Below are 56,418 nucleotides of genomic sequence, written 5' to 3' on the forward strand. Positions count from 1 at the left end.
GGTGTCCTTGTTTTTGTTGGGTGTTTTTTTCGTCCTCTTGTTCCACCCTCGGGGCCCCCCCCCCCCCGGGACCGGAGGGGCCGCGAACTCGAGCGCGCCAGCGCTCCAAAAATAGAGCTCAATCGCCGACGGTGATGGCCTGCGCCTCCTCGATCGAGTGCGGGGCCGGGTCGTGGTCGTCGATGTGGGCGAGCGCGTTTCGGCCGATGTAGAGGACCGCGACCGCGGCGGCCGTGCAGACCGCGCCGAGCCAGAACGGCAGCGACATGTTGTGCTCGCCGAGCTTGCCCGCCACCCACGGCGCGGCCGCACCGCCACCGAATCGGACGAAGCTGTACGCCGCCGACGCGGTCGACCGCTCGACCGGCGCCGAGATCATCACGGCCTCGGTGATCAGCGTGTTGTTCACGCCGAGGAACGCACCGGCGATCACGACACCGACGATCAGCACGATCTTGTGTTCGGTGAACATCCCCATCACCGCCAGGTCGATCGCGAACAGGGCCAGCGACAGGGCCATCATCGGCAGCGAACCGAAGCGCGCCTGCAGTTTCGGGGCGAGGAACACCGACGACAGGGCGAGCAGGATGCCCCAGCCGCAGAAGATGAAGCCGATCGCGTAGGTGCCCATGTCCAGCGGGAACGGGGTGAACGCGAGCAGGGTGAAGAAACCGAAGTTGTAGAGCAGCGCGGTGATGCTCACGGTGAGCAATCCCCGGTGCCGCAGGGCTTTGAACGGCGCGGTGATCGAGGTCGGATGCGCGGCCTTCGGCGTTTCGGGCAGCAGCACGACGATCGCGATGAAGGCGACGGCCATCAGCACCGAGACTCCGAAGAACAATCCGCGCCAGCTGATTCCACCGAGCACGCCACCCAGCAGCGGGCCGGTCGCGATGCCGATGCCGAGCGCGGCCTCGTAGAGAATGATCGCCTTGGCGACGCCGCCGGTGGCCGCGCCGACGATGGTGGCCAGCGCCGTCGCGATGAACAGGGCGTTGCCCAGACCCCAGCCCGCGCGGAACCCGATGATCTCGCCGATGCTGCCGGACATGCCCGCCAGCGCGGCGAACACGATGATGATCGCCAGCCCGGACAGCAGCGTCTTCTTCGCGCCGAAGCGGCTCGAGATCACGCCGGTGACCAGCATGGCGACGCCGGTGACGGCCATGTAGCTGGTGAACAGCAACGACACCTGGGACGGTGTCGCGTTCAGCTGTTCGCCGATCGGCTTGAGAATGGGATCGACCAGGCCGATGCCCATGAACGCGATGACGCTCGCGAAGGCGACGGCCCACACGGCCTTGGGCTGGGAGTTGGTGGTTGCGGCGTTGTCGTCGCGAGTCAGCTGGGGGGTGCTCACTGGCGCTCCTGGTTGCATCACTGATGACCGCGGGCAACCGAGCGAAGGGCTGTCAGCAGGTCGTTCATGTCGGTATCGAGGCGGATCAGCCGATCGAGATCGAAATCGGCCAGTCCGGGTGCCATGGCGGCGGCGAACGCGCGTCTGGCCTCGGTGAGGCGGGACCGGCCGGCCGGGGTGAGCTCGATGAGCACCGCCCGGGAGTCGTGCGGGTCTTTGGTGCGGGACGCGAAGCCGTCGGTGACGAGTCGACCGATCAGCGCCGTTGCCGCCGGTTGGGAACATCTGTCGATCCGGGCGAAATCGCTGACCCGCAGCCCGCCGTGCTCGTCGAGCACGGCAAGGGCCCGCAGGACCGCGCGGGGCAGGTCGTCGTTGCTGATCGCCCCGGCCAGTCGGGTGAGCCGACCAGCGGTGACCAACAGGTCGACCACGATGTCGTCTGCCGATGGCTGCGCTGTCTGCTTCACAGGAGTTAATATTACATAAGCTAACTATCTAAATCTAGACAGCCTGGTTCCGCTACCACGGTGAAATGGCGCACAACGTGCCGAAAGCCCTGGTCGGCTAGATCGCGACCAGGGCTTTCGATGAAATCCTCGGAGACTGCAGTCGGCTGGTGCCGCAAAGAGCGGCGGTGGGGCTCGGGCCTCAGGCAGCGACCGGACGTTTGCCGGTGCCGAACAGCTCGGCGGTGGCGTGCGCCCGCTTGAAGTAGAGGTGGGCGTCGTGCTCCCAGGTGATGGCGATGCCGCCGTGCAACTGGATCGTCTCCGCCGCCACGGTGGAGAAGGTCTCGGTGCAGTGCCTGCGCGCGACCCAGACGTCCTCCGCGGCCGACGGGCTGTCCTCGGCCACCGCGAGTGCGGCCGCCAGCGCCGCCGATTCGGCCGACTCGACCAGCACGTACATGTCGGCCATCCGGTGCTTGAGCGCCTGGAAGCTGCCGATCGGACGACCGAACTGCACGCGCGAGGCCGTGTACTCGACCGTCATCTCGAGGCAGTGCCTGGCCGCGCCGACCTGCTCGGCGGCCAGTGCCGCCCAGGCGATCTCGCGCAGCCGACGGCGCAGCACGGCGGGGTCGCCGGTGCCGATCCTGGTGGCGGGGGCGTCGGTGAAGGTGATGGTGGCGAGCTTGCGCGTGGGATCGAGCGCGGAGGTCGCGGCAATGGCCACACCGGGGGCGTCCGCTGTCGTCTCGAACAGTCCGTCCTCGGTCAGGACCAGCAGCAGGTCGGCCTGCGCTCCGTGCAGCACATAATGAGCTGTGCCGCTGAGCTTCCCGTCGCTCACACCGACCCCGGCCGAATCCCAGCCCGTGGCGTCGGCCCAGCACAGGGCCGCCGTGCGGGACCCATCGGCCAGATCGGGCAGCAGCCGGGCATCGGCCTGCTCGTCACCGGCCAGCAGAATCGCCTGCACCCCGAGCACCGCCGACCCGAGCATCGGCACCCCACTCAGCGTCCGCCCCAATTCACCGACGACCATCAGTGATTCGACCAGGCCCGCCCCGGCGCCACCCCATTCCTCCGGCACCGCGAGCGCGGCGACCCCGACCTGCTCGCACAGCATTCGCCACAACTTCGGGTCGTACCCGAGGTCGGTGTCCATCGCGGAACGCAGCGCGGCGGAGGTGGCGTGCTTGCCGAGCAGGGCCCGCACGGAGGTCCGGAATTCGAGTAGTTCATTCGATGACATGGGGTTCCTCGTAAGGCTCGGTGATGGCGTCGGCAGTGGGAGCGCGTCGGCCGCGGTTCGGTGGGACCCGGCTGCCACCGCGACACACACCCGCGTGGCGTTCGGTCTGTGCCGGCGGTGGCATCGCGGGCCTCAGATCGCGGGTTCGGCGGCGCGGAGGGCGTCGGCGATCCTGCCGCGGTGGAAATCAGCTGTGCCCCAGGCTGTCCGCAGCGCGGCGACCTTGGTGAGCCACAGCGACAGGTCGAATTCCGCGGTGTACCCGATGGCCCCGTGCACTTGGAGCCCGGCGCGCGCGGCGCGGTGGGCGGCGTCGCCGCAGGTCACCAGGGCTGCCGAGACATCGCGGGCGCGGTCGGCCGAATCGAGCGTGAGCGCCGCGCGGTACACCAGCGGTTCGGCCAGATCCAGCGCGATCAGCACATCGGCCAGTTGCTGCTTCACCGCCTGGAATTCGCCGATCGCGCGCCCGAACTGCTTGCGCTGCTTCGCGTACGAGGTGGTCTGCTCGAGAATCGAGCGGCCCGCACCGAGGAGCTGGGCGGCACAGGCGAGAACGCCGAGGTCGAAGGCGTAATCGATGGCCGCTTCGACCTCGGGTCCTTCGGCGATCAGCTCGCCGGCCGTCACGCGGAACAGCCTGCGGGCGGGGTCGATCGAGTTCACCGACTCCGACGGCGTGACGCCGAGTTTCAGCCTGCCCTCGGCGGCGACGAGGACCGGCTCGGCGATACCGGCGTCGAGGGCGATGCCGCGCTGCGCCTGGAAGGTGATGGTGCCCAGCGCCTCGCCGCTCGCGAGCCCGGACAACCATCGCTGCGCCGGTGCATCATCCGGAAGACGTTGCAGCAGCGCCGGAATCACGGCGGCGGACTCGATCACCGGGCCGGGCGCGCCGCCGCGGCCCAGTTCGATCAGCGCGACGACGAGATCGACCGTGGTCGCGTCCGCCCCGTCGTACTTCTCGTCGACGATCAAGCCGAAGACACCCATGTCGGCGATCTGCCGCAGCAGTGCGCGCCCCTTGGTGGGATCGCCGGCCGCCCAGGCGCGCACCGCGGCGGGGACCTGACCCGCGTCGAGAATCTTGCGCAGCTCGGCGGCGAAGTCGAGCTGTTCGGTACTGAGCGCGAATCTCATCGCAGACCTCCTGTGTTCGGAAGGGCGATTCGGCCCGAGGGATTGACGGTCATCGCTTGCTCTCGCGGGGCAGTCCGAGGATGCGTTCGGCGATGATGTTGCGCTGGATCTCGTTGGTGCCCGCGTAGATCGGGCCCGAGAGCGAGAACAGATAGCCGTCGGTCCAGTCGCCGCGCTGCTCGGCGGCCGAGCCGAGCAGGTCCAGCGCCGTCTCGTGCATCGCGATGTCGAGCTCGGACCAGTACACCTTGGTGATCGACGACTCCGCGCCGAGCTGGCCGCCGTCGGTGAGGCGGGTGACGGTGCCGAAGGTGTGCAGGCGGTAGGACTCGGCGCCGAGCCAGGCGTCGACCACCGAGTTCCTGGCCGCGGTATCGCTCGGGTCGGCGGTCTCGCGCCACAGGTCGATGAGCCGTTGCGCGGTGGCGCTGAAGCGGCCGGGACTGCGCAGTGAGAGGCCACGTTCGTTGGACGAGGTCGCCATCGCGACCCGCCAGCCCTCGTTCACGCCGCCGATCACGTCGTGGTCGGGTACGAAGACGTCGTCGAGGAAGATCTCGGCGAAGCCGGGTTCGCCGTCGAGCTGGGGGATCGGCCGCACGCTCACGCCCTCGGCGGTGAGCGGGAACATCACGTAGGTGAGTCCGTGGTGGCGCTGGGCCTCGGGATCGCTGCGGAACAGGCCGAACGCCCAATCGGCGAACGACGCACGGGAACTCCACGTCTTCTGGCCGTTGAGCAGCCAGCCGCCCTCGGTGCGCCGAGCGGTCGAGCGCAGGCTCGCGAGGTCGCTGCCCGATTCGGGTTCCGACCAGGCCTGCGCCCAGATGTCGTCACCGCGCGCCATGCACGGCAGGATCCGCGCGAGCTGTTCGGGGGTGCCGTGCTCGAACAGCGTCGGCGCGAGCAGGAAGATGCCGTTCTGCGCGACCCGGCCGGGTGCGCCCGCGGCGTAGTACTCCTGCTCGAACAGCACCCACTCGAGAATCGACGCGTCACGCCCGCCGAACTCGCGCGGCCACGAGACCGCGGACAGCCGGGCGTCGGCCAGCTTCGCTTCCCATTCCCGGTGCGCGGCGAAGCCTTCCGCGGTATCCATCGACGGCAACGGCTCTGCCGGTACGTTGGCGGCGAGGAACTCGCGCACCTCCAGCTGGAATTCCCGGGCTGCCGGGTCGATCTCGAGATCCACTTACTTCGTCCCGTTCTGTTCGGTAGAGGTGGCGGTGGCCTTCATCGAGCGGGCGTTCATCCCGCCGAGCGAATCGGCGCCGACCTCGGCGTTGTGCGCGTGTGCGAAATGGTGCAGCCCGAAGACCGAGTCCATGCCGGAACGCATGCCCATCAGATCCTCGGCCTGGTTGACGGCCTTCTTGGTGAGCGCCAGCCCGAATTGCGGCATGGCGGAGATCTTCTCGGCGAGACCGAACACCTCGGCCTCGAGCTCCTCGCGCGGCACGACGCGGTTGACCATGCCCCACTCCTTGGCCTGCGCCGCGCCGAAGCGGTCGCCGGTGAACAGGAACTCCTTGGCCGCGCGCGGGCCCATCACCCACGGGTGCGCGAAGTACTCCACACCCGGAATGCCCATCCGGACCACCGGATCGGAGAAGAACGCGTCATCGGAGCAGACGATCAGGTCGCACACCCAGGCCAGCATCAGCCCGCCCGCGATGCACGCGCCCTGCACCATCGCCACCATCGGCTTGGGGATCTCCCGCCAGCGCCTGCACATGCCGAGATACACCTCGGACTCGCGCGCGAACCGCTGGTCACCACCGGGGCGATCGAGGTGGTCCCACCACAGCGCGGCCTTGTTCTCGTAGTGCACGTCGTGGTCGCGGCCCGGGGTACCGATGTCGTGGCCTGCGCTGAAGTGCTTTCCGTTGCCCGCCAGCACGATCACCTTGACCTCGGGATCCTCGACGGCCCGCACGAAGGCGGCATCGAGGGCATAGGTCATCTTCGAGTTCTGCGCGTTGCGGAAATCGGGCCGGTTCATGGTGACGACGGCGACCGATCCGCGCACCTCATAGGTGACGACCTCGGTCTCGGTTTCGGAACTCACGACTTCTCCTCACGTAGCTCACGCTTGAGCACTTTGCCCGCGGCGCTGTAGGGCAGCTGGTCGCGGAACTCGACAAGCCTGGGCACTTTGAAGTTCGCCAATTTGCCCGCGGCGAAGGCGATGACCTCGTCGGCGGTCAGCGTGGACCCGGCCTTGCGGACGACCACGGCCTTACCGACCTCGCCCATCCGCTCGTCGGGCACGCCGATCACCGCCGACTCGGCGACGCCGTCGAGCCGGGCCAGGGTCTGTTCGATCTCGGCGGGGTACACGTTGAACCCGCCGGTGATGTACATGTCCTTGAGCCGGTCGGTGATCTTCAGATAGCCGCGCTCGTCGACGATGCCGATGTCGCCGGTGTGCAGCCAGCCGTCGGCGTCGATGGCCTCGGCGGTGGCCTCGGGGTCGTCGAGGTAGCCGAGCATCACGTTCGGTCCGCGCAGCAGCACCTCCCCGGCGTCGGACAGGCGCAGTTCGAAGTCGGCGATCGGCCCGCCGCAGGTGTTGGCGATGGTGGCCGCGTCGTCGGAGGGACGGCACATGGTGCCGAAGCCCGCCGTCTCGGACAGGCCGTAGGCGGTGATCACCACCTCGAACGCGAGATCGTCACGCATCCGCTCGATCAGCACCACCGGCACGGTCGCCGCGCCGGTCACCGCCACCCGCAGCGAGCTCAGGTCACGCTCGGTGCGCTGGGGATGCTCGAGGATGGTCTGGTAGATCGTCGGTGGCCCGGTGAGCACGGTGATCCGCTCGGACTCGATGAGCGCCAGCGCGGCGGGCACGTCGAAGGTGGCCTGCGGGACGATCGTGGCCCCGGTGACCAGGCACGCGAGTATGCCCGCCTTGTAACCGAAGTTGTGGAAGAACGGCGGGATCACCAGGTAGCGGTCGCCCGCGCGCAGGGTCGAGCACTCGACCCAGCCGCGCACCACCCCCAGCGCCTGCCGGTGCGCGACGAGTGTGCCCTTGCTGCGGCCGGTGGTGCCGGAGGTGAACAGGATGTCGGAGATGTCGTCGGGGGAGACCTGGGCCGCCCGCTCCTCGCCGACTTCTTCGGACACCGTCGCGGCCTGTGCGAGCAACTCGTCCCACGTCACCGTCGTGCGGGTGGGCTCGGCGGCGGCCGGGGCCGCTTCGTTCTCGATCGGAATGACAACGACGGTCCCGATGCCCAGCTCCGGCGCCGCCGCCGCGAGTTCCGCCGCCCGATCGCGACCGAGGAACTGACCGGCGACGAACAGGGCCTTCGCGTCGACGCGGTCCAGCACGTCGACGGCCTCGGCCGCCACGTAGCGGGTGTTCAGTGGAACCAGCGCGGCGCCGACGGAGTGCGCGGCCAGGGCGGCGATCACCCAGTGATAGGTGTTCGGCGCCCACATCGCGACCCGGTCGCCGGGGGCGATGCCGCGGGCGATCAGGGCGCGGGCGGCCACCCGGACCTGGTCGAGTAGCTCGGTCCAGTCCAGGCGGATCGCGCCGTCGATCAGGGCAGGCTCGTGCGGATGCGTCGCTGCGATGTGTCGCAGCGCCTGCGGAGTGGTTTGTGCAGGGGGTGTCACGGGGTCCTCACCGTTGTGCGGTTCGCTGTTCTTCCGAAGCAGCTAACAAAGCAAGTGCTTGGTAGGTTATCCTACCGAGGTGGGCGTGATCCAGACCTCAGATTCCGATACCGCGACTTCCGACGCGGAGTTTCGCGCGGAAATACGCGATTGGCTCGCCGAAAATCTTTCGGGCGAGTTCGCTGACCTGCGCGGCACCGGTGGACCCGGCCGCGAACACGAATTCTTCGACGAGCGGCTGGCCTGGGACCGCCACCTCGCCGCGGCGGGCTGGACCTGCCTCGGCTGGCCGGTCGAATACGGCGGTCGCGGCGCCAGCGTGCGTCAGCAGGTGATCTTCCACGAGGAATACGCCAAGGCCGACGCGCCGGCGCGGGTCTCGCACGTGGGCGAGGAACTGCTCGGCCCCACCGTGCTGGCCTTCGGCACCGAGGAGCAGAAGAAGCGCTTCCTGCCGGGCGTGCGCTCGGTCGGCGAACTGTGGTGTCAGGGCTACTCCGAGCCCGGCGCCGGTTCCGACCTGGCCGCCGTCGCGACCACCGCGCGCCTGGACGGCGACAAGTGGGTGATCAACGGCCAGAAGATCTGGACCTCGCTCGCGCACGTCGCCGACTGGTGCTTCGTCATCGCCCGCACCGAGCGCGGCTCGAGCCGTCACAAGGGCCTGTCCTATCTGCTGGTCCCGATGAACCAGCCGGGCATCGAAGTGCGGCCGATCGAACAGCTCACCGGCACCTCCGAGTTCAACGAGGTCTTCTTCGACGATGCCGTCACCGACGCGGACCTGGTGGTCGGCGCGCCGGGCGACGGCTGGCGAATCGCGATGGGCACGCTCACCTTCGAGCGCGGCATCTCCACTCTCGGCCAGCAGATCCGCTTCGCGCGCGAACTCTCCGACATCGAGGACCTGGCCCGGCGCACCGGTGCCGCCGACGACCCGCTGATCGCCGATCGCCTCGATCGCGCGTGGGTGGGACTTCGGGTGCTGCGCGCGCACGCGCTGCGCACCATGAGCGAGGACCACGACGACGCGGGCGGCGCCTCGGTGTCGAAGTTGTTGTGGGCCAACTGGCATCGCGACCTCGGTGAACTGGCGATGGCCGTCCAAGGTGCGGCGGGCCTGCTCACCGGCCCCGACGACATGACCGCATGGCAGCGGCTGTACCTGTTCAGCCGCGCCGACACGATCTATGGAGGTTCGAACGAAGTGCAGCGCAACATCATCGCCGAGCGTGTGCTCGGTCTCCCGCGAGAGGCACGCCCGTGACCGAGCAGACCTATTCGGGCGCGAACAAGTCCCTGTCGATCGCGCCGGCTTCGATCCCCGGACACGGCCTGCTCGCGGGCCGGACGGCCGTGATCACCGCCGCCGCGGGCACCGGCATCGGCTCGGCGACCGCGCGCAGGCTCCTGGAGGAAGGCGCCGATGTGGTCGTCTCCGATTGGCACGAGCGTCGCCTGACCGAGACCGCCGAGTTGTTGGCGAAGGAGTTCCCCGAGCGCCGGGTCGGTGCCGTGGTCTGTGATGTCCGCGACACCGCGCAGGTGAATCAGCTGCTGGCCGACGCGGCCGCCGAACTCGGCCGGATCGACATCATGGTCAACAACGCGGGTCTCGGCGGTGAGACCCCGGTGGTCGACATGACCGACGAGCAGTGGGACCAGGTTCTCGACATCACCCTCACCGGCACCTTCCGCTGCACCCGTGCGGCGCTGGGGTACTTCCGCGGCGCTGGCCACGGCGGCGTGATCGTGAACAACGCCTCCGTCCTCGGCTGGCGTGCCCAGCACGGCCAGGCGCACTATGCCGCCGCCAAGGCGGGGGTGATGGCGCTGACCAGGTGCAGCGCGGTCGAAGCCGCCGAATTCGGGGTGCGGATCAACGCCGTCGCGCCGAGCATCGCCCGTCACCCGTTCCTGGACAAGGTGAGCTCGACCGAGCTGCTCGACTCGCTCAGCGAGCGCGAGGCCTTCGGTCGCGCCGCCGAACCGTGGGAAGTAGCGGCAACGATCGCCATGCTGGCCAGTGATTACACCTCGTATCTGACCGGCGAGGTTGTCTCGGTGAGCAGCCAGCGCGCATGATCGCCGTGGCGGGTTCTCCGAAACCAAGCAAGTGCTTGGTTGTACGATGACGGGTGTGACCGCACCCGACACCGTGAAACGCACCCGCCGCGCCGAACTCCTCGACCTCGCCGCCGACCTGTTCGCCGAACGTGGACTGCGTGCCACGACGGTGCGCGACATCGCCGACTCGGCGGGCATCCTGTCGGGCAGTCTGTATCACCATTTCGACTCCAAGGAATCGATGGTCGACGAGATCCTGCGCGGATTCCTCGACGACCTGTTCGGTCGCTACCGCGAGATCGCGGGCGCGGGCATGAGCTCGCGAGACACCCTGGAGTCCTTGGTGATCGCGTCCTACGAGTCGTTCGACCGCCATCACGCCGCCGTCGCGATCTACCAGGCCGAGGCCAAGAACCTGCGCGACGCCGAGCGGTTCGGTTACATCCGTGACTTCAACACCGAGTTCCGCGACCTGTGGCACCGCGTGCTCGCCGCCGGCGTGGCCGACGGCAGCTTCCGGCCCGAACTCGACGTGGAACTGGCCTTCCGCTTCCTGCGCGACACCGTGTGGGTCGCGGTCCGCTGGTACACCCCCGGTGGCCCGATCACCGTGCAAAACCTTGCCCAGCAATATCTCACCATCGTGCTCGACGGGCTGACCCTGCCCGGGAGCACCGCGAAATAGGAGTTCCATCATGACCGCATCCGCCGAGCGCCGCCCCTACGCCCCGTTGCGGGAGGCCTATGTGATCGATGCGGTGCGTACCGCGGTCGGCAAGCGCGGTGGCGCGCTGGCCGAGGTGCATTCCGCCGACCTCGGCGCGGCCGCGCTGCGTGGGCTCGTCGAGCGCACGGGCATCGACCCGGCCGTCGTCGACGACGTGATCGTCGGTTGCGTCGACAACCTCGGTCCGCAGGCGGGCAATATCGGCCGCACCATGTGGCTGGTCGCGGGATACCCCGAAGAGGTCCCCGGCGTCACCGTCGACCGGCAGTGCGGTTCCAGCCAGCAGGCGATCAACTTCGGCGCGCAGGCCATCATGAGCGGCACCGCCGAGGTCATCGTGGCGGGCGGCGTGCAGAACATGAGCGCCATCCCGATCGGCGCCGCCATGCTCGCGGCCAAGCCGTACGGTTTCGAGTCCTCGTTCATCGGCGCGAAGGGCTGGGACTCGCGCTACGGCACCGGGGAGGTCTCCCAGTTCAAGGGCGCGGAGATGATCGCCGAGAAGTGGGGCATCAGCCGCGAGGACATGGAGCGCTGGGCGCTGCAGAGCCATCAGCGCGCCAAGACCGCCATCGCCGAGGGCCGCTTCGACAACGAGATCGTGCCGGTCGGCGACTTCACCGTCGATCAGGGTCCGCGCGAGACCAGCCTGGAGAAGATGGCGTCGCTGCAGCCGCTGTCGGAGGGCAGCCCGCTCACCGCGGCGGTCGCCAGCCAGATCTCCGACGGCGCCAGCGCCACCCTGCTCGCCTCCGAGTGGGCGGTCAAGGAATACGGCCTGACCCCGCGTGCCCGCATCCACCATGTCAGCGCGCGCGGCGCCGACCCGATCTTCATGCTGAGCGCGCCGATCCCGGCCACCCAGTGGGCGCTGGAGAAGACCGGCCTGACCATCGACGACATCGACGTCATCGAGATCAACGAGGCCTTCGCCCCGGTGGTGCTGGCCTGGATCAAGGAGATCGGCGCCGATCCGGCGAAGGTGAACGTCAACGGTGGGGCCATCGCGCTCGGCCACCCGCTCGGCGCGACCGGCGCCAAGCTGTTCGCCACCCTGCTCAACGAGCTCGAGCGGGTGAACGGCCGCTACGGCCTGCTCACCATCTGCGAGGGCGGCGGCACGGCCAACGTCACGATCATCGAGCGTCTCGACGCCGACAAGAAGTAGTTCCGCCGTTCGAAAAGTGGTGGTCCTCGGCGGGTTTCGCCGGGGACCACCCTTCGTTCACCACCAGTAGGTCACCACGTCCCAGCGCTGCAACGTGCCGGGGATATCGCAGTGGGCCCAGGATTGCCGACCGTCAAACGCCACGTTGCCGCGGCGCTCGTAGGTGCCCCAGCCACTGCCGAACCAGCCCCACCACTGCCTGCACTCGATGCGAACCTGATGCCGCACGGGGCGATAACACTGCGAGTACGCCGCACTGTTGTTCACCGGGTACGCCACGCACCCCGGTTGCCATTGCGCCTGTGCGGGCGCGGCGCCCATCACGGCACCCGCGCCGAGCAGTAGTGCCGCCGACGTGCTCACCATCGCCTTCTCGATGAGCGACCTCATCACAACCTCCCATCAGCGTGGGGACGACGCCCCGACTTCTGACAGGCCTCCGCGCCGGTCGATGTTCGGCGGCGCCGCGCGTCCGCGAAACCGCCCTTACGTGACTTACATCACATTTCGGGCGCCCGTCGTTACCGGTCGGCGCCATGATCACGCGGTGTCCGCCCCCGGCGGGGGTGATTCGTCCGGCCTACGATGGCCTGGTGAAGGTGCTCGGTGCATGCCCGCTCGATTGCCCCGACGCGTGCTCGTGGGTGGTGACCGTCGAGGACGGGGTGGCCACGGGGCTGCGCGGGAACAAGGAACATCCGGTGACGCGCGGTGCGCTGTGCGTGAAGGTGAATCGGTACCTCGAACAGGTCGGTGCGCCGGGCCGGCTCCGGTATCCGATGCGCCGGGTGGGACCGAAGGGATCGGGGCAGTTCGAGCGGATCAGCTGGGACTCCGCGCTCGACGAGATCGCCACGCGCGTCACCGCCATCATCGACGAATTCGGTGGTGAGGCGGTCTGGCCGTTCCACGGCACCGGCAGCCTGGGCTATATCCAAGGGCTGGAAGGCTTTCCGGGGCGCAGGATGTTCAACCTGCTCGGAGCGTCGCATCACGCGCCGACCATCTGCTCGGTCGCGGGCGGCACCGGTCTGCGCTACACCCTCGGCACCTCCGGCGGCATGGACCCCGAGGACTTCGCGCAGTCGAAACTGATCCTGCTGTGGGGCACCAACCCGCTCACCTCCGGCCATCATCTGTGGAAGTTCGTGCAGGACAGCGGCGCGTACCTGGTGTCGATCGACCCGGTGCGCACCAAGACCTCCGAACGCTGCGACGAGCACATCGCCCCACTGCCCGGCACCGACGCGGCGCTAGCGCTCGGCCTGCTGCACGTGATCGTCTCGCTCGGCGCGCAGGACGAGCATTTCATCGCCGAACACACCGAGGGCTGGCCCGAATTCCGGGACCGCATCACCGAATTCACGCCGGAGCGCACCGCGGCGATCACGGGCGTTCCCGAGGATCAGATCGTCGCGCTCGGTGCGCGGATCGCGCGCACCAGGCCGACCGCGATCCGTGCCTCCCAGGGCATGCAGCGCCACGCCGGCGGCGGGATGGCCCTGCGCGTGCTCGCCTGCCTGCCCGGTGTCACCGGGGACTGGGCGATACCCGGTGGTGGACTGCACTATTCGACCAGTGGGCACTTCCGGCTCGACGAAGCCGCGCTGACCCGCGACGACCTGCTGCCGCACCCGGTCCGCACGCTTTCGATGACCAGACTCGGCGAGGCCCTGCTCGAGACCGATGAGCCGCCGGTGAAGGCACTGTTCGTGATCGGGGCCAATCCGGTCGGCTCGAATCCCGACCAGCGTCGCGTGATCGAGGGGCTGTCGCGCGAGGACTTGTTCACCGTGGTCCTCGAACACTTCGGCACCGACACCGTCGACTACGCCGACATCGTGCTCCCCGCCACCATGCAGCCCGAACACCTCGACGTGCTCGCCGGCTACGGTCACCTCTACCTGATCTGGAACGAGCCCGCCGTCGAGCCGCCGGGCGAATGCCTGTCCACGACAGAGACTTTCCGCAGACTCTCGCATCGGCTCGGTCTGACCGAACCGGCACTGTACGACTCCGACGAGGAACTGGCCGGGCAGCTGCTGAAGGGCTACGACCTCGACCGGCTCAGGGCCGAGGGATTCCTCAAGGTGCAGGCCGGTCCGGTGCCCGCGGGCAAGCTCCAGTTCGTCTCCGCCAGAGCGGAATCGGCAGGCCATGACCCGCTGCCGGACTACACGCCCCCCGCCGATTCCGGCGACGGTCTGGTGCTGATCTCCGCCGCCTCGCACTACTTCCTGAACAGCTCCTTCGGCTCCAACCCCGAATTACGCCGTCGCGCCGGTGCATCCAGCATCACCCTGCACCCCGAAGACGCCGACGCGAGGGGCATCGCCGACGGCGCCGCGGTGGTCGTCTCCAACGATCGCGGCTCCTTCGAGGCCGTCGCCGAGGTATCGGACCGGGTGCGGCCCGGCGTGGCGGGCACGACCAAAGGTCGCTGGGCCAAGTTCACCGGCGGCGCGACCGTGAATGCCACAATCGCCGAACGAGACTCGGACTACGGCGGTGGCGCGGTGTTCCACGACAACCGCGTCGAGGTGCGTCCCCGCTGATCGCCGCGCTCAGAACTCGACGGCGTCGCGGATCAGCGGACAGGTCATACAGTGGCCGCCGCCGCGGCCGCGACCGAGTTCGGCGCCGACGATGGTGATCACCTCGACGCCTTCCTTGCGCAGGGCCGCGTTGGTGTGGGTGTTGCGGTCGTAGGCGAACACGACGCCGGGTTCGACGGCGACCAGGTTGTTGCCGCTGTCCCACTGCTGGCGTTCGTTGGCGTAGTAGCCGCCGCCGGTCTCCACCACCCGCAGTTTCGGCAGGTTCAGTGATGCGGCCACCACGTCGAGGAACGGCGCGGTCTCCTCGACCACCTCGACACCGGGGGCGCGGTCGCTGGGCCGCAGGGAGAACGGGTGGATGTTGTAGACGATGTCGGGATACACCGTGACCAGGTCGCGGTCGGCGAAGGTGAACACGGTGTCGAGGTGCATGGCCGAGCGCAGCTTCGGCATCCCCGCCACGATCACGCGCTCGGCGGCACCGGCGGCGAACAGCGACGCGGCGACCTGGGTGATCGCCTGACGGGACGTCCGTTCGCTCATCCCGACCAGCACCACCCCGTTGCCGACCGGCATCACGTCGCCACCCTCGAAGGTCGCCAGCCCCCAATCCTGTTCGGGATCGCCCCACCAGACCTTCGCGCCGGTGAAGTCGGGATGGAAGGCATAGATCGCGGCCATCAGCAGCGTCTCGTCGTGCCGGGCGGGCCAGTACAGCGGATTGAGGGTGACGCCGCCGTAGAGCCAGCAGGTGGTGTCGCGGGTGTAGAGCGTGTTCGGCAGGGGCGGCATCAGATACTCACGGACCCCGGCCTGCTCGCGCGCCAGCGCCAGGTAACCGGAACGGAATTCGGCGGGCAGGTCCGCGGTCGCGAGTCCGCCGATGAGGTAGGTCGCCAGGGTCCGGTCGTCCACCGAGTCCAGGTAGGCCCTGGTGTCGTCGATCAGCCCGAGCCCGACCTCGTTGGCCACGATCTTGCGGTCGAGAATCCAGTCCTTCGCGCCGGCACGGCGAGGGTTTCGGCGAGCAGATTGTGCAGCTCGACCACCTCGACGCCGCGGTCGCGCATCTTCGTCATGAAATCGAAGTGGTCGCGTTTGGCGTTCTGCACCCACAGCACGTCGTCGAAGAGCAGGTCATCGCAATTGGTCGGGGTGAGCCGCTCGTGTGCCAGGCCCGGCGCGCAGACCAGCACCTTGCGCAGCGTGCCGACCTCGGAATGGACGCCGAACGCGGTGGCGGGGGTTGCGGTCATTTCTGCTCCTCGAAAGATCGGGCGGACTCAGATCGAGATGGCTCCGGTCGCCAGGCCGACGATGCCGACAACGGCGCCGAGGGCGACGGCACCGAACAGGACCGCCTCCCAGAGCGAGAAGATCCGCTTGCCCGCCTCGCGACGGGTCAGGGCGAACAGGATGGTGCCGGGCGCGTAGATGATGCACGACAGCAGCAGGAATTCGAGCCCGGCCGCGACGAGCATGAACGCGGTGTAGAAGGTGGCGACGAAGGCGATGACGAGCTCCTTGGTGCGGTCGCCCGGCTGGATCCGCTCGTAGGTCTCCCTGGTGTAGGCGAGTTTGAGCGCGTAGGCCGCGGCCAGCAGGTAGGGCACCAGCGACAGCGAACTGCACAGCTTGAGCGTGAAGGTGAACGCGTCGTCGGAGAACAGCGTGGTGACCAGCACGATCTGGATCAGCACGGTGGTGAAGATCAGCGCGACCACCGGCACATTCGCGGCGTTGACCCGAGCCAGGAACGACGGCATGTCCCGGTCTTTCGCCGCCACGAACAGCACCTCCGCGGCCATCAGTGTCCAGGCCAGGTAGGCGCCGAGGACCGAGATGATCAGTCCGATACTGATGAACCAGGCACCCCAGGTACCGACGGCGGATTCGAAGACCGGCGACATCGACGGCTGCTGTGCCACGGCGAGTTCGTCGCGCGGCATGATGCCGAACGACACCATGGTCACCGACGCGAAAATGGCCAGCACGCTGAGGAATCCGAGCACGGTGGCGCGGCCGATGTCCTCGCGCTTGCGCGCGTACCTGGAGTACACGCTCGCACCCTCGATGCCGAGGAACACGAAGACCGTCACCAGCATGGTCGAACGCACCTGTTCGACCAGCGATTCGGAATACGCGTCGCCGCCCCAGAAGTTGTCCGCGAAGACACCGGGGTCGAAGTAGAACAGCAGCACCACGATGAACACCAGGATCGGCACCAGCTTCGCCACTGTGACGATCTGGTTGATGGTGGCGGCTTCCTGGATCCCGCGCAGCACCATGAAATGGAACGCCCAGATGCACACCGTCGACAGCAGCACCGCGGGAACGGTGTTGCCCTCACCGAAGATGGGCAGCACCTGCCCGAGGGTGGACTTGATCAGCACCCAGTAGCTGACGTTGCCGACACAGGCGCTGGCCCAGTACCCGAACGCGGAGAAGAAACCGAGGTACTCACCGAAGCCGGCCTTCGCGTAGGCGTAGACACCGGCGTCGAGGTCTGGTTTGCGCACGGCCAGCGTCTGGAAGACGAACGCCAGCATCAGCATTCCGGTGCCGGCGATCGTCCAGGCGATGATCGCGCCGAATCCGCCGGTGGCCTGGCCGAAGTTGCGCGGTAGCGAGAAGACGCCGGCGCCGACCATGGAGCCGACCACCATCGCCGACAAGGTCAGCAACGGCATCTTCTTGGTCGCGGTCTGTTCCGAGGCTGTCATCGCGCTACTCCTCCGGATCGGTGCTGGCGATGGGGCGGACGCGGACCGGAGCAGTGGCGACGAGTGCCGCAATCATCGCGCATACCGGTGTCGGCAAGCCCTGGACCTGCCGTTGGAACTCGCCGTACACGCGACCTCCTACTGCGATGTCGATGTCCGGCAAATTTTAGGCGACCGCGCATCCTCGGTAGCGGCTTCGAGCGCGTGTCGCGACCACGAGACGCTGCGAACCGAAAATGCACCGGACCCGATGCGCACCTCGTGAGTGCGGCATCGGGTCCGGTGCTCGATCGCCCCGTGGGACCGACGGTTGGCTCAGGGCCGTCGATCGGGGCGAGTTCGTGGGGAGCCGGGTGTGACTCCGGGTCAGCGGGCCTCGGCGGCGGACTCGATGGTGAGCGCCGAGATCGCCTCGATCCGGGCGACAGCGTCGGCGACGATCCCGTCGATCAGCTCGGCCACCGTCGGCAGGCTGTCGATGATGCCGGTGACCTGGCCCGCGGGCAGCACGCCCGCGTCGGTGCGACCCTCGACGAGACCGGCCTTGGTCAGCATCGCCGAGTTCGCCGCCATCACGACCTGAGACCAGCTGAGGTCCTTGGTCTTTCGCATGGCCAGACCGTCACGCATCAGCGTGGACCATTTCATGCCGGTCATGCTCTTGAACTTGGCCGCGTTCGACACCGCCGCCGACAGACCGCGCCAGCCGCCGGAGTGCTCGAGCTTGGTCACCAGTTCGGTGTTCAGCATCCGATGCGGCATGCCGTCGACCTTCACCGACACCACCGTGTCCTGGAGGCCGCGCGCCAGGTACTCCTGCTTCACGGCCTCGGGAACGGTGCTCTCCTGGGTGAGCAGGAACCGGGTGCCCATCGCGACACCGGCCGCTCCGTAGGACAGCGCGGCGGCCAGGCCGCGTCCGTCGAAGAAGCCACCCGCCGCGATCACCGGGATATCGACCGCGTCGAGCACCGACGGCAGCAGCAGCGTGGTGGCGACCGGGCCGGTGTGCCCACCGCCCTCACCGCCCTGCACGATCACCGCGTCGGCGCCCCAGGACGCCACCTTCACCGCGTGCTTGGCGGCACCGATCGACGGAACCACCACGACACCGGCGTCTTTGAGCCGGGCGATGAGTTCTTTTTTCGGCGCGAGCGCGAAGGACGCGACACGTACCCGCTCGCGGATGAGCAGCTCGATGCGCTCGCCCGCGTCGGTGGCATCGGCGCGGATGTTCACCCCGAAGGGCTTGTCGGTGAGCGACTTGGTCTTGGCGACCGCCGCTTCGAGCTCCTCGAACGTCATCGTCGCCGAGGCGAGAATGCCGAGGCCGCCCGCGTTGGCGGTGGCCGCGACCAGTCGCGGGCCGGCGACCCAGCCCATGCCGGTCTGCACGACCGGGTGCTCGATGCCGACCAGTTCGGTCAGCGGAGTCCGCAAGCGCGCGCTCATGCTGTCTCCTCTCGGCGTGCTCGGGCGGCCTGCGTGGTTACGCTCCGCTGCCGCCTCCGGCCGCTGACCGCTCACGCCGCTACTTCCTTCTCCCGGAAACCCTTGGGATCGAGCACGGTTCGGATGATCCGCAGCTCTTCCTCGGTCGGCAGCCTGGTCTCGCCCGCCGAACCCAGCTCGGCGATCTCGAACGAGGTGTTCTCAGCGACCTCTTCCGGGCTCACGCCGGGGTGTAGTGACAGCGCGCGCAGGGTGTGATCGGGGCCGTCGAAGTCGAACACGCCCAGATTGGTCACCACCCGGTGCAGGTGGTGGAAGCGGTACGCCGGGTTCTCGGGATCGATTCGGTCGTAACCGATTCCGGAGATGATGTCGACGTTCTCGACGAACACCCGATTGTTGTGCCGGGGCACGAAGTAGCTCGTCGCGTGGTTGATCGTGTTGCCGGGAGCGCCACGCACACCGAACATCTGGCGCGTGGGCTGCTGCAGCGGACCGAAAGCCGACAGGTTCTGGTTGCCGAACCGGTCGAGCTGATTCGCGCCCATCACCACATGGCGACGGCCGGAAGCGACCACGTCGAACACCCGGGAGAACGGAATCCAGCCCTCGACAGGAGCTTTCGCGCCGATCGCCGGTACCTCGGCGAAGAACAGCGCCTCACCGTCGGAGAGCAGCAGGTCGGGTTCGAAGGTGAGCCGGGCCAGCCGGGCGCCGATGGTGGTGACCGTCGACATCGGGCTGGCCATGATCTCACCGGCCCCGCGGAAGATTTCCGCGGCGGCGACGACGCAGACCTCAGCACGAGTAATAGGCCCGCCCGTCACCCGACCGCCGCCCCCCACGGAATCGCTTTGCGATGCTGTCATCATTTCTGCTCCTCAGCGAACGCGGCTACGGCGGACTGGTATTCCTCTTCGGAGACATCCAGGTAGCGAGCCTTGAACTCGGCCCACGACTCCGGCGTCTTAGCGGCCGCCACATAGTGCTTCTGAAACTTCTCATCGCGCCCGTAGCTGCCGGAGAAGGTGAAGTGCGCGCCGCCGGGCGACTCGACCACACCGTCGACCAGCATGCGGTTGAGGATGATCGCCTGTTGCGGAACGGCTTTCACCAGTTCCTCGGTTTCGACGATGCGATCCACCGAGACGTAGCGACGCTCCGCCGCCAGGCAGTACAGATCGTCGAAGTACGGATCGACGCCCGTGTAGGCGGCGTTGCCGTGCTTGTCGGCCAGATCCAGGTGGACGAACGACGCGTCGAGGTTCAGCGCGGGCATCGCGACCAGTGTCTCGACGCGACCGTCGGCGGCGGGATACGGCGACGCGACGGTCTTCAGCTCGCCCTCCCAGAAGTCGAGCACCGCCGATCCGAGCCCGGCCCGGATCGGCAGGAAGGGCAGTCGTGCGGCGGCCGCTTGCAGCCCGCACTTCACCATTCCCTCGTCCATCTCGCGCACGGTGATCGCGCCCTCGGTGCGCGCCTTCGCGAACCACGGGTCGTAGAACGGCGCCGAATCCAGCGAGACGAACCCGTAGTACGCCTTGCGGACCTTGCCCGCCGAACACAGCAGACCCAGGTCGGGACCGCCGTAGGTGATCACGGTCAGGTCGGTGACATCGGAGCGCAGCAGTGCGCGCACCAGCGCCATCGGCTTGCGCCGTGAACCCCAGCCGCCGATGCCGATGGTCATGCCGCTGCGCAGCTCGCCGACCACCTCGTCGAGGGTCATTCTCTTGTCGCGCATGGCTTTCAGCTCTCCTTCTTCTGCGCGGCGAGATCGTCGTCGAAGCGCGCCCTGATCTCGTCGGCGACACCGGCGAGGTTGAGCTCCATCGTGAAGCCCTGTTCGTAGCGGTAGGAACGGTGCACGTCCTGCACGTCGATGCCGTTGAGCGCGCGTTTGGCGGCGCGGATCACGCGGCCGTCCTTGTTCGCGATGTTCTTCGCGACATCCATCGCGGCGGCGTCGAGTTCGGCGCGCGGCACCACCTTGTACACCGAGCCGAAGTGGTGCAGCTGCTGGGCGGTGAGCTTGCCCGCGGTGTAGAACATGGTGCGCATCAGGTGCTGGGGGACCAGCCGGGACAGGTGCGTGGCGGCGCCGAGCGCGCCACGGTCCACCTCGGGCAGACCGAAGGTGGCGTCGTCGGAGGCGACGATGACGTCGGAGTTACCGACCAGGCCGATGCCGCCGCCGAGGCAGAAGCCGTTCACGGCAGTGACCACGGGCACCTCGCAGTCGTAGACCGCGGCGAAGGCGTCGAAACAGCCGTGGTTGGCGCGGATCAGCGCGGTATGGCCGACGTCGGCGTTCATCTCCTTGATGTCGACGCCCGCGTTGAACCCGCGGCCTTCCGCGCGCAGCACGACCACCCGGGTCTCCTGGTTGCGGCCCGCTGCCCGGACGGCGTCGGCCAGTGCGAACCAGCCGTCCGAGGGCAGGGCGTTGACCGGCGGGTAGTCGACTGTGACGACCTCTACCCCGTCGGCTTCGGTGTGACGGTTTATCCCCATCGCGATGTCTCCTCGTGCGCGCCCCGGCGAACCCGAGACAAAGCAAGCAATTGCTTGGTAGGTTAACACGGTGGCTGTAGAAATCGACCTTTCCGAGCAGATCGTTCTGGTGACGGGTGGCGTCCGAGGTGTCGGCGCCGGAATCAGCCGGGCCTTCCTCGCCGCGGGCGCGACGGTGCTGACCTGCGCACGCAGACCGGCAGACGAGCCGATCACGGTGGGGGACCGCGGCACCGAACACCTCACCTGCGATGTGCGCGATGCCGACGCGGTGCCGGCCATGTTCGCCGAGATCGTCGCCAGGCACGGCCGGATCGACCATGTGGTGAACAACGCGGGTGGCGCGCCGTTCGCGATGGCCGACGCCGCGAGCCCTAAATTCCACGCCAAGATCGTGGAGTTGAACCTCCTCGCGCCGCTGCTGATCTCGCAGCAGGCGAACGCGTTGATGCAGGACCAGGACGCGGGCGGCTCGATCGTGATGATCACCAGCGTCAGCGGCCACCGGCCCTCGCCCGGCACCGCCGCCTACGGCGCGGCCAAGGCGGGCCTGGACAACCTGGTCTCCTCGCTGGCCGTCGAATGGGCCCCGAAGGTCCGGCTCAACTCGGTAGTGGTCGGCCCGGTGGAAACCGAACTCAGCCACCTGCACTACGGCGACGCCGACGGAGTCGCCGCCGTCGCGAAGACCGTCCCCCTCGGCCGCCTCGCCAACCCCGCCGACGTCGGCAACGCGGCGCTGTTCCTGGCCTCCCCCCTGGCCGCCCACATCAGCGGCGCCGCCCTGCTAGTCCACGGCGGCGGCGAACGCCCCGCCTTCCTCGACGCCGCCAACGCCAACAACTAGCCGCCGATGCGAACCCGCAGTAGTCATCCCGTCCAGCGACTGAACATTCCCTACCTGCCGCAACCAACGCCACCCACCCAACCCAACCACCACGATTTTCGGCCGCCCCGCATCCGAAGGGCGAGACGGAACGCCGAAGGCGCAGTATCGCCCTTCGGATGTGAGGCCCTCAGGGCCGAAAATCCCGCGGCGCCAGCCGCCGACAAACACAGGAGCTACACATGACTGACCAGGTGATCTGCGCAGGCCGCACCGTAATCGTCACCGGCGCAGGCCGCGGAATAGGCCGCGCCCACGCCCTGGCCTTCGCCGCAGCGGGCGCCCGCGTGGTGGTCAACGATGTCGGCACCGCGCTCGACGGTGCCGCGACCACGGAAACCCCCGCCCAGCAGGTCGTCGACGAGATCGTCGCGGCCGGTGGTGAGGCCGTCGCCAACTACGACGACGTCGCCGATTGGGAAGGCGCCCGCCGCCTGATCCGTCAGGCTGTCGACACCTTCGGCGGCCTCGACGTGCTGGTCAACAACGCGGGCTTCGTGCGCGACCGCATGCTGGTGAACCTCGGCGAGGACGAGTGGGACGCTGTCGTCCGCGTGCACCTCAAGGGCCACTTCGCCACCATGCGGCACGCGGCCGAGTACTGGCGGGGCGAGTCGAAGGCGGGTCGCCCGGTGGATGCCCGCGTGATCAACACCAGCTCCGGCGCCGGTCTGCAGGGCAGCGTCGGCCAGGGCAATTACGGCGCCGCCAAGGCGGGTATCGCGGGTCTCACACTGACCGCGTCGGCCGAGTTCGGGCGCTACGGCGTGACCGTGAACGCCATCGCTCCCGCCGCCCGCACCCGGATGACCGAGACGGTCTTCGCCGACACCATGGCCGCCCCCGACGCGGGCTTCGACGCGATGGCGCCGGAGAACATCTCGCCGCTGGTGGTGTGGCTCGGCAGCACCGAATCCGCCGGGGTGACCGGCCGGATGTTCGAGGTAGAGGGCGGAAAGGTGGCGCTGGCGCAGGGCTGGATGCACGGCACCCCGGTCGATCGCGGCGCTCGCTGGAACCCCGCCGAACTGGGTCCGGTCGTCAAGGAACTGATCGAGAAGAGCACCCCGCCGGAGCCTGTTTACGGCGCATAGCAAACTTTGAGGCGTGCGGCCGGGGAAAAGTCCCCGGCCTGCACTTATGGCATGTCACACACGTCCAGGGGGCTGGACGACTCTTGCTCTCTTCTGCGGTCCCGGGACCGTGGGTTTACTATGGGCTACTGTTCGTCGATCCCGGAATGTGTCGCGACCGGGGGTAATTCTGCGCTGAATAACTAAGGGGATGATCTAGCGCATGGCCATTGGTCGCATGTTGCGCGTGTTTGCCGCTGCGAGTGTGCTGGCCGGCTGTGCGCTGTTAGGGCCCGCGGTCGCCATGGCCGCCCCGGAAAAGCCGCCGACGCCTGCCGCGCAGGCACCCGGTAGCGGAAGCTCCGGACAGGGCAACGGCAGCGGTGGCAACGGCGGTCAGAGCACCCCGACTCCCAAGCCCGATGAGCTCAGCCTGCCCGGTCAGGGCAATGGCCAGGCGACCAACCCCGCTCCCGGAGCCGACCCGGTCGGCCCACAGTCGGGCGCCCCGGTCGCCGACGAAGGCGAATGGACCCCGCTCACCATCCCCGGCCAGTCCAGCGCAGACGTCCCCAAGAAAGAAGTCGCGGGCCCGCTCTCCGGATCAGCCGCCGCTGGCGCGGGTTCTGCCGCCGCGGGTTCGGCCGCCGCGGGCGTGGTTCTCGGTACCGGTTCCGCGGGCCTCGGAGTGCTGCTCGGTACCGGTTCGGCGGGCCTCGGGGTGGTTCTCGGTACCGGTTCCGCGGGCGCGGCCGCCATCCTCGGTACCGGTTCGGCAGGCGCGGCCGCAGTTCTCGGCACCGGTTCGGCCGGTGCCGCCGCCGTTCTCGGCACGGGTTCGGCCGGTGCCGCGGCGGTACTCGGTACCGGCTCGGCCGCAGTCGGCTCGGCCGCCGCGGGTACCGGTTCGGCGGCGCTCGGTGCGGGCACGGCTGTCCTCGGAACAGGTTCTGCCGCAGTGGGTTCCGCTGCTGCCGGTTCCGCCGCGGTAGGTTCCGCGGGTGCGGGCTCGGCCGCTGTCGGGTCCGCCGCGGTCGGTTCGGCGGCGGTCGGTTCGGCCTCGCCCCTGCTGTTGTTGCTGATCCCGATCCCTTCGGTCCCGGCTGTACCGGCGCTTCCGTCGATCGCGATCCCACCCACTCCCGCGGTCCCTGGTGTCCCGAATATCGCTGTGGCAGTGCCTGTTCCGGCCGCCGCGCCACCGGCGGCCGAGGCTCCGGCTCCCGCCGCGCCACCCGCCGTGGCGGCACCGGCACCGGCGGCCAAGCCGAACCACGAGTTCAAGCCGACCAGTGACAACAGCGGCCTGCCCGAACCCGAACTCCTGTCGGTGATCGGCGGCCTGATAGCGCTCACCCTGGCCGGAACCGGTTCGGGCGCAGTGAGTTTCCAAGGTGCCGCGGCAGCCCAAGCGCGGGTGAACGCGGCGCGTGCCGAGTTCTTCGGACCGAGGTCGTGAGGGGATCTTCGATGAGTAAGAGCAAGACCCAGAGCACCTCCCGGTCCTATCGCCGCGTCGCCGCCGCCGTCGACGCGGTGTGCGCGGTGGCCGCCGACTCCGACGCCACCAGCCTCGACGAAGTGGTCCATGCCATCTCGCTGGAGCGGAAACGTGAAATCGAGATCACCAGCGCGAACCTCGGCCCCGGCGTGTGCGGTCAGCGCCGGTTCTACCCCGAACGCGACATCATCGTGCTCGCCGACGCTCTCCCGAGTCGCGATCACACCCTCGCCCACGAACTCGGCCACATCGTCTTCGACCACGAGGGCGCGCCCGCGGTGGAGACGACCCTCGAGGTCAGCGACGATCTGATCGCCTACATGCTCAGTCAGCGCGCCCACGCGCAGATCGTCGACGACGGCGCCGACGATCTCGCCGAATGGGAAGCCGAGACCTTCGCGGCCATGCTCATGACGCGCCTGCGCGTATTCAGCAACCGGGGCGCAGGCGTCTCGGTCCTTCGATTCGATGAGGCACTCGGATGACACTCTGGTTGACAGCCCTGCTGGTCTGGGTTGCCGCGGGTGCGCGAGTGGGTCGCGTGCTGGTGAAGCCCGCGACGACCGCCCGCGTGGCCATCGTCGTCGCGGTCGCCGCTGTGGCACTCGCGGTCACCGTCGCCATTCCCGAGATGGCTGTTGCCATCGACAATCTGATGAAGGGCGGTGTGCACAGCGGCTGGCTGTCCACCGGTCTCGTGATCTCCGCCTGGATCCTGTTCACCACGGCCACCTCGGTGGTGGCCTCGGCCGCGTGGCCGGTGGTCTCGCGACGCAACCTGCGCCAGGTCGCGATGGTCGTGTACGGCATCGGCGCGGTGGCGATCGCGATCACCCTGGCGTGGTCGTTCACCTTCGGCTGGATCATGGTCGCGCTGGGCGCGGTGTTCATCGTGACCACCGGCCTGCGCAACCTGGACTGGACGATCCTCGGGCGTGGCATCGCCATCTACATCACCGGTACGGCGCTGGTCGCGGTGCTCGCCGTCGCCAATGTGGGTCGCGCGTTCCAGAATGCCGCGCCGACGCCGCCCAACGAACCGCTGTGGGGCTGGGCCGCGTGGGAGATCGCGGCGCTGCTGATCGCGCTCGGTGCCGTGTCGATCGTGATCGAGCTGTGGTGGCGGGCCAAGCTCCTGCTGCGCAAGATCCGTCCGCTGCACCAGTTGATGGTCGGCCGGTTCCCCGAGGTGGTCGCGCCCGAACAGAACGCCACCTCGGCACAGCTCAAGGCTTCCGATCACATGGCACAGGTGATGGACGCGCTGTATCTGCTCTCCGGCAGCGGCATCGTGATCCCGGCGGCCGGTGAGCCGCCGAGTTCGGTGCCGCAGCGGGCCGCGGTGGTGGCCGAGTGGGCGCGAAATCCGTTGGGGGACTTGTTCGTCGACGCTCGGTGGATCGCACCGCCGCCCGGCATCAGCCCCCGCGGCTGGGTGCTGGCGCTGTCGAATCAGTACGAGTACGCGGTCGCCGACGCGAAGACGGCACCGCAGAACGCCGCTTCCTCGACCTAGCCCGAACGCAGAAAACGGGCCTGAGCTGGTGTTTCCACCGTCTCAGGCCCGTTGTCTGCGTATCCGACGTATTTACGGCCGTACCCAGGACACCATCAGGTGCGTCAGGCCGGCCGCTGCGTGGATCCTATTCTGTTCCGTCCGGAGGAATTTCGGGCAAGCCTTCGCTGGCCCGTAGCTTCTCCGCCATCGAGGTGAGCAGATTCTGTGATTCTTCGGACAGGTCGAATGCCCTACTCGACAGTCGACGAAGTCCATAACCCTGCAGCTGCGCGAGCAGCTCCAGGTCGTGATCGATCTTGGCCGCGTAGATATCGTTGAAGAAGTAGTCAGGCTTGACCTTGAAGAACTTCGCCAGGGCGGCCACCGTCTCGTCGGACGGATTCGTTCGTTGTCCCGACCGCAACTGCGAGAGATACGGCTTCGAGATCGGATGCCCGGAGGCAGTCAGCGCAGCCGCAACCTCTGCGTTGGTGTGCGGCTTGCGCCCCGGGGGATGCACGGTTTCGAACAGCTTGTTCAGCCGCGCCGCGAAATCAGCCATTGTGAGCCGCCCAATTCCCTTCACTGTACTAACAGTCGTTATCTCGGATACGTATCATTGATATTAGCGGCTCAGTAACTGAAAACCTACGCCTGATTGGGGATTTCTCTACGATTTCCGACGCTTACCTGCGTGCAGGGGCGGCGGCGGTCGCGTTTGCGGGTCGCGCCAACGACTCTTGTGGAGCGCCGGGGTCCCCGGGTTCGTGCCCGTCGCAGGGTTCTTCCACCATGCCCCCATGATAGCCCTAAGATAGCTGACATCTCATGATCCCCCTGCCCCCCGTGACTTTGTGGCGTACGACACGTTCCGGGCGCCCTGGGATGAATGTTCAACCTGGGCGCCCGGTTTCGGTAAGGGCCAGTCTACAGGCGCTCGATGATGGTGCCCGTCGCGAGTGCGCCGCCGGCGCACATGAGCACCATGGCAGTGCCCTGACCTGTGCGTTCGAGTTCGTGTAACGCGGTCGTGATCAATCGGGAGCCGGTAGAGCCCACAGGATGCCCGATTGCGATCGCGCCGCCGTTGACATTTACCCGTTCCATGTCAGGTTGATGTACGGCAGCCCACGAAAGTGCGACCGACGCGAATGCTTCGTTGATCTCGAATAGATCGATATCGCCAATCGTCATTCCGGAGCGCTCGAGCAGTCGGGTGCACGCCTGCACCGGGCCGTCCAGATGGAACTCCGGTTCGGCGCCGACGAGTACCTGGGTGTGAATCCGGGCGCGCGGACGCAAACCCTTTCGGCGCGCGACGGTTTCGTCCATCAGCAGCACGGCGGCGGCGCCGTCGGAGATCTGCGACGAGGTGCCCGCGGTGTGGATGCCGTCGGCCACGACCGGTTTCAGTGCCGCCAGCCCTTCGCGGGTGGTCGCGCGCAGACCCTGATCGCGGGCGACCTCCACCTTTTCGCCGGTGGCCGCGCCCTCGCTGTCGAGTACCGGCGCCGAGACCGGAAGCACCTCGCGGTCGTAGCGGCCCTCGGCCCACGCCTTGGCCGCCAATTGCTGGGAGCGCAAACCGAATTCGTCGATATCGGACCGGGTGATCCCGCGCCTGCGGGCGATGCGCTCGGCGGCGCCGAACTGGTCGGGCAGATCGATCGACCACGACGCGGGCCGTCGCGGTCCCGCCTCGGTGCCGACATTGGCGCCGAGCGGCACCCGGCTCATCGCTTCGACGCCGCACGCGACGCCGACGTCGATCGCGCCGGTGGCGATGAGGCCCGCGATGAGGTGGTTGGCCTGCTGGGCCGAGCCGCACTGGGCGTCGATCGTGGTCGCGCCGGTCTGCCACGGCAGGCCCGCGTGCAGCCAGGCGACGCGGGTGACGTTGTTGGATTGCTCGCCCGCCTGGGTGACGCAGCCGCCGATCACCTGCTCGACCTCGGCCGGGTCGAGGCCCGCCCGGTCGAGTAGTCCGCGCTGGGCCAGGCCGAGCAATTCGGCGGCGTGCAGTCCCGAAAGTTGCCCTCGACGTTTGCCGATGGGGGTCCGCACGGCCTCGACGATCACGGGTGTGCCCATGTGATTCTCCCTTATAACTGCAACAGGTTCTGATCTTGAGCTCAGGGTAAAACCGCGAGGTTCTTCCGTCGCGGCGACCGCTATGCTTGAATGATTATAGAACGTGTTTCAGTTTGTCGAAGGAGACATCTGGTGGTAGATCCGAGCACCGAACACGCCGGCCCTGTGACGGGTGCCCGGCCGAACCTGCCGGACGGGTTCGACGTTACCGACCCGGCCATCTACGCCGAGCGGATTCCGGCCGAGGAGTTTGCCGAACTGCGTCGTACGGCCCCGATCTGGTGGAACCCGCAGTCGCCCGAGGTGGGCGGGTTCCATGACGACGGCTTCTGGGTGGTGAGCAAGCACGCCGACGTCAAAGAGGTGTCGCGCCGCAGCGATGTGTTCTCCACTTTCGAGAACACCGCGATCCCGCGCTTCAACGATGACATCCAGCGCGAGCAGATCGAACTACAGCGCTTCGTCCTGTTGAACAAGGACGCCCCCGAGCACACCAAGCTGCGCAAGCTGATCGCCAAGGGCTTCACCCCGCGCGCGATCAACGGCCTGCGCGCCGAACTCTCGGCCCGTGCCGAAGGCATCGTGAAGCGGGCGGCCGAGTCCGGCAGCGGTGACTTCGTCACCCAGGTGGCGTGTGAGCTGCCGCTGCAGGCGATCGCCGAACTGATCGGTGTGCCGCAGGAGGACCGGATGAAGGTCTTCGACTGGTCCAACGACATGACCAGCTACGACGATCCGGACAGCACTGCCGATCCGGTCGCCGCGTCGATGGAGATCCTCGGCTACGCCTACCAGATGGCCGAGGCCAGGAAGGCCTGTCCGGCCGACGATCTGGTGACCACGCTGATCGAGGCCGACGTCGACGGCGAGCACCTCACGCCGGAGGAATTCGGCTTCTTCGTGATCGTCCTGGCCGTCGCGGGCAACGAGACGACCCGCAACGCCATCACGCACGGCATGATCGCCTTCATGGAGAACCCCGACCAGTGGGAGTTGTTCAAGAAGGAGCGCCCCGCCACCGCGGCGGACGAGATCATCCGCTGGGCGACCCCGGTGACCTCCTTCCAGCGCACCGCGCTCGAGGACACCGAACTCGGCGGCGTGCAGATCAAGAAGGGCCAGCGCCTGGTCATGCTGTACCGCTCGGCAAACTTCGACGAAGAGGTTTTCGAGAACCCGGAGAAGTTCGACATCACCCGCACCGACAACCAGCACCTGGCCTTCGGCGGCACCGGCGCCCATTTCTGCGTCGGCGCGAACCTGGCTCGGCTCGAGGTCGATCTGATCTTCAACGCGATTGCTGATCATCTGCCCGATATCACGCAGATCGGTGATCCGAAACGTCTGCGTTCGGGTTGGCTCAATGGGATCAAGGAGCTGCCGGTCGATTACAAGTCCACCGGTTGCCCCGTCGCGCACTGAGTCGCTGACAACGAGAACAGCCCGAGACCGAAAGGTCCCGGGCTGTTCTCGCGTTTGCCGCTATGCGACGGGACGCGTGGTCGCTACCGCGCGGTCCACTTCCCAGAAAGCGCGCAAAGCGGCGATCTTTCCCTCGGCGTCGACCTTGTAGGTGAACACACCCTCGGCGTCGATGACGTGGCCGGCCATGGTGGTGCGGATCAGGCCGGTGAAGGCGATTTCGTTCCCGCAGGCGAAAGAGTCCTCGAAGCGGAATTCGATGGATTCGGTGAGGGCGATGGCCTTGTCCCAGAAAGCGCCGATGGCCTCGTGGCCGCGGTGGCCGACACCCTCGGGGTCGAAACCCGAAGGACCGACGGGATCTTCGACGATGCCGTCCTCGGCGAACAGGGCGACCCAGGCCGCCCGGTCCTTCGCTCTGACCGCGGCCTGGGATGCCAGGCCCGCGGCACGGGCGGTGCGTTCGATGGTGGTCATGGCTGCACCTTCGCGATGATGGGGTCGGCGATGTACTTCTCGGCGAACTTGCGCAGCGAGTCCTGCTTGGCCGCCAGCTCGCCGTCGAACCCGATGCCGTCGGCCAGCCACGGCACCACGATGTTGTCGGTGACGCCCGCGTCGGCCAGGTCCTGATAGCCGTCGCGGCCGAACTTGTCGATGCAGACGGACTGGATCTCGAAGGGCTCCCCGGACCGGCCGTACTCGGCACGCAGGTCGCGCAGCGTGCCGATGGTGGTGACCAGGTCGTCGAACTTCATCATCGCCGAGGTCCAGCCGTCACCGATGCGGGCGGCCCGGCGCAGCGCCGGGCCGGTGTGCCCGCCGATGTAGAACGGCACCCGCTCGCTCGGCGCGGGGCTCATCTGCAGCTGATCGAAATCGAAGAACTCGCCGTGGAATTCGACCATGCCGCCGTCGAGGACGAGCCGGATGACCTCGATCATCTCGTCGACTCTGGCGCCGCGGCGCGCGTATGGGACACCGCACCATTCGAATTCCTCAGGCGCCCAGCCGATCCCGATGCCGAACCCGAACCGGTTGCCCGACAGGTTGGCGATCGAGCCGACCTGTCGGGCCAGCAGCAGCGGATTGCGCGAGCCGAGCTTGAGAACATTGGTGTAGAAGCGCAGGTTCGTGGTGACCGCGGCCATGGACGCGGCGGCGATCAGCGGATCCACCCACGGAGTCTCCGGGCCCCAGAAGCGACTGCCGTCGGGGGTGTACGGGTAGTCGGCGGCCTGCGACTTCATGTAGAACAGCGAATCGGGCAGGCCGATGGAGGTGAACCCGCATTCTTCGGCCGTCTTGGCCAGCTCGGTGAGCTGATCCAAGGGGCTCAGTGCGACACCGAGGGTGAATTTCATGCCGGACGCTCGCTTCCCACGACCCACATCGAGAAGTACTGGGAGCCACCGCCGTACGCATGGCCGAGGGCCTTGCGCGCGTTCGGCACCTGGTACGCGCCCGCGCGGCCCATCACCTGCTTGGCCGCTTCGGCGAACCGGATCAGGCCGGAGGCGCCGATCGGGTTGGACGAGAGGACGCCGCCCGACGGGTTCACCGGAATGCGCCCGCCGATCTCCGTCTCACCCTTGTCGGTGAGCTTCCAGCCGTCGCCCTCGGCCGCGAAGCCGAGATTCTCGAGCCACATCGGCTCGAACCAGGAGAACGGCACGTAGATCTCGGCGACGTCGATCTCTTCCAAGGGGTCGGTGATCCCGGCCGACTTCCACAGGGCCGTGGCCGCGTCCCGGCCCGCCTGCGGATTCACCTGGTCGCGGCCGGAGAAGGTGGTCGGCTCGGTGCGCATCGCGGTGCCGTGTACCCAGGCCACCTTCTTGCCCTCGGCTTCGACCACCGCGGCGGCCTCGGCATCGCCGATCACCACGGCGCACGCGCCGTCCGACGACGGGCAGGTCTCGTCGAAACGGATGGGATCCCAGAGCATTTGGGATGCCAGTACCGACTCGAGGGTGATGTCGGGCTGATGCAGGTGTGCGAGCGGGTTCTTCGCGCCGTTGCGTCGATCCTTCACCGCCACCATCGCGCCGATGTGCAGTGGTGCGTTCGAGCGACGGATGTAGGAGCGCACGTGGGGGGCGAAGTAGCCGCCCGCGCCCGCGCCGACCGGCATGGTGAACGGCACCGGAATCGACAACGCCCACATGGCATTCGACTCCGACTGCTTCTCCCAGGCGATGGCGAGGACGCGCTTGTGCACCCCACCCTGCACCAGGTTGGCGGCGACGACGCCGGTCGAGCCGCCGACCGAGCCCGCGGTGTGCACGCGGATCAACGGCTTGCCCGCCGCGCCGAGCGCCTCGGCCATGTACAGCTCGGGCATCATGACGCCCTCGAAGAAGTCGGGGGCCTTGCCGACGACGACAGCGTCGATATCGGCGATGGTCAGACCCGCGTCATCGAGTGCGCGATCGATGGCCTCACGGCACATGCCCGACATGGACACGTCCGTACGTTTTGTCACGTGATGGGTTTGGCCGGTGCCGAGCACCGCTGCGGGGAAGCTCACTTGACCTCCATGACGGCGACCAGATTCTGTTGCAGCGCAGGGCCGCTGGTCGCATGAGCGAGGGTCCGGTTCGCGGTGCCGGACATGATGGCTTGGGCGGCGCTGCCGATTCGTTCGAGACCCGCGGCGAACATCGGATTGGCGGCGAGGGCGCCGCCGGAGGGGTTGATCCGGGTGTCCGCGGACAACCCGATCGCTTCCGCGAGGATCAACTGCTGGTGACTGAACGGCGCGTGCAGCTCGGCCACGTCGAAGGTGGTGTTGCCGCCGGTCGCCACCGCGGCCGCCTTGGTGGTGGAGGGCGAGCGGGTCAGGTCGCGACCGCCGAGCGCCTGGGCGTCGATGTTGTGCGCGATTCCGGTGATCCACGCGGGCCGCTCGCAGAGCTCCCGCGCGCGATCGCCGACCGCGAGCACGATCGCGGCCGCGCCGTCGGTGATCGGCGCGATGTCGTGGGCGCGCAGCGGGTCGGCCACATAGGGTGCGCCGAGGTCACCGCCCGCGACCGCCGCCATGTCCTGCTCGGTCCACCGGCCGGAGTCCAGACCGGCACGTGCCTGCAGACCCGCGATCGAGACCGCGTCGGGCCACATCGGCGCGACCAGGTAGGGATCGAGCTGCATGGTCAGCACCTGGCGCAGCGTGCCGGCCGACGACTTGCCGAAGCCGTACACGAGTGCGGTCTGCGCCTGTCCGGAACGCAGCTTCACCCACGCTTCGTAGAGGGCCCATGCGGCGTCCATCTCCACGTGCGATTCGTTGATCGGCGGGACGGCGCCGATCGCATCGATCGCCGAGATGAACGAGAACGCGCGTCCGGCAAGGAAGTCGGAGGACCCCGAGCACCAGAAGTCGATATCGGACTTGGTGATGCCGAGATCGGCGTAGAGCTGCTGGAAGCACGGAACGAGCATCTCGACGCCGTTGGTGGTGCCGTGGGTTTCGGGTACGTGTGGTGCGTGGGCGAAGCCCACCACCGCGATCTCGGGCAGGCTCGCGTCGCTGCCGGAGGATGCTGATGTGGTCAACGTCGCCTCTCTAGAGGTGGTGCTGGTAGGACTCGTAGGGAGCGTCGGGCTCCCCGGTGGGCCGGAAGTGGTCGATATTGGCCAGCGTGTGGCCCCACTCCTCGCGGGGTTTCCACACCGCCTCGACCTGCATGCCCATCCGCACCTCGTCGGCCGCACAGCCGAGGATCAGGTGCAGGACCGGGATGTCGGCGCCGTCGAGGAGCACATAGGCGGCCACGTACGGCGGCTTGATCCGCTGGCCGAGGAACGGCACGTTGACGATGCAGAAGGTGGTCACCGTGCCCTTGTCGGACAGCTCGACCAGATCGTCGGTGGGTCTGCCGTCGGTCGGGTTGGCGCCGCGCGGCGGGAAGTACACCCGCCCGCCCGCTTCGGAGCGGCCGCCGATGAGCTTGCCTTCGGCCAGTCCGCGCAGGTAGACGCTCTCCTGGGGAGAGGCCGTGTGCTTGTAGTCGAGGTCGACGGGCGTGGTCAGGATGGTGATCGGTGTTTGTTCGGAGTAGTCGGCGGGGCTGGTGCGCTCGCCGGGTTCGAAGCAGGCGATGTCCTGGATGCGGCCGGTTCGCTCGTCGGCCCAGCGGGCACTGACCCGCATTCCGGTGCTGAGTTGTCCCGGGTCGGTCACATCCAGGGCATGCAGCAACGCCGTGTCGGCGCCGTCGAGCTGGATCAGCGCCCAGGCGAACGGGCGGTCGAACGGCTGGCCGGGCAATGGCTCGGACACCCACGTCCAGGACGTGACGGTGCCGGTCGCCGCGACCTCGACCAGTTCGGCCAGCGCCGCGCTGGTGTGTGGATCGTATTCGGGCGGTGGCACGAGTATTCGCCCGTCGCTGCCGCGCGCGCCGAGTATCCGGCGTTCGCGCAGTCCGGTCAGAAAAGCGCCGATGATGGGTCCGACGGACCTGGTGTAGTCGAATCGCACCCTCAGGGGTGCACTCAATACTTCCACTGCGGTATTCCCCTGGGTCACGATATCGAGTAGAACAGGTTCTTATTCTGCTCGCAAGGATTCGCCGAAAGGGCGCCGATCATGAAATTCGGATTGCAACTCGGATACTGGGGCGCGCAGCCGCCCGCCAACGCAGGCGAGCTGGTGGTCGCGGCCGAGGAAACCGGCTTCGACGCGGTGTTCGCGGCCGAGTCCTGGGGCTCGGACGCCTTCACGCCACTGGCCTGGTGGGGCTCGTCCACCGAGCGCGTGCGATTGGGCACCTCGGTGGCGCAGATGTCGGCCCGCACCCCCGCGGCGGCCGCGATGCACGCGCTCACGCTCGATCACCTCAGCGGCGGCCGGGCAGTTCTCGGCCTCGGCGTCTCCGGCCCGCAGGTGGTGGAGGGCTGGTACGGCCAGCCCTTCGCGCAGCCGCTGCGGCGCACGCGCGAGTACGTCGACATCGTGCGCAAGGTGCTGGCCCGCGAGGCGCCGGTGACGTCGGACGGCAAGCACTACGGCCTGCCCTACACGGGCCCCGCCGCGACCGGGCTCGGCAAGCCGCTCAAGCCGATCGTGCATCCGCTGCGCGCCGATCTGCCGATCTGGCTGGGTGCGGAGGGCCCGAAGAACGTCGCACAGACCGCTGAGATCGCCGACGGCTGGCTCGCGATCTACTACGCACCCCGACTGGCCGGGATGTACAACGAGTGGCTCGACGAGGGCTTCGTGCGGCCGGGTGCGCGCCGTTCGCGCGACGACTTCGAGATCGCGGCGAGCGCGCAGGTGGTGATCACCGACGATCCGGCGGGCGAGATCGAGCGGATGCGCTGGGTGAGCGCGCTCTACATCGGCGGCATGGGCGCGCCCGAGCTGAATTTCCACGCCCAGGTGTACAAGCGGATGGGCTACGCCGCCGAGGTCGACGAGATCTCCGCGCTGTTCCAGGCGGGGCGCAAGGCCGAGGCCGCGGCGGCGGTGCCCGACGAGCTGATCACCGACACCGCGATCTTCGGCGACGAGGCGCATGTGCGCTCCCGGTTGAAGGAATGGGAGGACGCGGGCGTGACGATGATGCTGATCTCGGTCTCGGATGCCGAACAAATGCGTCGGCTCCAACCCCTTGTCACCATGTAGAACACGTTCTAAATTCGAAGGGTGAGCCAGCAGACAACGGAAGTCCTCGGACTGTGGAATATCGCCGAGGCCGATCCCGAACGGATCGCCCTCGTCGACCCGGACGGTAGAGAGATCAGCTATCGAGAATTGGCCACCCTCGCCAACCGGTACGCCAACGGGCTACGCGGCATCGGATTGCGCACCGGCGACGTGGTGGTCAGCATGCTGCACAACGGGGTCGAGGCGATCGCCGCGTACTTCGCCGCCTACCAGGCCGGTTTCTATATCGTCGCGGTGAACTGGCACCTCACCGCGCCGGAGATCGCCTACATCCTCGGCGACAGCGAGGCGTCGGCGTTCCTGGCCAGTGAGCGGTTCGCCGACACCGCGGCCGAGGCCGCCGACCTCGCCGAACTGTCCGCCGACGCCCGTTTCTCGGCGGGCACCATCCCCGGCTTCCGGCCGGTGTCCTGGCTCGGCGCCGCCGACACCGGTCGTCCGGACGAGCGGTCCATCGGCGCGCCGATGCTCTACACCTCGGGCACCACCGGTCGGCCCAAGGGCGTTCGCCGCCCGCTGACCGGCGCGGATCCCGATGTCGTTCCCGCGGCCAACCAGGCCTACTTCAGCCTGTTCGGCCTCGGTCCCTACGACGATCACGTGCACATCTGCGGCTCGCCGCTCTATCACACGGCCGTGCTGAACAACTCGACGATCTCGATCCAGATGGGGCACAAGCTCGTGCTGATGGATCGCTGGGACGCCGAGGGCATGCTCGCGCTGATCGAGAAGTACAAGGTCACCCACAGTCACATGGTGCCCACGCAGTTCAACCGGCTGCTGGCCCTGCCCGACGAGGTGCGGGCCCGCTACGACATGTCCTCGCTGCGCAGCATGATCCACGGTGCGGCGCCGTGCCCGCCGGACACCAAGCGACGCATGCTCGAGTGGTGGGGACCGGTCGTCACCGAGTACTACGCCGCGACCGAGGGCGGCGGCACGGTGATCACCGGCGCCGAGTGGCTGGAAAAGCCGGGCTCGGTGGGCAAGGCGTGGCCGTGGTCGGTGGTGAAGGTGCTCGACGAGCAGGACGGCACCGAACTGCCCGCGGGCAAAGAGGGCCTGATCTACATGAAGATGGGCGCATCCAGCTTCGAGTACCACAAGGCCAAGGAGAAGACCGAGGAGTCGCGCGTCGGTGAGATGTTCACCGTCGGCGACATCGGCTACTTCGACGCCGACGGTTACCTGTTCCTCTGCGACCGGCGTTCGGATCTGATCCTGTCCGGTGGGGTGAACATCTACCCGGCCGAGATCGAGGGCGTGCTGATGAGCCACCCGAAGATCGCCGATGTGGCGGTTCTCGGTGTGCCCGACCCGGATTGGGGTCAGCAGGTGAAGGCGTTCGTGCAACCGGTGCCCGGCACCGAGGGCAGCGACGAACTCACCACCGACATCCTCGAATTCGCCGCGAGCCAGCTCGCGAAGTACAAGCTGCCCCGCACGGTGGAATACCGTGCGGAGCTGCCCCGTGATCCCAACGGGAAGCTGTACAAGCGCCGCCTGCTCTGAATTGGCGTTCCCGCTCAGACGGGCTCGCGCCACTCCGGCTCGAGCCCGAAGAGCGGGAACAGGCGCTGGGTGTCGAGGAAGAAGTTGAGGCCGGCGATGGTGTCGCCCTCGAGTTCGAGCACCGTGATCGACCACGGCACCCAGACGCCGGGCTCCTCGCTCGGCTTGTAGTGGCCGAAGGCGGGCGAACCGTTGGCGCCGACCAGCGGCACCATCCGCGAATTGCGGCACGCGCTGCCCGTGCTGAGCATGAACGCGGCCACGTTCTCCGGGCCCGAGATCCAGAGATCGAACGGCGGCATCGACAGCGCCACATCGGCTTTGAGCAGGGTGGTGAGCGCGTCCATGTCGTAGGCCTCGAACGCCTTGACGAAATCGTCGATCAGTTTGCGCTGATCCGGATCGGTCTCGTCGAAGCTGTCGGCCACGGTCGGCTGCACCTTCGACATGGTGGCCCTGGCCCGCTGCAGCGCACTGTTCACCGACGCCGGCGACATCATCAGCGCCTCGGCGGTCTCACCCGCGGAGAAGCGCAGCACCTCACGCATGATCAGGATCGCGCGCTGAGTGGCGGGCAGGTGCTGGCACGCCGCGACGAAGGCCAGGCGCAGCGTGTCCCTGGTGGAGGCATGGTCGGCCGGGTCGGCGCCGAAGGCCAGCGCGTTCGGGATCGGCTCGATCCACACGTAGTCGGGCTGGGGCATGGGCAGCGGTGAATCCGGCCGGCCCGGCCCGTTGAGATCCATCGGTCTGGCACGACTCTGGGGACGGTCGAGCATGTCCAGACAGATATTGGTGGCGATCTTGTAGAGCCACGAGCGCAGACTCGCGCGGCCCTCGAAGGAATCGTAGGAGCGCCAGGCGCGGGTGAAGGTTTCCTGCACCGCGTCTTCGGCCTCGAAGGAGGACCCGAGCATCCGGTAGGCATACGCGCACAACTCGCGCCGATGCGTCTCGAATTCGGCGAGTACAGCGGGATCAGGGCCGGTGGTGGCGGTTGTGGCGTCGCTCATAGTTTCACGATGCCACAGGGGTCCGACAGCCGACAGAGGCGAAAACGGGCTATCGCGATTTCGCGAACTTCGCGCGGTTGCGATGAATCCGCGTCGACCGCCACGTCTACATGTTCGAGACCGCAACGACGCCCCGAAAGGCTGATCCCATGAGCAACAAGATGATCTTCATCAACCTCCCCGTCGCCGACCTCGACCGCTCCAAAGGCTTCTACGAGGCGCTCGGCTGGAAGGTGAACGAGGACTTCACCGATCAGAACGCGGCCTGCATCGTCGTCGACGACAACATCTGCCTGATGCTGCTGACCAAGGACTTCTTCACCACGTTCAGCAAGCGCCCGATCGCTGATACCGGGGCTGCTATCGGTGCCGCTTACGCGTTGTCACTCGGCAGCGCAGCGGAGGTCGACGCGCTCACCGACGCGGCTGTGGCGGCGGGTGCCGCCGAAGAGGTGAACGACGACAAGAAGGCGCAGGAGGCTCAGGTCGGGATGCACGGTCGGACGTTCATCGACCCGGATGGGCACCAGTGGGAGCCGTTCTTCATGGACTACCCGGGGGCGTGACGACGCGAGCGCCGGCACGCTCGAGCGCGGCCCCATGGGGGGCCGCGCCGTGCGGGGGCGGGAGTGGGGTTATGGCGGATCAGGTGCCGGAGAAGTTCGGCTTGCGCTTCTCGGCGAAGGCTCGCGGGCCTTCCTTGGCATCGGCTGATCTGAACACCTCGATGCCGATCTTCGCCTCGATGGGGAACGCCTCGTTCTCCGGCATGGCCTCGGTTTCGCGCAGGGTGCGCAGCATCGCCTGGACGGCGAGCGGGCCGTTGTCGGCGATCTGGCCTGCCAGCGCCAAGGCTTTGTCGAGGGCGGTTCCGTCGGGGACCACATGGCCGATCAGGCCGATGTCCTTGGCCTCGGCAGCGGTGATGTGCCGACCGGTCAGCAGCAGATCGGCGGCCACGGTGTACGGGATCTGCCGGGCCAGCCGCACCGCGGAACCACCCAGCGGGAACAGGCCCCACCGGGCCTCGGAGACGCCGAACTTGGCGCTTTCCCCCGCCACGCGCAGGTCGGTGCCCTGCAGGATCTCGGTGCCACCGGCGATGGCCGGGCCCTCGACTGCCGCGATCAGCGGCTTGGCCAGTCGCCGTCCCTTCAGCAGCGCGGGGAGGTAGGCCGGGTCCCAGCTGCCGCTGGCGGCGGTGTCCCCCGGATGCGACGAGCTCATCGCCTTCAGATCCATCCCCGCGCAGAAGGCCCCGCCCGCACCGGTGAGGATCGCGACGCGGATGTCGGGATCGCTGTCCACTTGGTTCCAGGCGTCGAGCATGATCGCCATCATCTCGCTGGACAGGGCGTTGCGGGCCTCCGGCCGATTCATGGTGACGATGAGGACATGGTCGCGCTTCTCGACCAGGCAGTGGGCCATTTTCGTACTCCTGACAAGTTGAGTCTTGTCAGAAACAGTAACACGTTCTATTTTTGTCCTTGTGAGCTACAACATAGCCGATCTCGTCGAACATGCCGTCGACTTGATGCCCGACCGGATCGTGCTGGTCGGCGAACATCGAGAATCGACCTACGCCGAACTGGAGGAGCGGGCCAACAAGTTGGCCCACTACCTGCTGGAACAGGGTGTGCGTCCCGGCGACAAAGTCGGAATCTATTCCAGGAACACTGTCGAGGCCGTCGAAGCGATGGTGGCCGTCTTCAAGGCCAGGGCGGTGATGATCAACGTCAACTTCCGCTACGTCGAGAACGAGTTACTGCACATCTTCGACAACTCCGACATGGTCGCGCTGATCCACGAGCGCCGCTACACCGACAAGGTGGCGGCGGTGCGGGAGAAGGTGCCGGGCCTGAAGACGGTGATCGTGGTCGAGGACGGCACCGATGGGCCCACCGGCGCGGACACCGTGGATTACGAAGCGGCGCTGGCCGATTCGTCGGGTGAACGAGACTTCGGTGAGCGCTCGCCCGACGACATCTACATGCTCTACACCGGTGGTACCACGGGGCTGCCCAAGGGCGTGATGTGGCGGCACGAGGATGTCTGGCGCGTCCTCGGCGCAGGCATCAACTTCGTCACCGGCGAGTACGTCAAGGACGAATGGGAGCTGGCCAAGGTCGGCGCGGCCAACCCGCAGATGGTGCGGTTCCCGATCCCGCCGATGATCCACGGCGGCTCGCAGTGGGCCACCTTCCACAGCCTGTTCGGCGGTGGCAAGGCCGTGATGATTCCCGAGTTCAGCGGGCACGGTGTGTGGCAGGCCGTCGACAAGCACGGCATCAACCTGATCTTCATCACCGGTGACGCGATGGCGCGCCCGATGCTCGACGCTCTCGCCGAAGGCAACCCGGAAACCGGTGAGCCCTACGATCTTTCGACCCTGTACGTGCTGGCCAGCAGTGCGGCGCTGTTCTCGCCGTCGCTCAAGGACAAGTTCCTCGAGGTGCTGCCCAACCGGATGATCTCCGACTCCATCGGCTCCTCGGAGACCGGTTTCGGTGGACTCTCCCTGGTCGCCAAGGGCGCCACCCACACCGGTGGTCCCCGGGTGAAGATCGACGCGGCCACCCAGGTGCTCGACGAGGATGGCAATCCGGTCGAAGCGGGTTCCGGCGTCGTCGGCCTGCTGGCGCGCAGCGGGCACATCCCGCTCGGCTACTACAAGGACGAGGTCAAGTCGGCCGCGACGTTCAAGGTGATCAACGGGGTTCGTTTCGCGATTCCCGGTGACTACGCCCGCGTCGAGGAGGACGGCTCGGTCACGATGCTCGGCCGTGGTTCGGTGAGCATCAACAGCGGTGGCGAGAAGATCTACCCCGAAGAGGTGGAGGGCGCCCTCAAGGCCCACCCCGATGTCTTCGACGCCCTCGTCGTCGGCGTCGAAGACGCCCGCTGGGGCCAGCGCGTCGTGGCCGTGGTTCAGTGCCGTGGCGACCAGCGCCCCACGCTGGCCGACCTGAAACCGGTACTGGCCCAGGAGATCGCGTCGTACAAGCAGCCACGCAGCCTGTGGTTCGTCGATGAGATCAAGCGCTCGCCCGCGGGCAAGCCGGACTACCGCTGGGCCAAGTCCCAGACGGACGAACGCCCCGCCGACGAGCACGCGGAGGCAGGCTCGGCGTAGCACCCTCTCCACACGAACGAGCCCGCCCGGCAGCGTCGCCGGGCGGGCTTTCGTCGTGTTCGAAAACAGTTGCGGACAACCGGGTTCCGGTCAGCGATTGCCGAGTTCCGAGAGCTGGTAGGCCAATCGGCCACGCACCGCGGGGATGCGGCTGAGAAGGCGCAGGGCGGTGTTGCGCGCGAAGCGGATCGGCGCGGACTGGAAAGTGGCCATCGTGGTCATGCGATCGGTGAACGCCACGACGTCGAGGGCGATCGGCCTGCGGACGGTTTCGTAGGTATCGAGGATCGAATCAGGTTCGCCTGCGGTGACTTTCGTCAGGAGGGTGGCGAGCAGGCCGGCGTCCTGGATGCCGGTGTTCATGCCCTGTCCGCCTGCCGGGCTGTGCACGTGGGCGGCGTCGCCTGCCAGGAAGATGTGGCCTGCGCGGTAGTGGTCGGCTACGCGGTGGTGGACGCGGAAGCGGGAGCTCCACAGGACCTCGTCGACTCGGATGTCGCCTGCGGGGCCGCGTGTGTTCAGGAGGGCCTGGACGTCGTCGAGGGTGGGGTGTTCGGGGGCCTCGTCGACGGTGGCCACGACGCGGTAGCGGTTGGCCTCGTCGTCGGGGAGCGGGGCGACGACGGTGACGCCTTCGGGGGAGAGGTGCAGCGAGACCTCGGTGCGCGGGGTCGGCCAGCTCATGCGGACGTCGGCCAGGATGAACGACGCGGGGTAGGTGCCGCCGGTGAAGCCGATGCCCGTTTGCTCGCGCACGACGCTGTGCATGCCGTCGGCGCCGATGACGTAGTCGGCCCTGATCACGCCTTGCCGGTCGTGCTCATCGGTGTATTCGACAGTCACGCTGCTGTTTTCGCCGGTGACGCGGGTGACGGTGAGCGGCCGGTGCACGGTGCCGCCCAGCTTGTGCAGCCGGTCGAGCAGAACCTGCTCGGTGACGTCCTGCGGCACCATCAGCGTGTACGGGAACGCGGTGGGCAGATCGCCGAACTCGATGGTGGCCAACGTCTTCGCGCCGTCGTGGAGCTTGAACGTCGGCACCTTGATGCCGCGTTCGACGAGTTCATTCGCGATACCGAGCCCGTCGAGCACCTCGAGCGTCCTGGCATGCACCACCGCGGCCCGAGATGTGTTGGCGCCCTCGCCGAGTCGGTCGAGCAGGACATGGTCGACGCCGGCTTCGGCGAGCACGATCGCGGCGGTGAGCCCGGCGGGACCCGCGCCGACGATGACGACGGAGGTGGCTTCGGGCAGTGAGGTGGCGGGCATTTCGACTCCTGGTCAACGCTTGTTTGCCAACGCTTGTAGGCATAACGGTAAACCCGCTCACGGATGAAAGTCAACAGTTGTTGGCCTACAATCGTTGACATGCCTGACCAGGAGATTCCCACCCGTCGTTCCGACGCGACGAAGGCCGCCATCCTCGAGGCCGCCCGTGCCCGCTTCGCCGCCGACGGCTACGCCAAGGCCACGATCCGCGCGATCGCCGCCGACGCCGAGATCGATCCCTCGATGGTGATGCGCTATTTCGGCAGCAAGGACGGCCTCTTCGCCGCCGCAGCCCAGATCGACCTGGACCTCCCCGACCTGAGCGCCGCCGACCCGAACACCATGGGCGAGTTGATGATCCGCCGATTCCTTGAGATCTGGGAGGGCAACGACAACACCGTTCTGCTGATCCTGCTGCGCTCCTCGATCACCGACGAGGCGGTAGCGGCCCGATTCCGCGAGATCTTCGCCGACCAGGTCCTGCCCGCCGTCCTCCGCTTCGGCACCCCCACCGACGCCCCCCGCCGTGCCGCGCTGATCGTCTCCCAACTCCTGGGTCTTGCCCTGTGTCGCTACGTCCTGCGGCTGCCCCCGGTGGTCGCGCTCACTCCGCGACAGATTATCGAAGACATCGCCCCCACCCTCCAGCGCTACTTGACTGCGGCGGCGACCGTCGATGAGGCAGCGGAGTATGTGCAGACACGAGTGCGGAGCTGAACGCGCGACTGTCCTCGCAATGACCGGGTCCTCGGCGTGAAGACGCGAAAAGGGCCGGTACCGATCGGATTCGATCGGTACCGGCCCTAGGACGAGAGTGGGCTAGTTCGCCAGCTCGGCGCCCAAGGCGAGGAGGTGGGGAGTTGCTCCGCCGAGCGCGAATTCGTTGTGCTTGGCGGCGGTGAAGTAGTTGTGGGTGATGTGGTCGCGGTCGATACCGAGGCCGCCGTGGATGTGGACGACGGTGTGGGCGACCTTGTGCCCGGCCTCGGCCGCCCAGAACTTGGCGATGTGAATGGACTCGGCGGCGGGGAGGTCCTCCGCGAGGCGCCAGGCGGCCTGGGTGACGGTGAGGCGCAGACCGCCGATGTCGATGTAGGCGTCGGACAGGCGCTGGGCCACCGACTGGAACGAACCGATCGGCTTGCCGAACTGTTCGCGGGTGCGGGTGTGCTCGGCGGTCAGCTCGAGTGCGCGCTCCAGCGTGCCGAGTTGCAGGGCCGACAGGCCGAGCCAGGCGTGTTCGCGCAGCCAGGTGAGGATGTCGGCGCCCGCCTCGATGCTGCCGAGAAGTTCGGCCGGGGTGGCGGCGAGATCGACGGCGAACTCGGGGCTCAGGTCGACGACCTGCTGGGCGGTGCGGGTGACCGAAGCGTGCTCCGGATCGACCACGAAGACGCCGACACCGGTGGAGGTGATGGCGGGCACCAGGATTCGTTCGGCGCGATCGGCGACGGCGACCGTGGTCGCGGTACCGGTGAGCGTCCACCCGGCGCCGGCGGGCTCGGCGACGATCCCGGGCGCGTCGGTGGTGGCGCGCAGCTCCTCGGCGAGCGCGGCGGTGAGCACGATCTCACCGGCGCCCGCCCGCGCGGCCAGCTGCTGCTGGGCGGCATTACCGAACTTCGCCAGCGCGCCCGCGCCGAGGACGATCGACCACAGGTAGGGCACCGCGGCGACCACACGGCCGAGTTCACGCAGGATCGCGGTCTGCTCGAGCATGCCGAAATCGCTGCCGCCCAGGGCTTCCGGCAACGCGGCGGCCAGCACGCCGGTCTCGGCGAGCGACTTCCAGAGCTGCTCGTCGAAGCGGGCAGCGGTGTCGAGTTCGCGCAGACGATCGGCGGTGACGAGCTTGGCGCAGATCTCGCCGGTCAGCCGGGCGAGATCGGTCTGGGCTTCGGTGGGAGTGAAATCCATGGGGAGATACCGGCTTTCGGGATCAGCGGGCGGACGCGGGCTGGCGCAGGGCGGTCATGGCGATGATGTCGCGCTGGACCTCGTTGGTGCCGCCGCCGAAGGTGAGAATCAGTGCGGCGCGGTGCATCCGCTCGAGCCGGCCGAGCAGTGCGGCGCCGGGGGAGTCCTGGCGCAGGTACGCGTGGGGGCCGACGACCTCCATCAGCAGGCGGTAGGCCTCGGTGGAGAGTTCGGTGCCGTAGACCTTGCAGGCGGAGGCGTCCCACGGCTTCGGCGCGGCCTCGCCGCCCTGATCGGCGCGGCTGGCGATCTCCCAGTTCAGCAGCTTGAGGTATTCGACCTTGGCGTGCACCCGAGCCAGGTTGAGCCGGGCCCATTCCTGGTCGATCACGCGCTTGCCGTTGGGCAGAGTCGTTTCCCGGGCCCACTCGACGGTCTGCGCGACCGCCAGCGCCAACGGGCCTGCCGAGGTGAGGGCGACGCGCTCATGATTGAGCTGATTGGTGATCAGCGACCAGCCGCCGTTCTCCGGGCCGACCACCGACGAGACGGGTACCCGCACGTCCTGGTAGTAGGTGGCGCTGGTGTCGGGTCCGGCCATCGTGTGCACCGGCGTCCAGGAGAACCCGTCGACGTCGGTCGGCACGATGAGCATCGTGATGCCCTTGTGCTTCTTGGCGGTCGGATCGGTGCGCACGGCCAGCCAGATGTAGTCGGCGTAGGCGATGAGGCTGGTCCACATCTTCTGGCCGTTGATGACGAAGTCGTCGCCGTCGCGAACCGCGGTGGTCCGCAGTGAGGCCAGGTCGGTACCGGCGCCCGGCTCGGAGTAGCCGATGGCGAAGTGCAGCTCACCGGAGGCGATCTTGGGCAGGAAGAACTTCTTCTGCTCCTCGGTGCCGTACTGCATGATCGTCGGCGCCACGGAATTGAGCGTCAGGAAGGGGACCGGCGCGCCCGCGATGGCCGCTTCCTCGACGAAGATCAGCTGATCCATCGTGGTGCGGTCCTGGCCGCCGTACTCCTTGGGCCAGCTCAGGGTGAGCCAGCCGTCGCGGCCCATCTCGCGCACGACCTCGCGGTAGACGTTGCCGGAGCCGTATTCGCCGGTCGTCATGCTCAGCGCCGCGCGGCGTTGCGGCGTCATCAGCTTCGCGAAATATTCGCGCAGCTCGGCGCGCAATTCTTCCTGCTGCGGCGTATACGCGACGCGCATGCTTCCTACCTCGGTGTCGAGCTGAAAGGGCGGGTGGCGGGGCGCAGGGGGTGAGCCCCGCCGAAACCGATCATTGCATATGAACTGGAACATGTTCCAGTATTGATGGTGATTCGGCGCCTGTTCCGCTTCGGGGACCGGGCTGTCTGGGTTAGTGTCGCGAAGACCGTGTGGAAGGAAGTTCTCATGAAGATCATCGTCGATTTCGACCGGTGTGAAGCGAACGGCGTTTGTGTAGGAATCGCCCCTGACATGTTCGAACTTGATGACGACGACATGTTGACCGTCGCGGAGGGCGATGTCGCGCCCGATCGCCTCGCCGACGCGGAGGAGGCCGTGGCGCAGTGCCCCAAGGCCGCGCTGAGGTTGGCGTGATCCGCTCTTGTCGGATGGTGGAACACGTTCTAGAGTCGGCCGAATGAGTGTGACGCAGATTTCATTGGAGGGCCGGGTCGCGATCGTGACAGGTGCGGGCGCCGGGCTCGGCAGGGCCGAAGCTCTCGCGCTGGCGTCGGCCGGTGCGGCGGTGGTCGTCAATGACCTGACCGAGGACGCGGCGGCCGAGACCATCGCCGCCATCCGCGAGCTCGGTGGCAAGGCGGAATTCGTCGGCGGCTCCATCGCCGAGCGCTCGACGGCCGACGCGCTCGTCTCGACCGCGCAGGAATCGCTCGGCGGGCTCGACATCGTCGTCAACAACGCGGGCATCACCCGCGATCGCATGCTGTTCAACATGTCCGACGAGGACTGGGACGCGGTGATCGCGGTGCACCTGCGCGGACACTTCCTGCTCACCCGCAACGCGGCCGCCTACTGGCGCGCGGCATCCAAGGCGGCGGGCGAGCCGGTCTACGGCCGGCTGGTCAACACCTCCTCGGAGGCGGGCCTGCTCGGACCGGAAGGACAGGCGAACTACGGGGCGGCCAAGGCCGGTATCACCGCCCTCACGCTCACCGCCTCGCGCGTGCTGTCCAGGTACGGCGTGCGCGCCAACGCGATCTGCCCCCGGGCCAGGACCGCGATGACCGAGGCGGTCTTCGCGGACGCGCCCGAAGGTACGGTCGACCCGCTCGCGCCCGAGCACGTGGCCAAGCTCGTGGCCTATCTCGCCTCGCCCGCGGCCGACGCTGTGAACGGTCAGGTCTTCGTCGTCTACGGACCGATGGTGGCGCTGATGGCGGCGCCGACGGTCGAGCAGCGCTTCGATGCCGCGGGTGCCGAATGGTCCGAGGCCGACCTGGCCGCCACCCTCGGTGGCTACTTCGCAGAGCGCCCCGCGGATCACACCTTTTCGGCGCGCGACCTCCGCGATCTGGGCTGAGCGGTCCAGTCCACGGTTTGCCTGATGTTGGCTGGCCGCACACCTCGCCGGAATTGTCTCGCCTGTCGTGTTGATCACCAGTCCAGGTATTGGTAGACATGACCGTCGGGGTGTGTGCCGCCTCACAGGAAGGTCGCCGATTTGAATAAGTATCCGTTTCAGTTTTGACAGCGTTTTACGAGAAAAAGTCCTGCTCTGAGTCTACGAATATGGCAGACATTAGTAGGAACATGTTCTAGTCTTTGGGCAGTCTTCAGATCGGGGTGGCGGTGAAGTACGGGTACGCGGACACATCGGTCCGCCCGTCGAAAGAGGAGGATTCGGAATGAACAACCTCCTTGCTGTCCCGTTGCGGGCGGTCGGCGGTTTCTTCGAACTCGGCGCGGAAGTGGCACGAGCCACCGTCCGCAAGCCATTCCAATGGCGCGAATTCATCGACCAGGCATGGTTCGTGGCTCGCGTCTCGATCGTGCCCACGCTGTTGGTCGCCATCCCGTTCACGGTGCTGGTGGTCTTCACGCTCAACATCCTGCTGCGCGAGATCGGCGCCGCTGACCTCAGCGGCGCGGCCGCCGCGTTCGGCGCCGTCACCCAGGTCGGCCCGATCGTCACGGTCCTGATCGTCGCCGGCGCCGGCGCCACCGCGATCTGCGCTGACCTGGGCGCACGCACGATTCGCGAAGAGATCGACGCGATGAAGGTGCTCGGCATCGACCCGATCAGCCGGTTGGTCGTGCCGCGCGTGTTCGCCTCGATGTTCGTGGCACTGATGCTCAACAGCCTGGTGTGCACCATCGGCATCGCCGGCGGCTTCGTGTTCTCGGTCTTTCTCCAAGGCGTGAACCCCGGCGCTTTCGTCAACGGGATTCCGCTGCTGACGAATCTGTCCGAGCTGATCATCTCCGAAATCAAGGCGGGCCTGTTCGGCCTGATCGCCGGAATGGTCGCTTGTTATCTCGGGCTGCAGGTCAAAGGCGGACCCAAGAGCGTCGGTGACGCGGTGAACCAAACAGTGGTATTCGCGTTCATGGCGCTGTTCGTGGTGAATGTGGTTGTCACCGCGATCGGCCTGAAATTCACGGTGCGGTGACCACATGGCATTCATAGTTCGCAGCAAGTTTCCGCGCACGGTCCGCCGTTTCGATCGCATGTCGAAATCGGTGGATTCCCTGGGAGATCAGGCGATCTTCTACGTCAAGGCGCTCGGCTCGGTGCCGCGCGCGCTGGTGCACTACCGCACCGAGACCATCCGCCTCATCGCCGAGATCAGCATGGGCAGCGGCGCTTTGGCCGTGATCGGCGGCACCGTGGTGATCGTCGGCTTCCTGACTCTGATGGCGGGCGGCACCATCGCGGTGCAGGGCTACAGCTCGCTCGGCAATATCGGCGTCGAGGCACTGACCGGCTTCTTCGCCGCCCTCATCAATGTGCGTATCGCGGCACCGGTGATCTCCGGCATCGGACTGGCGGCCACCATCGGCGCAGGCGCGACAGCGCAGCTGGGCGCGATGCGCGTGGCCGAGGAGATCGACGCGCTGGAATCGATGGCGATCCGGCCGATTCCGTTCCTGGTCGGCACCAGGGTGCTGGCCGGCATGATCGCTATCGTGCCGCTCTACGCACTCGCGGTGATCGCTTCGTTCATCGCCAGCCGGTTCGCGACCGTCGTGATCTACGGGCAGTCGGCAGGCGTTTACGACCACTACTTCTCGACCTTCCTCATCCCGAGCGACATCCTGTGGTCGTTCGCGCAGGCGATCGTGATGGCACTGGCCGTGATGCTCATCCACACCTACTACGGTTTCCACGCCGCGGGTGGTCCGGTCGGCGTCGGCATCGCGGTCGGCAACGCGGTGCGCTCGTCACTGATCGCTGTCGTCACTGTGACGCTGCTGATCTCGCTGGCCATCTACGGCACCTCCGGCAACTTCCACCTCTCGGGATAGCGTGATGGACACTTCACGGATCGTTGCCGCATTGCAGGGCGGGCTCGGGCGCAAGCTCGCCGCGCTCACGATGGTCGGCTTGCTCGTCGGGCTCGCGGCCTTCGCGTTCGCCCTCTTCCAAGGCGCGTTCACCACCACCGCGAAGGTGCTGGTCGACGCTCCACGCTCGGGCCTCGTGCTCGACCCCGACGCCAAGGTGAAGGTGCGCGGCGTCGAGATCGGCCGGGTCGCCGAGATCAACCTGCGCGACGACGGCGCGCAGATCCTGCTCGAGGTCGACCCCGAACAGCTGAAGCTGGTGCCGTCGAACGCGGGTGTCGACATTCGCTCGACCACGGTGTTCGGTGCCAAGTACGTGAACTTCGTTGTCCCCGAACAGCCGTCGTCCAGCCCGCTGAAGCCGGGCAGCACGGTCGCGGCGACTTCGGTGACAGTGGAGTTCAACACGCTGTTCCAGCACCTGTCCGACGTGCTCGCCCAGGTGGAACCGGAGAAGCTCAACGCCACGCTGACCGCGCTCGGCACCGCACTGCAGGGCCGCGGCGACAAGTTCGGCGATCTGCTCGTCCGCTCGGATCGCTACCTGCGCGAGATCAACCCCTATCTGCCCACGCTGCAACAGGATCTGGACAAGACGGCCCAGGTGACCAATATCTACGCCGATGCCTCCGGCGCGCTGCTGCGCACCGTGGACAACGCCACGGTCACCGCGAAGACGCTGTCGGAGATGCAAGCCGAGCTCGACAATGTGCTGGTGAACGTGATCGGACTGTCGGATACCACCGGTTCGGTGCTGCGGGAGAACGAATCCGACCTGGTCACCGCGCTCGACCTGCTGCGGCCGACGACCAGCCTGCTGTTCGAATACGCGCCTGCGTTGAGCTGCATCATCGACGGCCTCGGCCCGATCATGCCGTTGGCCGAGGAGGTATTCGGCGGCGTGCTGCCCGGCGTCGGTATGAACGCCTCGCTCATGCCCGGCTCCAAGCCCTACACCTACCCCAAGGACCTGCCCAAGGTGAACGCCACCGGCGGACCGCATTGTGAGGGTGTGGTCACCCGCGCTCCGGACAGCCACTCGAACTATGTGGTGACCGATACCAGCCAGGGCACGGTGTACACACCCAGCACCGCGCCGCTCGCGTTGAACGACAGCGCACCAAAGGTTTTCCAGCTCTTGCTGGAAGGACTGCCGGGAGTGACACGGTGAAAAACACGGCGACGACAGTCAAGCTCGCGATCTTCACCGTGGTGATGACGCTCGTGTTCGCAGGCTTGGCGATCGTGCTGAGTCAGGCACGGTTCTCCAGCGAGAACGGGTACAAGGCGGTGTTCACCAACTCCTCGGGCATGCTGCCGGGGTCGAAGGTGCGGATCGCGGGTGTGCCGGTCGGCTCGGTGACCTCGGTGAAGGTCGGCGACGACGATCTCGCCCATGTCGAGTTCGACGTGGACACCAAGTACTCGGTGCTCTCCAGCACCCGCCTGGCGATCAAGTACGAGAACCTGGTCGGTGACCGGTACCTGGAGCTGAAGGAAGGTCCGGGTTCGGCCCGCGAGCTGCCCGCCGGCGCCACCATCGGCAAGGAGCAGACCACGCCCGCACTGGATCTGGACCTGTTGCTCGGCGGCTTCAAGCCGCTGCTGCGTGGGCTCGATCCCGGTCAGGTCAACGACCTGACCTCGGCGCTGCTGCAGATCTTCCAGGGCCAGGGCGGCACGCTGGTCTCGCTGCTCAACAGCGGCGGCAGCTTCGCCAAGACCCTCGCCGACCGCGATGCCCTGATCGGCAGCGTGATCGACAACCTGAACACCGTGCTGGCCACCATCGACGATCGCGACGAGCAGTTCGCCACCACGATCGACGAATTGCAGCGCCTGGTCAGCGGATTGGCCGCCGAGCGCGACCCGATCGGCGCCGCACTACCGCGGATCGCCGGTGCGACAAAGGAACTCAACGACCTGCTGACCACCGCTCGCCCCGACCTGCGCAACACGATCGAGCAGACCGGCAGGCTGGCCACCAACCTCGACAACGGCTCCGACCACCTCCAATGGGTGCTCGAGAAGCTGCCGCAGACCTACAAGCAACTCGTCCGCGTCGGCGCCTACGGTTCGTTCCTGCAGCTGTACATCTGCGGCACCAACTTCGTTGTCGACGGCCCGAACGGTCAGCCGATGGAAGTGAAGGCGCCGGGCCTGCAGGCGACCGGAAGGTGTACGCCCAATGAGTGAGAAGAAGTCGTCGGCCGTCACCATCGGCATCGTCGGCATTGTGCTGGTGGTGACGATCTCGCTCGCCACCCTGCAGTACACCAAGCTGCCGTTCATCCGCTCCGGCGCGACCTTCACCGCGTTCTTCGTCGACGCGGGCGGGCTGGTGCCGGGTGACCCGGTGCACGTGGCCGGCGTGCGTTCCGGCGAAGTCGACCAGGTCTCGCTCGACGGTCCCAAGGTGCTGGTGAAGTTCACCCTCGACGAGTCGATCGTGCTGGGCCAGAAGACATCCGCCGCGATCAAGACCAACACGGTCCTCGGTCGCAAATCCCTGGATGTGGTGCCGACCGGACAGGGCGCGCTGCGTACCTCCGACACCATCCCGCTCGACCGGACCACCTCGCCGTACTCGCTCAACGAGGCACTCAGCGACCTCGGCGCGACCGTCCGCGATCTCGACATGGATCAGGTCGACAAGACCCTGGATGTGCTCTCGGCCGCCTTCGCCGACACGCCGGGCCCGTTGCGCAACGCCCTCGACGGCGTCACCGCACTCTCGCGCAGCATCAATACGCGCGACCAGGCGCTCACCGATCTGCTCGGCCGGGCGCAGAACGTCACCAAGGTGCTGGCCGACCGTAGTTCGCAACTCAACGCGCTGCTGCTCGACGGCAACAACCTGCTCGGCGAACTCGACAACCGCCGTGCCGCCATCAACCAGCTGATCGTCTACGTCGACTCGGTCGCCAAGCAGCTCTCCGGGCTGGTCGCCGACAACGAGGCGCAGATGAAACCGACACTGGACCGGCTCAATTCGGTGCTCGGCCTGCTGCAGCGCAACAAGGAGAACCTGTCGGAGGCGCTGGAGGGGATCGGCCCCTACGCCTCGGCACTCGGCGAGCAGGTCGGCAACGGTCCGTGGTTCAACGCCTACGTGGTGAACGCGACCAGTACCGAGCTGCGTCCACTGGTGGACGCGCTGGTCTGGCCCGAGCACCTGCCGCAGGACCTGATCGACATCTTCACGCATCCGGCGCCGCCGAGCATCGTGCCGACCGAGGAGGATCCGCCGCGATGAGTGGTATCGCATCGAAAGTCCGTGGCGTGCCGCGTTGGACGCTCGCGGTCGCCGTGGTGGTGATCGTCGCGCTGGTCGCGGTCGGGGTCTACACCACGCTCGGCATCGGCAAGACCAAGATCACCGCCGCCTTCACCTCGACCACCGGCCTGTACGCGGGCGACGAGGTGCGGATGCTCGGAGTCAAGATCGGCAAGATCGACTCGATCGAGCCCGGCGAGGGCCGGGTACAGGTGCGGATGTCGGTCGACCGCGGCATCGACCTGCCCGCCGATGCCCGCGCCGTGCTGATCGCGCCGTCGCTGGTGTCAGCCAGGTTCATCCAGCTCGCGCCCGCCTACGACGGTGGCCCGAAGATGGCCGACGGCGCGCAGATCCCGATCGAGCGCACCGCGGTCCCGGTGGAGTGGGACGACATCAAGGCCGAACTCTCCAATCTCGCAACCGCTCTCGGGCCGGTCGGCGACGACCAGCAGGGCTCGTTCGGGCGTTTCGTCGACACTGCCGCGAACAACCTCGACGGCAACGGCCAGAAGTTCCGTGACACCCTGCGTGAACTGTCGGCGACGCTGAATACGTTGTCCGACGGACGAACCGACCTGTTCGGCACCATCCGCAATCTGCAGAAGTTCGTCGAGGTGCTCTCGGCGAGCAACGAGCAGATCGTGCAGTTCGGCGGCCGCCTGGCCTCGGTGGCCTCGGTACTCGCGGGTGCGTCGGAGGAGCTGGGTGCGGGGCTGGACAGTCTGGATGTGGCGCTCGCCGATGTGAAGCGCTTCCTCGAAGGCAGTGGCGCCGAGCTCACCGACGGTGTCGAACGGCTCGCCGATGTCACCCAGACGCTGGTGGACAAGCGGCCGGAGATCGAACGGCTGCTGCATTCCGCGCCGACCGCGCTGGTGAACTTCTACCAGATCTACAAGCCGGCCCAGGGCTCGCTCAGCGGCTCTGTGTCACTGAACAACACGTCCAGCCCGCTGACCTTCCTCTGCGGTTCCATCCGCGCGCTCGAGCACAACGACTCGGACCGGTCGGCGGATCTGTGCGCGGAATTCATCGCTCCGGTGATCAGTTCGCTGGCGATGAACTACGTGCCGATCATGCTCAACCCGGTCGGCGGCACGCAGGCCCTGCCCGGCCAGCTGACGTACAGCCCGCCGAGTTTGGCCGCGGAGGTGCCGTCCGCGCCGGTGGCCCCGGCGACGGCGCCGATCACCGTGCCGAACGGTCTCGCCGGACTCGCGGTTCCAGGAGGACAACGATGACGCCCCAACGCATGCTCGCCGGGTTGGCGGTGGGCGTCGCCGTGACGCTCGGCGTGACCGGCTGTCAGTGGGACGGGCTGAACTCGCTACCCATGCCCGGCTCCGAGGGCTCCGGCCCCGGCTCGTACACGGTGCGGATCCAGATGCCCAATGTCACCACGCTGACCCGGAATTCGCCGGTGCGGGTGGACGACGTCGAGGTCGGCAATGTCACCGGGATCGATGTCGAGGGCTGGCACGCGCTGGTCACGGTGTCGCTGAATCCCGAGGTGAAACTGCCCGCCAACGCGATCGCCAAGATCGGGCAGACCAGCCTGCTCGGCAGCAATCACGTCGAACTGTCCGCCCCTACCAATACGCCCGCCCAGGGACAACTGCGGAACAACGACGTGATCCCGCTCGAGCGGGCCGGCGCCTACCCGACCACCGAGCAGGTGCTGTCTTCGCTGTCGGTCGTGCTCAACGGCGGCGGTATCGCCCAGCTCGAGACCATCACCAGGGAGATGAACGCGGCGCTCAACGGTCGCGAGGCCGAGATCGCCGATCTGCTGCCGCAGCTCAACGAACTGACCACCGGCCTGGACAGGCAGACCGGCAACATCATCGCCGCGATGGAGGGCCTCGACCGGGTGGTGGGCAACTTCGCCGACCAGAAGGATGTGCTGGCCCGCGCGATCGACGAGATCCACCCGGCACTGACCGCACTCGCCGACCGCACCGCCAACATCACCAGGGCGGTCACCGCGCTGGGTGAGCTCAGCGATGTCACCGAGCGGATCATCCAGACCAGCGGTGACGACCTGAAGGCCAACCTGGCCAGCCTCGGCCCGGTGCTGGAGACCCTGGCGAACACCGGCACCAACCTCGTCGACGCGATGGGCATCATTCCCTCCTTCCCGTTCCCGATCAAGAACATCGGCAACGCGATCAAGGGTGACTACCTCAACCTCTTCATCACCTTCGACCTGACCGGTAAGCGCTTGGACAGCAACTGGCTCACCGGCACTCCGCTCGGCGGACGCTTCGGTGGTGTCGAGGGCGTGCTCGGTACTTTCGCGCCGACGACGGCCACCGACGCGGGCGATCCGACCAAGCTCCCGCAGGCGCCCGCACCCAGTGCGGCACCGACGCCGACCCTGCCCGGACTGCCGTCCATTCCCGGCCTGCCCTCCATCCCCGGAATCACCGTGCCGCTGCCCGGCCAGGAAGGGGCGGGACGATGAAACTCACCCGGTTCGTCCACGTTCAGCTCGCGATCTTCGCGGTACTCACCGTGATCGGTCTCGTCGTGATGGGCGGGACATACATCCAGCTACCCGCGATGTTCGGGATCGGCCGCTACGGGGTGACCGTCCAGCTCGCCGCCACCGGCGGGCTGTATCCGACCGCCAATGTCTCCTACCGCGGCACCAATATCGGCAAGGTCGAGGCGGTGCGGCTCACCACGGCTGGGGTCGAGGCGGACCTGTCGATCGACAGCGATTACAAGGTGCCGTCGGACTCGATCGCCTGGGTGCGCAGTGTCTCGGCGATCGGCGAGCAGTACGTCGACCTGGTGCCGGAGGCGAATTCCACCTCGGGGGATCTGCGCGACGGTTCGGTGATCCCGGTGCAGCGCACCAGGCTGCCGCAGGACGTCGGCTCGCTGCTGGACCAGACCGACAAGCTGCTCTCCACCGTCGCCGATACCCGGCTGCGCCAGGTGATCGACGAGGCGTTCCAGGCGTTCAACGGCGCGGGCCCTGACCTGCAGCGATTCATCGACTCGGCGGCGCTGCTGGTGCAGCAGGCCGAAACCGATGTGGAACCGACGAAGAAGCTGCTCGATCAGATCGGCCCGCTGCTGGACACCCAGATCCAGTCCGATGCCAATATCCGTTCCTGGACAACAGATCTCGCGACCCTCACCGATCAGCTCCGCGAGTCCGACCCGACCTTGCGAAACCTGTTGCGCAACAGCCCTTCCGCGATGCAGAAGGTGACCGAGCAGTTCCAGAGCCTGCGTCCGACCCTGCCGCTGCTGGCGAGCAATCTGGTGAGTCTCGGCCAGGTCGGGGTGACGTATCACGCTGGCCTCGAACAACTGCTGGTCGTTTTCCCGCCGCTGATCGCGGCGTTGCGGACAGTCCTGCGCGGACCCACCAAGTACGGCGCGATGGTCGACTTCATGACGGTGGTTCACGACCCACCCGCCTGCACCACCGGCTTCCTGCCCGCCGATCAGTGGCGTGAGCCGAGTGACTTCAGCCCGATCGACACTCCGGAAGGGCTGTACTGCAAGGTAGCTCAGGATTCTCCGATCGAAGTGCGCGGTATTCGCAACAGTCCGTGCATGGAGTATCCCGGCGTCCGGGCGCCCACTCCCGAACTGTGCCGGACGGGGTACGTGCCGCAGGGCACGAACCCGCCGTTCGGCGCGCCGCAGCCGGTAGCCCCGGCCTCGGCCCCCACCGGCGCGTCCACCGGCGGAGTCACCCCCGCCGCCGCGCGCCCCTATGATCCGTCCACGGGCAGCTATCTCGGCCCGGACGGACGCATGTACCGCCAAGGTGATATCGCCTCCGATGGCTCGGGCACCGTCCCGGCCAGCTGGCAGGCGATGTTGGAGGAGCAGCAGAGATGAGTGAGAGCAACACAGGCCGCCCGCGTCGCCGGGCAGCCCGGTCGGCGGGCCCGCCGGTAGAGGATGTGAAGGTCGTCGACGTGACAGTCGACGCGGGAGCGGTGGAACCGGCCGAGGTGGCCGGTGCCGAGGCGGCTCCCGACAAGGACGCCACGGTGGTCGCGGCTCCCGTCGTGCTGACGAAGCCCGAGGTGGTGGCCGACCAGGTCGACGAGGAATCGGCCGAGCTCGACGAAGAAGACGTGAAGCTGGCCAGGCTCGGGCAGATCATCGGGCTCGCCGCGGCCGCGGTGCTGGTGTTGGCGCTGGTCGTCGGCGCCACCTTCGCCGCGCTCGCCGCCCGGTCGGGGAGCCAGGACGAGGATCTGCGCGCGCAGTACACCCAGACCGCGCGGCAGGCGGTCATCAACCTGACCACCATTCGCGCCGACTCCGCCAAGGAGGACATCGACCGGATTCTGGCGGTGGCCTCGGGCGAGTTCAAGAACGAGTTCGACGGTCGCGTCGACCCGTTCATGGATGTGGTGAAGCAGGCGAAGGTGGTCTCCACCGGCGAGGTCGTCGAGTCGGGGATCGAGTCCGTCGACGAGAACTCGGCCAAGGTGCTGGTCGCCGCGAAGCAGATGGTGAGCAACACCGGGTCGGCCGAACCGCAGTCGCGCCAGTACCGATTCCGGATCACCGTGTCGAAGGGCGATTCCGGGATGACCGTGTCGAAAG

The 56,418-nt window shown here is 67.5% G+C and carries 52 protein-coding genes and 1 pseudogene (1 of these 53 cut by a window edge); 27 read left to right on the plus strand and 26 right to left on the minus strand.

Annotation, left to right across the window (positions count from 1 at the left end):
* Positions 1-118: 118 nt before the first annotated feature.
* From ACFTS5_RS16630 to ACFTS5_RS16660, 7 genes are all read right to left on the minus strand, one after another.
* Positions 119-1,360 carry an MFS transporter gene (locus ACFTS5_RS16630; protein WP_378631631.1) on the minus strand — a complete coding sequence of 414 codons (1,242 nt, stop codon included), beginning with the start codon at positions 1,358-1,360 and terminating at the stop codon, positions 119-121.
* Between the two features lie 17 nt (positions 1,361-1,377).
* Entirely contained in the window at positions 1,378-1,830 is a 453-nt protein-coding gene (locus ACFTS5_RS16635) for a MarR family winged helix-turn-helix transcriptional regulator (RefSeq protein ID WP_378631633.1), read from the minus strand.
* Positions 1,831-2,011: 181 nt separating this feature from the next.
* Positions 2,012-3,061: an acyl-CoA dehydrogenase family protein gene (locus tag ACFTS5_RS16640; protein WP_378631634.1), complete on the minus strand. Its 1,050-nt coding sequence runs from the start codon at positions 3,059-3,061 to the stop codon at positions 2,012-2,014.
* Positions 3,062-3,193: 132 nt separating this feature from the next.
* Positions 3,194-4,201, minus strand: coding sequence for an acyl-CoA dehydrogenase family protein (locus ACFTS5_RS16645; RefSeq protein ID WP_378631636.1), 1,008 nt, complete (start codon positions 4,199-4,201; stop codon positions 3,194-3,196).
* A 49-nt stretch (positions 4,202-4,250) separates the two neighbouring features.
* On the minus strand, positions 4,251-5,393 hold the full coding sequence (locus ACFTS5_RS16650) for an acyl-CoA dehydrogenase family protein (RefSeq protein WP_378631637.1): 1,143 nt from the start codon (positions 5,391-5,393) through the stop codon (positions 4,251-4,253).
* On the minus strand, positions 5,394-6,269 hold the full coding sequence (locus tag ACFTS5_RS16655; protein WP_378631639.1) for an enoyl-CoA hydratase: 876 nt from the start codon (positions 6,267-6,269) through the stop codon (positions 5,394-5,396). It abuts the gene before it with no gap.
* Positions 6,266-7,831 carry a FadD3 family acyl-CoA ligase gene (locus tag ACFTS5_RS16660; protein ID WP_378631640.1) on the minus strand — a complete coding sequence of 522 codons (1,566 nt, stop codon included), beginning with the start codon at positions 7,829-7,831 and terminating at the stop codon, positions 6,266-6,268. The genes ACFTS5_RS16655 and ACFTS5_RS16660 overlap by 4 nt, the downstream gene beginning before the upstream one ends.
* Before the next feature lie 79 nt (positions 7,832-7,910).
* On the opposite strand from ACFTS5_RS16660, the gene ACFTS5_RS16665 reads away from it, so the two are divergent.
* The 4 genes from ACFTS5_RS16665 to ACFTS5_RS16680 are packed head-to-tail and all read left to right on the plus strand — an operon-like array spanning position 7,911 to position 11,793.
* Positions 7,911-9,098, plus strand: coding sequence for an acyl-CoA dehydrogenase family protein (locus ACFTS5_RS16665; RefSeq protein WP_378631642.1), 1,188 nt, complete (start codon positions 7,911-7,913; stop codon positions 9,096-9,098).
* Entirely contained in the window at positions 9,095-9,916 is an 822-nt protein-coding gene (locus tag ACFTS5_RS16670) for an SDR family oxidoreductase (protein ID WP_378631644.1), read from the plus strand. The genes ACFTS5_RS16665 and ACFTS5_RS16670 overlap by 4 nt, the downstream gene beginning before the upstream one ends.
* Before the next feature lie 46 nt (positions 9,917-9,962).
* A complete protein-coding gene (locus ACFTS5_RS16675) occupies positions 9,963-10,583 on the plus strand; it encodes a TetR/AcrR family transcriptional regulator (RefSeq protein ID WP_378631645.1) in 621 nt (206 codons plus the stop codon).
* A 46-nt stretch (positions 10,584-10,629) separates the two neighbouring features.
* Positions 10,630-11,793 (plus strand): acetyl-CoA C-acetyltransferase, encoded by a 1,164-nt coding sequence (locus tag ACFTS5_RS16680; RefSeq protein ID WP_378632443.1) that lies wholly within the window; start codon positions 10,630-10,632, stop codon positions 11,791-11,793.
* A gap of 57 nt (positions 11,794-11,850) precedes the next feature.
* Here the strand turns inward: ACFTS5_RS16680 and ACFTS5_RS16685 are convergent, their stop codons facing one another.
* The gene (locus tag ACFTS5_RS16685; RefSeq protein ID WP_378631647.1) at positions 11,851-12,183 is read right to left on the minus strand and encodes a hypothetical protein; all 333 of its coding nucleotides are present in this window, start codon (positions 12,181-12,183) and stop codon (positions 11,851-11,853) included.
* A gap of 203 nt (positions 12,184-12,386) precedes the next feature.
* Between ACFTS5_RS16685 and ACFTS5_RS16690 the strand changes: the two genes are divergently transcribed.
* Positions 12,387-14,348, plus strand: a complete 1,962-nt coding sequence (locus ACFTS5_RS16690; RefSeq protein WP_378631648.1) for a molybdopterin-dependent oxidoreductase — start codon at positions 12,387-12,389, stop codon at positions 14,346-14,348.
* Positions 14,349-14,357: 9 nt separating this feature from the next.
* Here ACFTS5_RS16690 and ACFTS5_RS16695 read toward each other — a convergent pair.
* The 6 genes and pseudogenes from ACFTS5_RS16695 to ACFTS5_RS16720 form a co-directional block, all read right to left on the minus strand.
* Positions 14,358-15,607: pseudogene (locus tag ACFTS5_RS16695) on the minus strand (arginine deiminase).
* A gap of 27 nt (positions 15,608-15,634) precedes the next feature.
* A complete protein-coding gene (locus ACFTS5_RS16700; protein WP_378631650.1) occupies positions 15,635-17,074 on the minus strand; it encodes a basic amino acid/polyamine antiporter in 1,440 nt (479 codons plus the stop codon).
* Between the two features lie 366 nt (positions 17,075-17,440).
* Positions 17,441-18,526 carry an NAD(P)H-dependent flavin oxidoreductase gene (locus ACFTS5_RS16705; protein ID WP_378631652.1) on the minus strand — a complete coding sequence of 362 codons (1,086 nt, stop codon included), beginning with the start codon at positions 18,524-18,526 and terminating at the stop codon, positions 17,441-17,443.
* Between the two features lie 71 nt (positions 18,527-18,597).
* Entirely contained in the window at positions 18,598-19,395 is a 798-nt protein-coding gene (locus ACFTS5_RS16710; protein WP_378631653.1) for a CoA-transferase subunit beta, read from the minus strand.
* A complete protein-coding gene (locus ACFTS5_RS16715; protein WP_378632446.1) occupies positions 19,395-20,282 on the minus strand; it encodes a CoA transferase subunit A in 888 nt (295 codons plus the stop codon). The genes ACFTS5_RS16710 and ACFTS5_RS16715 overlap by 1 nt, the downstream gene beginning before the upstream one ends.
* Entirely contained in the window at positions 20,279-21,043 is a 765-nt protein-coding gene (locus tag ACFTS5_RS16720; protein WP_056818882.1) for an enoyl-CoA hydratase family protein, read from the minus strand. Before ACFTS5_RS16720 ends, ACFTS5_RS16715 begins: the two co-directional genes overlap by 4 nt.
* 70 nt (positions 21,044-21,113) lie before the next feature.
* Here ACFTS5_RS16720 and ACFTS5_RS16725 point away from each other — a divergent pair, with 70 nt between their 5' ends.
* The 5 genes from ACFTS5_RS16725 to ACFTS5_RS16745 all read left to right on the plus strand — a co-directional run bounded on the left by ACFTS5_RS16725 (position 21,114) and on the right by ACFTS5_RS16745 (position 26,019).
* Positions 21,114-21,890 (plus strand): SDR family oxidoreductase, encoded by a 777-nt coding sequence (locus tag ACFTS5_RS16725; protein ID WP_378631655.1) that lies wholly within the window; start codon positions 21,114-21,116, stop codon positions 21,888-21,890.
* A gap of 221 nt (positions 21,891-22,111) precedes the next feature.
* Positions 22,112-23,023, plus strand: a complete 912-nt coding sequence (locus ACFTS5_RS16730; protein ID WP_378631656.1) for an SDR family oxidoreductase — start codon at positions 22,112-22,114, stop codon at positions 23,021-23,023.
* Between the two features lie 202 nt (positions 23,024-23,225).
* Positions 23,226-24,461 (plus strand): hypothetical protein, encoded by a 1,236-nt coding sequence (locus ACFTS5_RS16735; RefSeq protein ID WP_378631658.1) that lies wholly within the window; start codon positions 23,226-23,228, stop codon positions 24,459-24,461.
* An 11-nt stretch (positions 24,462-24,472) separates the two neighbouring features.
* Entirely contained in the window at positions 24,473-24,988 is a 516-nt protein-coding gene (locus tag ACFTS5_RS16740; RefSeq protein ID WP_378631659.1) for an ImmA/IrrE family metallo-endopeptidase, read from the plus strand.
* Positions 24,985-26,019, plus strand: coding sequence for a hypothetical protein (locus ACFTS5_RS16745; protein WP_378631661.1), 1,035 nt, complete (start codon positions 24,985-24,987; stop codon positions 26,017-26,019). Before ACFTS5_RS16740 ends, ACFTS5_RS16745 begins: the two co-directional genes overlap by 4 nt.
* A 127-nt stretch (positions 26,020-26,146) precedes the next feature.
* Here ACFTS5_RS16745 and ACFTS5_RS16750 read toward each other — a convergent pair whose 3' ends face one another.
* Positions 26,147-26,563: a helix-turn-helix domain-containing protein gene (locus ACFTS5_RS16750; protein ID WP_019044759.1), complete on the minus strand. Its 417-nt coding sequence runs from the start codon at positions 26,561-26,563 to the stop codon at positions 26,147-26,149.
* A gap of 365 nt (positions 26,564-26,928) precedes the next feature.
* Positions 26,929-28,092: a steroid 3-ketoacyl-CoA thiolase gene (locus tag ACFTS5_RS16755; RefSeq protein WP_378631662.1), complete on the minus strand. Its 1,164-nt coding sequence runs from the start codon at positions 28,090-28,092 to the stop codon at positions 26,929-26,931.
* Between the two features lie 132 nt (positions 28,093-28,224).
* On the opposite strand from ACFTS5_RS16755, the gene ACFTS5_RS16760 reads away from it, so the two are divergent.
* Entirely contained in the window at positions 28,225-29,514 is a 1,290-nt protein-coding gene (locus tag ACFTS5_RS16760) for a cytochrome P450 (RefSeq protein ID WP_378631664.1), read from the plus strand.
* Positions 29,515-29,574: 60 nt separating this feature from the next.
* Here ACFTS5_RS16760 and ACFTS5_RS16765 read toward each other — a convergent pair whose 3' ends face one another.
* From ACFTS5_RS16765 to ACFTS5_RS16785, 5 genes are read right to left on the minus strand one after another with little or no spacing between them, the layout of a single operon-like run.
* Positions 29,575-29,991, minus strand: coding sequence for a nuclear transport factor 2 family protein (locus tag ACFTS5_RS16765; protein WP_378631666.1), 417 nt, complete (start codon positions 29,989-29,991; stop codon positions 29,575-29,577).
* Complete coding sequence (locus tag ACFTS5_RS16770; protein WP_378631667.1) at positions 29,988-30,878, minus strand: TIGR03619 family F420-dependent LLM class oxidoreductase; 891 nt, start codon at positions 30,876-30,878, stop codon at positions 29,988-29,990. The genes ACFTS5_RS16765 and ACFTS5_RS16770 overlap by 4 nt, the downstream gene beginning before the upstream one ends.
* On the minus strand, positions 30,875-32,044 hold the full coding sequence (locus tag ACFTS5_RS16775) for a thiolase domain-containing protein (protein ID WP_378631669.1): 1,170 nt from the start codon (positions 32,042-32,044) through the stop codon (positions 30,875-30,877). The genes ACFTS5_RS16770 and ACFTS5_RS16775 overlap by 4 nt, the downstream gene beginning before the upstream one ends.
* Positions 32,041-33,036: a thiolase domain-containing protein gene (locus ACFTS5_RS16780; RefSeq protein WP_378632448.1), complete on the minus strand. Its 996-nt coding sequence runs from the start codon at positions 33,034-33,036 to the stop codon at positions 32,041-32,043. The genes ACFTS5_RS16775 and ACFTS5_RS16780 overlap by 4 nt, the downstream gene beginning before the upstream one ends.
* Positions 33,037-33,082: 46 nt before the next feature.
* Positions 33,083-34,048 carry a Zn-ribbon domain-containing OB-fold protein gene (locus ACFTS5_RS16785; RefSeq protein WP_378631670.1) on the minus strand — a complete coding sequence of 322 codons (966 nt, stop codon included), beginning with the start codon at positions 34,046-34,048 and terminating at the stop codon, positions 33,083-33,085.
* Between the two features lie 60 nt (positions 34,049-34,108).
* On the opposite strand from ACFTS5_RS16785, the gene ACFTS5_RS16790 reads away from it, so the two are divergent.
* Complete coding sequence (locus tag ACFTS5_RS16790; RefSeq protein WP_378631672.1) at positions 34,109-35,146, plus strand: LLM class F420-dependent oxidoreductase; 1,038 nt, start codon at positions 34,109-34,111, stop codon at positions 35,144-35,146.
* Positions 35,147-35,167: 21 nt separating this feature from the next.
* Positions 35,168-36,700 (plus strand): acyl-CoA synthetase, encoded by a 1,533-nt coding sequence (locus ACFTS5_RS16795; protein ID WP_378631673.1) that lies wholly within the window; start codon positions 35,168-35,170, stop codon positions 36,698-36,700.
* Positions 36,701-36,714: 14 nt separating this feature from the next.
* Here the strand turns inward: ACFTS5_RS16795 and ACFTS5_RS16800 are convergent, their stop codons facing one another.
* On the minus strand, positions 36,715-37,713 hold the full coding sequence (locus ACFTS5_RS16800) for a sigma-70 family RNA polymerase sigma factor (RefSeq protein ID WP_378631675.1): 999 nt from the start codon (positions 37,711-37,713) through the stop codon (positions 36,715-36,717).
* Positions 37,714-37,862: 149 nt separating this feature from the next.
* Between ACFTS5_RS16800 and ACFTS5_RS16805 the strand changes: the two genes are divergently transcribed.
* Entirely contained in the window at positions 37,863-38,279 is a 417-nt protein-coding gene (locus tag ACFTS5_RS16805; protein ID WP_378631677.1) for a VOC family protein, read from the plus strand.
* Positions 38,280-38,358: 79 nt separating this feature from the next.
* Here the strand turns inward: ACFTS5_RS16805 and ACFTS5_RS16810 are convergent, their stop codons facing one another.
* Positions 38,359-39,141: a crotonase/enoyl-CoA hydratase family protein gene (locus ACFTS5_RS16810; RefSeq protein WP_378631678.1), complete on the minus strand. Its 783-nt coding sequence runs from the start codon at positions 39,139-39,141 to the stop codon at positions 38,359-38,361.
* Between the two features lie 61 nt (positions 39,142-39,202).
* Here ACFTS5_RS16810 and ACFTS5_RS16815 point away from each other — a divergent pair, with 61 nt between their 5' ends.
* Positions 39,203-40,846, plus strand: a complete 1,644-nt coding sequence (locus ACFTS5_RS16815) for an acyl-CoA synthetase (RefSeq protein WP_378631680.1) — start codon at positions 39,203-39,205, stop codon at positions 40,844-40,846.
* Between the two features lie 90 nt (positions 40,847-40,936).
* Here the strand turns inward: ACFTS5_RS16815 and ACFTS5_RS16820 are convergent, their stop codons facing one another.
* Complete coding sequence (locus ACFTS5_RS16820; RefSeq protein ID WP_378631681.1) at positions 40,937-42,115, minus strand: FAD-dependent oxidoreductase; 1,179 nt, start codon at positions 42,113-42,115, stop codon at positions 40,937-40,939.
* 99 nt (positions 42,116-42,214) lie between these two features.
* Here ACFTS5_RS16820 and ACFTS5_RS16825 point away from each other — a divergent pair, with 99 nt between their 5' ends.
* Entirely contained in the window at positions 42,215-42,832 is a 618-nt protein-coding gene (locus ACFTS5_RS16825; RefSeq protein ID WP_378631683.1) for a TetR family transcriptional regulator, read from the plus strand.
* Between the two features lie 102 nt (positions 42,833-42,934).
* On the opposite strand, the gene ACFTS5_RS16830 is transcribed toward ACFTS5_RS16825, so the two are convergent.
* Both ACFTS5_RS16830 and ACFTS5_RS16835 read right to left on the minus strand, forming a co-directional pair.
* The gene (locus ACFTS5_RS16830) at positions 42,935-44,032 is read right to left on the minus strand and encodes an acyl-CoA dehydrogenase family protein (RefSeq protein WP_378631685.1); all 1,098 of its coding nucleotides are present in this window, start codon (positions 44,030-44,032) and stop codon (positions 42,935-42,937) included.
* Between the two features lie 22 nt (positions 44,033-44,054).
* Entirely contained in the window at positions 44,055-45,248 is a 1,194-nt protein-coding gene (locus tag ACFTS5_RS16835; protein WP_378631686.1) for an acyl-CoA dehydrogenase family protein, read from the minus strand.
* Between the two features lie 186 nt (positions 45,249-45,434).
* Between ACFTS5_RS16835 and ACFTS5_RS16840 the strand changes: the two genes are divergently transcribed.
* The 11 genes from ACFTS5_RS16840 to ACFTS5_RS16890 all read left to right on the plus strand — a co-directional run.
* Positions 45,435-45,623 (plus strand): ferredoxin, encoded by a 189-nt coding sequence (locus ACFTS5_RS16840; RefSeq protein WP_056819344.1) that lies wholly within the window; start codon positions 45,435-45,437, stop codon positions 45,621-45,623.
* 43 nt (positions 45,624-45,666) lie between these two features.
* A complete protein-coding gene (locus ACFTS5_RS16845) occupies positions 45,667-46,569 on the plus strand; it encodes a 3-oxoacyl-ACP reductase (protein WP_378631687.1) in 903 nt (300 codons plus the stop codon).
* A gap of 325 nt (positions 46,570-46,894) precedes the next feature.
* The gene (locus ACFTS5_RS16850; RefSeq protein WP_101464635.1) at positions 46,895-47,659 is read left to right on the plus strand and encodes an ABC transporter permease; all 765 of its coding nucleotides are present in this window, start codon (positions 46,895-46,897) and stop codon (positions 47,657-47,659) included.
* Between the two features lie 4 nt (positions 47,660-47,663).
* Positions 47,664-48,515 (plus strand): ABC transporter permease, encoded by an 852-nt coding sequence (locus tag ACFTS5_RS16855; protein ID WP_062982725.1) that lies wholly within the window; start codon positions 47,664-47,666, stop codon positions 48,513-48,515.
* A 4-nt stretch (positions 48,516-48,519) separates the two neighbouring features.
* On the plus strand, positions 48,520-49,725 hold the full coding sequence (locus tag ACFTS5_RS16860; protein ID WP_378631689.1) for an MCE family protein: 1,206 nt from the start codon (positions 48,520-48,522) through the stop codon (positions 49,723-49,725).
* Positions 49,722-50,750, plus strand: a complete 1,029-nt coding sequence (locus tag ACFTS5_RS16865; protein WP_378631691.1) for an MCE family protein — start codon at positions 49,722-49,724, stop codon at positions 50,748-50,750. The genes ACFTS5_RS16860 and ACFTS5_RS16865 overlap by 4 nt, the downstream gene beginning before the upstream one ends.
* On the plus strand, positions 50,743-51,810 hold the full coding sequence (locus ACFTS5_RS16870; RefSeq protein WP_378631693.1) for an MCE family protein: 1,068 nt from the start codon (positions 50,743-50,745) through the stop codon (positions 51,808-51,810). The genes ACFTS5_RS16865 and ACFTS5_RS16870 overlap by 8 nt, the downstream gene beginning before the upstream one ends.
* Positions 51,807-53,075 (plus strand): MCE family protein, encoded by a 1,269-nt coding sequence (locus ACFTS5_RS16875; RefSeq protein WP_378631694.1) that lies wholly within the window; start codon positions 51,807-51,809, stop codon positions 53,073-53,075. The genes ACFTS5_RS16870 and ACFTS5_RS16875 overlap by 4 nt, the downstream gene beginning before the upstream one ends.
* Positions 53,072-54,298, plus strand: a complete 1,227-nt coding sequence (locus ACFTS5_RS16880) for an MCE family protein (protein ID WP_378631696.1) — start codon at positions 53,072-53,074, stop codon at positions 54,296-54,298. Before ACFTS5_RS16875 ends, ACFTS5_RS16880 begins: the two co-directional genes overlap by 4 nt.
* Positions 54,295-55,698, plus strand: a complete 1,404-nt coding sequence (locus ACFTS5_RS16885) for an MCE family protein (protein WP_378631697.1) — start codon at positions 54,295-54,297, stop codon at positions 55,696-55,698. The genes ACFTS5_RS16880 and ACFTS5_RS16885 overlap by 4 nt, the downstream gene beginning before the upstream one ends.
* Positions 55,695-56,418 carry the 5' portion of a hypothetical protein gene (locus ACFTS5_RS16890; RefSeq protein ID WP_378631699.1) on the plus strand. It continues 17 nt past the right edge of the window, so only the first 724 of its 741 coding nucleotides appear in the window; it begins with the start codon at positions 55,695-55,697; the stop codon falls past the right edge of the window. Before ACFTS5_RS16885 ends, ACFTS5_RS16890 begins: the two co-directional genes overlap by 4 nt.

Origin of the sequence: Nocardia sp. NPDC056952 (assembly GCF_042674185.1) — a bacterium.
GTDB lineage: Bacteria > Actinomycetota > Actinomycetes > Mycobacteriales > Mycobacteriaceae > Nocardia.

What these genes read in the sequence shown, in the direction of transcription:
- ACFTS5_RS16640 (WP_378631634.1), bottom strand. Translation starts at nt 3,061, where the DNA reads ATGTCATCGAATGAACTACTCGAATTCCGGACCTCCGTGCGGGCCCTG.
- ACFTS5_RS16645 (WP_378631636.1), bottom strand. Translation starts at nt 4,201, where the DNA reads ATGAGATTCGCGCTCAGTACCGAACAGCTCGACTTCGCCGCCGAGCTG.
- ACFTS5_RS16675 (WP_378631645.1), top strand. Translation starts at nt 9,963, where the DNA reads ATGACGGGTGTGACCGCACCCGACACCGTGAAACGCACCCGCCGCGCC.
- ACFTS5_RS16685 (WP_378631647.1), bottom strand. Translation starts at nt 12,183, where the DNA reads ATGAGGTCGCTCATCGAGAAGGCGATGGTGAGCACGTCGGCGGCACTA.
- ACFTS5_RS16700 (WP_378631650.1), bottom strand. Translation starts at nt 17,074, where the DNA reads ATGACAGCCTCGGAACAGACCGCGACCAAGAAGATGCCGTTGCTGACC.
- ACFTS5_RS16705 (WP_378631652.1), bottom strand. Translation starts at nt 18,526, where the DNA reads ATGAGCGCGCGCTTGCGGACTCCGCTGACCGAACTGGTCGGCATCGAG.
- ACFTS5_RS16710 (WP_378631653.1), bottom strand. Translation starts at nt 19,395, where the DNA reads ATGACAGCATCGCAAAGCGATTCCGTGGGGGGCGGCGGTCGGGTGACG.
- ACFTS5_RS16720 (WP_056818882.1), bottom strand. Translation starts at nt 21,043, where the DNA reads ATGGGGATAAACCGTCACACCGAAGCCGACGGGGTAGAGGTCGTCACA.
- ACFTS5_RS16730 (WP_378631656.1), top strand. Translation starts at nt 22,112, where the DNA reads ATGACTGACCAGGTGATCTGCGCAGGCCGCACCGTAATCGTCACCGGC.
- ACFTS5_RS16735 (WP_378631658.1), top strand. Translation starts at nt 23,226, where the DNA reads ATGGCCATTGGTCGCATGTTGCGCGTGTTTGCCGCTGCGAGTGTGCTG.
- ACFTS5_RS16740 (WP_378631659.1), top strand. Translation starts at nt 24,473, where the DNA reads ATGAGTAAGAGCAAGACCCAGAGCACCTCCCGGTCCTATCGCCGCGTC.
- ACFTS5_RS16745 (WP_378631661.1), top strand. Translation starts at nt 24,985, where the DNA reads ATGACACTCTGGTTGACAGCCCTGCTGGTCTGGGTTGCCGCGGGTGCG.
- ACFTS5_RS16750 (WP_019044759.1), bottom strand. Translation starts at nt 26,563, where the DNA reads ATGGCTGATTTCGCGGCGCGGCTGAACAAGCTGTTCGAAACCGTGCAT.
- ACFTS5_RS16755 (WP_378631662.1), bottom strand. Translation starts at nt 28,092, where the DNA reads ATGGGCACACCCGTGATCGTCGAGGCCGTGCGGACCCCCATCGGCAAA.
- ACFTS5_RS16765 (WP_378631666.1), bottom strand. Translation starts at nt 29,991, where the DNA reads ATGACCACCATCGAACGCACCGCCCGTGCCGCGGGCCTGGCATCCCAG.
- ACFTS5_RS16770 (WP_378631667.1), bottom strand. Translation starts at nt 30,878, where the DNA reads ATGAAATTCACCCTCGGTGTCGCACTGAGCCCCTTGGATCAGCTCACC.
- ACFTS5_RS16790 (WP_378631672.1), top strand. Translation starts at nt 34,109, where the DNA reads ATGAAATTCGGATTGCAACTCGGATACTGGGGCGCGCAGCCGCCCGCC.
- ACFTS5_RS16800 (WP_378631675.1), bottom strand. Translation starts at nt 37,713, where the DNA reads ATGAGCGACGCCACAACCGCCACCACCGGCCCTGATCCCGCTGTACTC.
- ACFTS5_RS16805 (WP_378631677.1), top strand. Translation starts at nt 37,863, where the DNA reads ATGAGCAACAAGATGATCTTCATCAACCTCCCCGTCGCCGACCTCGAC.
- ACFTS5_RS16810 (WP_378631678.1), bottom strand. Translation starts at nt 39,141, where the DNA reads ATGGCCCACTGCCTGGTCGAGAAGCGCGACCATGTCCTCATCGTCACC.
- ACFTS5_RS16820 (WP_378631681.1), bottom strand. Translation starts at nt 42,115, where the DNA reads ATGCCCGCCACCTCACTGCCCGAAGCCACCTCCGTCGTCATCGTCGGC.
- ACFTS5_RS16825 (WP_378631683.1), top strand. Translation starts at nt 42,215, where the DNA reads ATGCCTGACCAGGAGATTCCCACCCGTCGTTCCGACGCGACGAAGGCC.
- ACFTS5_RS16830 (WP_378631685.1), bottom strand. Translation starts at nt 44,032, where the DNA reads ATGGATTTCACTCCCACCGAAGCCCAGACCGATCTCGCCCGGCTGACC.
- ACFTS5_RS16835 (WP_378631686.1), bottom strand. Translation starts at nt 45,248, where the DNA reads ATGCGCGTCGCGTATACGCCGCAGCAGGAAGAATTGCGCGCCGAGCTG.
- ACFTS5_RS16840 (WP_056819344.1), top strand. Translation starts at nt 45,435, where the DNA reads ATGAAGATCATCGTCGATTTCGACCGGTGTGAAGCGAACGGCGTTTGT.
- ACFTS5_RS16845 (WP_378631687.1), top strand. Translation starts at nt 45,667, where the DNA reads ATGAGTGTGACGCAGATTTCATTGGAGGGCCGGGTCGCGATCGTGACA.
- ACFTS5_RS16850 (WP_101464635.1), top strand. Translation starts at nt 46,895, where the DNA reads ATGAACAACCTCCTTGCTGTCCCGTTGCGGGCGGTCGGCGGTTTCTTC.
- ACFTS5_RS16855 (WP_062982725.1), top strand. Translation starts at nt 47,664, where the DNA reads ATGGCATTCATAGTTCGCAGCAAGTTTCCGCGCACGGTCCGCCGTTTC.
- ACFTS5_RS16860 (WP_378631689.1), top strand. Translation starts at nt 48,520, where the DNA reads ATGGACACTTCACGGATCGTTGCCGCATTGCAGGGCGGGCTCGGGCGC.
- ACFTS5_RS16870 (WP_378631693.1), top strand. Translation starts at nt 50,743, where the DNA reads ATGAGTGAGAAGAAGTCGTCGGCCGTCACCATCGGCATCGTCGGCATT.
- ACFTS5_RS16875 (WP_378631694.1), top strand. Translation starts at nt 51,807, where the DNA reads ATGAGTGGTATCGCATCGAAAGTCCGTGGCGTGCCGCGTTGGACGCTC.
- ACFTS5_RS16880 (WP_378631696.1), top strand. Translation starts at nt 53,072, where the DNA reads ATGACGCCCCAACGCATGCTCGCCGGGTTGGCGGTGGGCGTCGCCGTG.
- ACFTS5_RS16885 (WP_378631697.1), top strand. Translation starts at nt 54,295, where the DNA reads ATGAAACTCACCCGGTTCGTCCACGTTCAGCTCGCGATCTTCGCGGTA.